Origin of the sequence: Terribium retamae, from assembly GCF_022347545.1 — a bacterium.
GTDB lineage: Bacteria > Pseudomonadota > Alphaproteobacteria > Rhizobiales > Rhizobiaceae > Mesorhizobium > Mesorhizobium retamae.
Map to the genome: position 1 here is coordinate 165279 of NZ_JAKREW010000003.1, position 56020 is coordinate 221298.

59 protein-coding genes and 1 tRNA gene (2 of these 60 only partly in view) are annotated in these 56020 nt (G+C 60.9%); 37 read left to right on the plus strand and 23 right to left on the minus strand.

Annotation, left to right across the window (positions count from 1 at the left end):
- Positions 1-1252, minus strand: partial view of an esterase-like activity of phytase family protein gene (locus tag L4923_RS05750; protein WP_239362696.1) — the 5' portion only. The gene continues 950 nt to the left of window position 1, outside the view; 1252 of the gene's 2202 nt are visible here — the first part of the coding sequence; it begins with the start codon at positions 1250-1252; the stop codon falls past the left edge of the window.
- A 251-nt stretch (positions 1253-1503) separates the two neighbouring features.
- On the opposite strand from L4923_RS05750, the gene L4923_RS05755 reads away from it, so the two are divergent.
- Complete coding sequence (locus tag L4923_RS05755; RefSeq protein ID WP_239362698.1) at positions 1504-2196, plus strand: DUF1013 domain-containing protein; 693 nt, start codon at positions 1504-1506, stop codon at positions 2194-2196.
- A 155-nt stretch (positions 2197-2351) separates the two neighbouring features.
- Here the strand turns inward: L4923_RS05755 and L4923_RS05760 are convergent, their stop codons facing one another.
- From L4923_RS05760 to L4923_RS05775, 4 genes are all read right to left on the minus strand, one after another.
- Entirely contained in the window at positions 2352-3068 is a 717-nt protein-coding gene (locus L4923_RS05760) for a helix-turn-helix transcriptional regulator (protein ID WP_239362701.1), read from the minus strand.
- Positions 3069-3213: 145 nt separating this feature from the next.
- Positions 3214-3804, minus strand: a complete 591-nt coding sequence (locus L4923_RS05765; RefSeq protein WP_239362703.1) for a DJ-1/PfpI family protein — start codon at positions 3802-3804, stop codon at positions 3214-3216.
- Positions 3805-3973: 169 nt separating this feature from the next.
- The gene (locus L4923_RS05770; protein WP_239362705.1) at positions 3974-4141 is read right to left on the minus strand and encodes a hypothetical protein; all 168 of its coding nucleotides are present in this window, start codon (positions 4139-4141) and stop codon (positions 3974-3976) included.
- A 77-nt stretch (positions 4142-4218) separates the two neighbouring features.
- On the minus strand, positions 4219-6126 hold the full coding sequence (locus tag L4923_RS05775; RefSeq protein WP_239362707.1) for a propionyl-CoA synthetase: 1908 nt from the start codon (positions 6124-6126) through the stop codon (positions 4219-4221).
- Between the two features lie 228 nt (positions 6127-6354).
- Here L4923_RS05775 and L4923_RS05780 point away from each other — a divergent pair, with 228 nt between their 5' ends.
- Positions 6355-6516, plus strand: coding sequence for a hypothetical protein (locus L4923_RS05780; protein ID WP_239362709.1), 162 nt, complete (start codon positions 6355-6357; stop codon positions 6514-6516).
- 12 nt (positions 6517-6528) lie between these two features.
- On the opposite strand, the gene L4923_RS05785 is transcribed toward L4923_RS05780, so the two are convergent.
- From L4923_RS05785 to tkt, 7 genes are all read right to left on the minus strand, one after another.
- Positions 6529-7263 (minus strand): SGNH/GDSL hydrolase family protein, encoded by a 735-nt coding sequence (locus L4923_RS05785; RefSeq protein ID WP_239362711.1) that lies wholly within the window; start codon positions 7261-7263, stop codon positions 6529-6531.
- Positions 7264-7379: 116 nt separating this feature from the next.
- Positions 7380-8117, minus strand: coding sequence for a DUF899 domain-containing protein (locus tag L4923_RS05790; protein ID WP_239362713.1), 738 nt, complete (start codon positions 8115-8117; stop codon positions 7380-7382).
- A gap of 172 nt (positions 8118-8289) precedes the next feature.
- A complete protein-coding gene (locus L4923_RS05795) occupies positions 8290-9201 on the minus strand; it encodes a fructose bisphosphate aldolase (protein WP_239362715.1) in 912 nt (303 codons plus the stop codon).
- Positions 9202-9461: 260 nt separating this feature from the next.
- Positions 9462-10658: a phosphoglycerate kinase gene (locus L4923_RS05800; protein ID WP_239362717.1), complete on the minus strand. Its 1197-nt coding sequence runs from the start codon at positions 10656-10658 to the stop codon at positions 9462-9464.
- Between the two features lie 90 nt (positions 10659-10748).
- A complete protein-coding gene (locus tag L4923_RS05805; protein WP_239362718.1) occupies positions 10749-12647 on the minus strand; it encodes a potassium/proton antiporter in 1899 nt (632 codons plus the stop codon).
- Positions 12648-12853: 206 nt separating this feature from the next.
- Positions 12854-13864, minus strand: coding sequence for a type I glyceraldehyde-3-phosphate dehydrogenase (gene gap / locus L4923_RS05810; RefSeq protein WP_239362719.1), 1011 nt, complete (start codon positions 13862-13864; stop codon positions 12854-12856).
- A gap of 158 nt (positions 13865-14022) precedes the next feature.
- Positions 14023-16014 (minus strand): transketolase, encoded by a 1992-nt coding sequence (gene tkt / locus L4923_RS05815; protein WP_239362720.1) that lies wholly within the window; start codon positions 16012-16014, stop codon positions 14023-14025.
- A 257-nt stretch (positions 16015-16271) separates the two neighbouring features.
- Between tkt and L4923_RS05820 the strand changes: the two genes are divergently transcribed.
- The 4 genes from L4923_RS05820 to L4923_RS05835 all read left to right on the plus strand — a co-directional run bounded on the left by L4923_RS05820 (position 16272) and on the right by L4923_RS05835 (position 18784).
- Complete coding sequence (locus tag L4923_RS05820) at positions 16272-16544, plus strand: DUF4164 domain-containing protein (protein WP_239362722.1); 273 nt, start codon at positions 16272-16274, stop codon at positions 16542-16544.
- Between the two features lie 12 nt (positions 16545-16556).
- The gene (locus L4923_RS05825; RefSeq protein ID WP_239362724.1) at positions 16557-16937 is read left to right on the plus strand and encodes a cell division protein ZapA; all 381 of its coding nucleotides are present in this window, start codon (positions 16557-16559) and stop codon (positions 16935-16937) included.
- A 168-nt stretch (positions 16938-17105) separates the two neighbouring features.
- Complete coding sequence (locus L4923_RS05830; protein ID WP_239362726.1) at positions 17106-17765, plus strand: peroxiredoxin; 660 nt, start codon at positions 17106-17108, stop codon at positions 17763-17765.
- 146 nt (positions 17766-17911) lie between these two features.
- Positions 17912-18784 carry an MBL fold metallo-hydrolase gene (locus L4923_RS05835; protein WP_239362729.1) on the plus strand — a complete coding sequence of 291 codons (873 nt, stop codon included), beginning with the start codon at positions 17912-17914 and terminating at the stop codon, positions 18782-18784.
- Between the two features lie 65 nt (positions 18785-18849).
- Here L4923_RS05835 and rpoH read toward each other — a convergent pair whose 3' ends face one another.
- Positions 18850-19761: an RNA polymerase sigma factor RpoH gene (gene rpoH, locus L4923_RS05840; protein WP_239362730.1), complete on the minus strand. Its 912-nt coding sequence runs from the start codon at positions 19759-19761 to the stop codon at positions 18850-18852.
- A gap of 189 nt (positions 19762-19950) precedes the next feature.
- Complete coding sequence (locus L4923_RS05845; protein ID WP_239362731.1) at positions 19951-20994, minus strand: RluA family pseudouridine synthase; 1044 nt, start codon at positions 20992-20994, stop codon at positions 19951-19953.
- A gap of 26 nt (positions 20995-21020) precedes the next feature.
- Here L4923_RS05845 and L4923_RS05850 point away from each other — a divergent pair, with 26 nt between their 5' ends.
- The 4 genes from L4923_RS05850 (at position 21021) to L4923_RS05865 (ending at position 22491) form a co-directional block, all read left to right on the plus strand.
- Entirely contained in the window at positions 21021-21401 is a 381-nt protein-coding gene (locus tag L4923_RS05850) for a fimbrial protein (RefSeq protein ID WP_239362732.1), read from the plus strand.
- 5 nt (positions 21402-21406) lie between these two features.
- A complete protein-coding gene (locus L4923_RS05855; protein WP_239362733.1) occupies positions 21407-21811 on the plus strand; it encodes a VOC family protein in 405 nt (134 codons plus the stop codon).
- Between the two features lie 148 nt (positions 21812-21959).
- A tRNA-Glu gene (locus L4923_RS05860) sits at positions 21960-22034 on the plus strand.
- 151 nt (positions 22035-22185) lie between these two features.
- On the plus strand, positions 22186-22491 hold the full coding sequence (locus tag L4923_RS05865; protein WP_239362734.1) for a hypothetical protein: 306 nt from the start codon (positions 22186-22188) through the stop codon (positions 22489-22491).
- Between the two features lie 144 nt (positions 22492-22635).
- On the opposite strand, the gene L4923_RS05870 is transcribed toward L4923_RS05865, so the two are convergent.
- A complete protein-coding gene (locus tag L4923_RS05870) occupies positions 22636-23559 on the minus strand; it encodes a sugar phosphate isomerase/epimerase family protein (protein WP_239362735.1) in 924 nt (307 codons plus the stop codon).
- Between the two features lie 207 nt (positions 23560-23766).
- Between L4923_RS05870 and L4923_RS05875 the strand changes: the two genes are divergently transcribed.
- From L4923_RS05875 to L4923_RS05900, 6 genes are all read left to right on the plus strand, one after another.
- Positions 23767-24144 (plus strand): hypothetical protein, encoded by a 378-nt coding sequence (locus L4923_RS05875; RefSeq protein WP_239362737.1) that lies wholly within the window; start codon positions 23767-23769, stop codon positions 24142-24144.
- A gap of 173 nt (positions 24145-24317) precedes the next feature.
- Positions 24318-25649, plus strand: coding sequence for an extracellular solute-binding protein (locus L4923_RS05880; RefSeq protein ID WP_239362739.1), 1332 nt, complete (start codon positions 24318-24320; stop codon positions 25647-25649).
- Positions 25650-25727: 78 nt separating this feature from the next.
- The gene (locus tag L4923_RS05885) at positions 25728-26612 is read left to right on the plus strand and encodes an ABC transporter permease subunit (RefSeq protein WP_239362740.1); all 885 of its coding nucleotides are present in this window, start codon (positions 25728-25730) and stop codon (positions 26610-26612) included.
- 14 nt (positions 26613-26626) lie between these two features.
- Positions 26627-27523, plus strand: a complete 897-nt coding sequence (locus L4923_RS05890; protein ID WP_239362741.1) for an ABC transporter permease subunit — start codon at positions 26627-26629, stop codon at positions 27521-27523.
- Positions 27524-27536: 13 nt separating this feature from the next.
- A complete protein-coding gene (gene ugpC / locus L4923_RS05895; protein ID WP_239362742.1) occupies positions 27537-28658 on the plus strand; it encodes a sn-glycerol-3-phosphate ABC transporter ATP-binding protein UgpC in 1122 nt (373 codons plus the stop codon).
- Between the two features lie 82 nt (positions 28659-28740).
- Complete coding sequence (locus tag L4923_RS05900) at positions 28741-29226, plus strand: hypothetical protein (RefSeq protein WP_239362743.1); 486 nt, start codon at positions 28741-28743, stop codon at positions 29224-29226.
- Positions 29227-29300: 74 nt separating this feature from the next.
- Here the strand turns inward: L4923_RS05900 and L4923_RS05905 are convergent, their stop codons facing one another.
- Both L4923_RS05905 and L4923_RS05910 read right to left on the minus strand, forming a co-directional pair.
- On the minus strand, positions 29301-29642 hold the full coding sequence (locus tag L4923_RS05905; RefSeq protein ID WP_239362744.1) for a VanZ family protein: 342 nt from the start codon (positions 29640-29642) through the stop codon (positions 29301-29303).
- Positions 29643-29807: 165 nt separating this feature from the next.
- On the minus strand, positions 29808-30170 hold the full coding sequence (locus L4923_RS05910) for a hypothetical protein (RefSeq protein ID WP_239362745.1): 363 nt from the start codon (positions 30168-30170) through the stop codon (positions 29808-29810).
- A 185-nt stretch (positions 30171-30355) separates the two neighbouring features.
- On the opposite strand from L4923_RS05910, the gene L4923_RS05915 reads away from it, so the two are divergent.
- The 7 genes from L4923_RS05915 to phoB all read left to right on the plus strand — a co-directional run bounded on the left by L4923_RS05915 (position 30356) and on the right by phoB (position 40214).
- Entirely contained in the window at positions 30356-33742 is a 3387-nt protein-coding gene (locus L4923_RS05915) for a PAS domain-containing hybrid sensor histidine kinase/response regulator (RefSeq protein ID WP_425530903.1), read from the plus strand.
- A gap of 274 nt (positions 33743-34016) precedes the next feature.
- Entirely contained in the window at positions 34017-35054 is a 1038-nt protein-coding gene (locus tag L4923_RS05920) for a PstS family phosphate ABC transporter substrate-binding protein (protein WP_239362747.1), read from the plus strand.
- Between the two features lie 95 nt (positions 35055-35149).
- Complete coding sequence (gene pstC / locus L4923_RS05925) at positions 35150-36607, plus strand: phosphate ABC transporter permease subunit PstC (RefSeq protein ID WP_239362748.1); 1458 nt, start codon at positions 35150-35152, stop codon at positions 36605-36607.
- The gene (gene pstA / locus L4923_RS05930) at positions 36604-37920 is read left to right on the plus strand and encodes a phosphate ABC transporter permease PstA (protein WP_239362749.1); all 1317 of its coding nucleotides are present in this window, start codon (positions 36604-36606) and stop codon (positions 37918-37920) included. The genes pstC and pstA overlap by 4 nt, the downstream gene beginning before the upstream one ends.
- 14 nt (positions 37921-37934) lie before the next feature.
- Entirely contained in the window at positions 37935-38759 is an 825-nt protein-coding gene (pstB, locus tag L4923_RS05935) for a phosphate ABC transporter ATP-binding protein PstB (protein WP_239362750.1), read from the plus strand.
- Positions 38760-38797: 38 nt separating this feature from the next.
- Entirely contained in the window at positions 38798-39505 is a 708-nt protein-coding gene (gene phoU, locus L4923_RS05940; protein WP_239362751.1) for a phosphate signaling complex protein PhoU, read from the plus strand.
- Between the two features lie 19 nt (positions 39506-39524).
- Positions 39525-40214, plus strand: coding sequence for a phosphate regulon transcriptional regulator PhoB (gene phoB / locus L4923_RS05945; RefSeq protein ID WP_036254589.1), 690 nt, complete (start codon positions 39525-39527; stop codon positions 40212-40214).
- Positions 40215-40315: 101 nt separating this feature from the next.
- Here the strand turns inward: phoB and L4923_RS05950 are convergent, their stop codons facing one another.
- Positions 40316-41554, minus strand: coding sequence for an ROK family protein (locus L4923_RS05950; RefSeq protein ID WP_239362752.1), 1239 nt, complete (start codon positions 41552-41554; stop codon positions 40316-40318).
- 338 nt (positions 41555-41892) lie between these two features.
- Between L4923_RS05950 and xylF the strand changes: the two genes are divergently transcribed.
- The 4 genes from xylF to L4923_RS05970 all read left to right on the plus strand — a co-directional run bounded on the left by xylF (position 41893) and on the right by L4923_RS05970 (position 46942).
- A complete protein-coding gene (gene xylF / locus L4923_RS05955) occupies positions 41893-42933 on the plus strand; it encodes a D-xylose ABC transporter substrate-binding protein (RefSeq protein ID WP_239362753.1) in 1041 nt (346 codons plus the stop codon).
- 138 nt (positions 42934-43071) lie between these two features.
- A complete protein-coding gene (locus L4923_RS05960; RefSeq protein WP_239362754.1) occupies positions 43072-44388 on the plus strand; it encodes a sugar ABC transporter permease in 1317 nt (438 codons plus the stop codon).
- A gap of 14 nt (positions 44389-44402) precedes the next feature.
- On the plus strand, positions 44403-45191 hold the full coding sequence (locus tag L4923_RS05965) for an ATP-binding cassette domain-containing protein (RefSeq protein ID WP_239362756.1): 789 nt from the start codon (positions 44403-44405) through the stop codon (positions 45189-45191).
- A gap of 125 nt (positions 45192-45316) precedes the next feature.
- On the plus strand, positions 45317-46942 hold the full coding sequence (locus L4923_RS05970; protein WP_239362759.1) for a CHASE domain-containing protein: 1626 nt from the start codon (positions 45317-45319) through the stop codon (positions 46940-46942).
- 121 nt (positions 46943-47063) lie between these two features.
- Here the strand turns inward: L4923_RS05970 and L4923_RS05975 are convergent, their stop codons facing one another.
- From L4923_RS05975 to L4923_RS05995, 5 genes are all read right to left on the minus strand, one after another.
- Positions 47064-47312 (minus strand): YMGG-like glycine zipper-containing protein, encoded by a 249-nt coding sequence (locus L4923_RS05975; protein WP_239362761.1) that lies wholly within the window; start codon positions 47310-47312, stop codon positions 47064-47066.
- Positions 47313-47475: 163 nt separating this feature from the next.
- Positions 47476-47649: a hypothetical protein gene (locus L4923_RS05980; RefSeq protein WP_239362763.1), complete on the minus strand. Its 174-nt coding sequence runs from the start codon at positions 47647-47649 to the stop codon at positions 47476-47478.
- Positions 47650-47744: 95 nt separating this feature from the next.
- Positions 47745-48791 carry a sensor histidine kinase gene (locus L4923_RS05985; RefSeq protein ID WP_239362765.1) on the minus strand — a complete coding sequence of 349 codons (1047 nt, stop codon included), beginning with the start codon at positions 48789-48791 and terminating at the stop codon, positions 47745-47747.
- A 40-nt stretch (positions 48792-48831) separates the two neighbouring features.
- Positions 48832-48996: a DUF1328 domain-containing protein gene (locus tag L4923_RS05990; protein WP_024922700.1), complete on the minus strand. Its 165-nt coding sequence runs from the start codon at positions 48994-48996 to the stop codon at positions 48832-48834.
- A 90-nt stretch (positions 48997-49086) separates the two neighbouring features.
- Entirely contained in the window at positions 49087-49878 is a 792-nt protein-coding gene (locus L4923_RS05995) for a response regulator (protein WP_239362767.1), read from the minus strand.
- Positions 49879-50086: 208 nt separating this feature from the next.
- Between L4923_RS05995 and L4923_RS06000 the strand changes: the two genes are divergently transcribed.
- From L4923_RS06000 to L4923_RS06045, 10 genes are all read left to right on the plus strand, one after another.
- The gene (locus tag L4923_RS06000; RefSeq protein WP_239362768.1) at positions 50087-50278 is read left to right on the plus strand and encodes a NepR family anti-sigma factor; all 192 of its coding nucleotides are present in this window, start codon (positions 50087-50089) and stop codon (positions 50276-50278) included.
- A 3-nt stretch (positions 50279-50281) separates the two neighbouring features.
- Positions 50282-50830 (plus strand): RNA polymerase sigma factor, encoded by a 549-nt coding sequence (locus tag L4923_RS06005; RefSeq protein WP_239362769.1) that lies wholly within the window; start codon positions 50282-50284, stop codon positions 50828-50830.
- Between the two features lie 118 nt (positions 50831-50948).
- Positions 50949-51275, plus strand: coding sequence for an ElaB/YgaM/YqjD family protein (locus L4923_RS06010; protein WP_239362770.1), 327 nt, complete (start codon positions 50949-50951; stop codon positions 51273-51275).
- A 15-nt stretch (positions 51276-51290) separates the two neighbouring features.
- Positions 51291-51767 carry a hypothetical protein gene (locus tag L4923_RS06015; RefSeq protein WP_239362771.1) on the plus strand — a complete coding sequence of 159 codons (477 nt, stop codon included), beginning with the start codon at positions 51291-51293 and terminating at the stop codon, positions 51765-51767.
- Between the two features lie 146 nt (positions 51768-51913).
- A complete protein-coding gene (locus L4923_RS06020) occupies positions 51914-52846 on the plus strand; it encodes a VOC family protein (RefSeq protein WP_239362772.1) in 933 nt (310 codons plus the stop codon).
- Between the two features lie 60 nt (positions 52847-52906).
- Positions 52907-53530, plus strand: coding sequence for an alpha/beta hydrolase (locus tag L4923_RS06025; protein ID WP_239362773.1), 624 nt, complete (start codon positions 52907-52909; stop codon positions 53528-53530).
- A 1-nt stretch (position 53531) separates the two neighbouring features.
- Positions 53532-53831 (plus strand): GNAT family N-acetyltransferase, encoded by a 300-nt coding sequence (locus tag L4923_RS06030; protein ID WP_239362776.1) that lies wholly within the window; start codon positions 53532-53534, stop codon positions 53829-53831.
- Between the two features lie 112 nt (positions 53832-53943).
- Positions 53944-54480: a sigma-70 family RNA polymerase sigma factor gene (locus tag L4923_RS06035; protein ID WP_239362780.1), complete on the plus strand. Its 537-nt coding sequence runs from the start codon at positions 53944-53946 to the stop codon at positions 54478-54480.
- 1 nt (position 54481) lies between these two features.
- The gene (locus tag L4923_RS06040; protein ID WP_239362782.1) at positions 54482-55120 is read left to right on the plus strand and encodes an NrsF family protein; all 639 of its coding nucleotides are present in this window, start codon (positions 54482-54484) and stop codon (positions 55118-55120) included.
- Positions 55121-55274: 154 nt separating this feature from the next.
- On the plus strand, positions 55275-56020 hold the beginning of the coding sequence (locus tag L4923_RS06045) for a diguanylate cyclase domain-containing protein (protein ID WP_239362784.1). Its footprint extends 1510 nt past the window's final position; only the first 746 of its 2256 coding nucleotides appear in the window; the start codon lies at positions 55275-55277; the stop codon falls past the right edge of the window.

Below are 56020 nucleotides of genomic sequence, written 5' to 3' on the forward strand. Positions count from 1 at the left end.
AGCGGGCGAGACCGTCTTCGCCGAGGTCGGTTTCATTGGCTGTGACGAAAAGATTGCGCGCCGGGATCGCAAGCAGCCCTTCAGGGCCGACGCCGGATGGCAGGGCCTGCAGGAATTTCGGCTGGGTTCCGCTGTCCTGGTATACGCCGACGAGGGAGGCGCGTTCGGAGCCGACGAACAGCAGTTTGCGGTCGCCGTAAGTGCCAACCTCGACGCCCTCCGGCTCGATGCCCTTCTTGTTGCGCTGTTCGGGGTAGTGGCCAAGATTGGCTGCCTCATATTCGAAGCTCGAGCCGGATTCGTAAAGCACTTCGCCCTTCTTCGAGAAGATGGTAAAGCCGCGCGACCCGCCCTTCCAGTCGCCCTCGTTGGCAGTGACAAGGCGGTCGTTGTCGAGCCATTTCACCGCATCGGGTTCGCGCTTCTGGTTCTCGACCTTGCCGGCGAAGTTGAAGGCGCCGTCCTTCTTGGTGTCGACATTTTCAAGCGTGACCGAGCCTGCCGAGAAATGCGAGACGAGCTTGGCGGTGGCCGCGTCGACGATGACGATATGGTTGTTCTCCTGCAGTGTCAGCGCGATCTCGCCGGCTTCGTTAAAAGCAACGAACTCCGGCTCCGCGTCTTCCGGCGCGATCTCGGAAAGGCCCGTGACGTCCACGGTCTTGATGCCGGCACAGTCCGGCACGCCGGCCGCAACCGGCACGATCTTGAGATTGCCGGAAGGCAGCTGCGGCAGGGCGCCTTCATTGATCTCCTCGTCGCGCTCATTCTCGATGGCGACCGCCAGGAACTTGCCATCCTTGCTCAACGCCACGGAATCGGGCTGGCCGCCGAGGTCGCAGCTTGCCTCGATCTTCTTCGAGGCGATGTCGATGACCGTCAGGTTGCCCGACGGCTCGGCCTTGCTCTTGGAGGTGTTCACGCCAGCCAGAACCTTGCCACCGGCGACGGTGACGGAAGTGGGCTCGCCGTCGATCTTGACGAGGCCGCCGGCCCTTGGCGTTTTCGGATCGGTGATGTCGACGAAGCCGACGGCGCCATAGGGGCTGTCGGAATAGACCAGCGTCTTGCCATCTTCGGTCGCAGTGATGATTTCAGCCGACGTCTGCGTCTTCTTGTCGGCATCGGGGGGCAAGTTTTCGGTGACGGCAAAGGTCGCGATGCGGTTGAAGACCTGGTCTGCATGCGCGGGCAGGGCAGCCGAGGCGGCGAGCGCCGTGGTCAGCGCCAGAAGAACGGAGGAGCGGGGCATCGGTGATCTCTCGGAGAGCGTGGAAACCGTTCTCCCATGAGCGAGCTACATTTCAGTGGCATGACGGAAACGCGACGCTTTGATGACAATCGAAGCCAGCGTTGCTCGGCCATAGGTTGTGATTTCCCAACGCTCCCTAAAAACGTTGCGATCGGACCCGTTAACCGCTATATACGGCGCGATTTCCCTTACTGGTGGCCTCAAACCACCGCCCGCGCGGGAACGCGGGCGAACGAGAAGGATTTTCCAAAATGGCCAACACGCTTCTGATGCCCAAGGCGACCGCAGTCTGGCTCGTCGACAACACCGCCCTTTCCTTCGACCAGATCGCGCAGTTCTGCTCGCTGCATCCGCTCGAGGTTAAGGCGATCGCAGACGGCGAATCGGCGCAGGGCATCAAGGGCATGGACCCGATCATCACCGGCCAACTCACCCGCGATGAGATCGCACGCGCCGAGAAGGATCCGAACCATCGCCTGAAGTTGTCGGAACCGAAGGTGCGGGTGCCGGAATCCAAGCGCAAAGGCCCACGCTACACGCCGCTCTCCAAGCGCCAGGATCGCCCGAACGCCATTCTCTGGCTGGTGCGCAACCATCCGGAGCTGAAGGATGCGCAGATATCGCGTCTCGTCGGCACGACCAAGTCGACCATCGAGCAGATCCGTGAGCGCAAGCACTGGAATTCGGCGAACCTGACGCCGATGGATCCGGTTACGCTTGGTCTGTGCTCGCAGATCGACCTCGACATCGAAGTTCAGCGCGCCTCGCGCGGCCGCGAGCAGGCGCAGCCGACCGGCGATACCTTGCTGCCCGCCGCCCTCACCGAGCGCCTTACGCCTGAGATCGAGAAGCCGAAAGCCGAAGATGAGGAACTCGACGCCAACGCCGTCTTCGCCAAGCTTTCGGCGCTGAAGGGCAAGACAGACGACGAAGACGAAGAGTAAGCGACACACTCTTCGATACCCATCTCCTGGACCAAGGAGATGGGTTGCTGACCAATGCGCGTCGCGATCTATCAGCTTCGCGCCTAACGCATTAGGTCTTTGATTTTACACATGTCGCTACCGCAAAACCGCTGCCCACTTTTGCGCGACGTGCTTCACGCACCCCTTGCTGTCGGGCCCATGCCATAGGCCTCGCTGCGTTCGACGGCCCGGTAGAAGTCGGCAAGCTGTTTGCCGCGCTCGGGTTTGAATATCCGTCCGGCGATGTTCAGCGACGCGATGCGGTCGATGCGGAAAGCGCGGAAATCGTCCCGCATCTCGCACCAGGCAACCAGCGTCCAGACCTTGCCCCAGAACCACAGGCCAAGCGGACGCACGTCGCGCGCGGTGCTGCGTCCGGCCTCGTCATTGTAGTCGATGGTCAGCACCTGCCGCTTCTCGATCGAACGTTCGATCTGGTCGATCGCCTCGCGCGCGGCATCGCTCACCACCCACATCGGCGTATGAATTTCGGTGCGGGCAATACGATCCTTCTCGGTTTCGGGCAGCACGGCGCCGATCTTCACCAAAGCCTCGTCGGCCGCACGTGCCATGGTGGCGCCGCCAAAGGCGCGCACCATGCGGGCACCGGCTACCAGGGCCACGATCTCGTCACGGGTGAACATCAGCGGCGGAAGGTCGAACCCCTCGCGCATCATATAGCCCACGCCCGCCTCGCCATCGATCGGCACGCCGGTCGACTGCAGGTCGGCGATGTCGCGATAGATGGTACGCTCGGACACTTCGAGCCACGCGCCAAGCTTCTGTGCGGTGACCAACCGGCCGCCACGCAAATGCTGGACGATCTGAAAAAGCCTGTCGGCACGTCGCATCGTCTTAATCCCTTAAGGTTCGAGCCCTTCGCAGTGATACGTCGATCCCGACGCCGAAGGACAATCGCCTCATCCGATCGAACGAACAGCCGAACGCTGTCGTTGCATTCTGTCAGTATGGCACTGAGCTACTGACAGCATATTGTCAGGAGCTTGCACCATATTCCCGTGCGAACAACGCGCGCATCTCGCCCAACTCGGATTGTTTGTCAGGATAGAGCGCGCCGATGAATTCCTTGGCGAAAGTTCCCGGTGCCGATCCGGGAGCCGATACGATTGCCCCATCTGCCACGGCATGCGGAACGTCGTTGTAGCGCTCGGCGCCCGCATAGGTCGGCAGATGTTGCAGGATCCAGTCGCGGCCATTGCTGGTATGAGCTTTGCCCCGGAACAGGCCGGCCCGCGCCAGCGCCAGTGTGCCGGCGCAAATGCCGCCGACGACACCGCCGCGTTCGGCAACAGCGTTCACCAAACCTGAAACGTCGGGCGCCCCATCGCCGGCCCAGACATCAGAGCCGATGACCGCGACCGCATTGAGGTCTGCATTCTCGGTGCTGTCGATCGAGCGTTGCGGCAGCAATTGGAAGCCGCTCGTCGAAGTGACCGGCCGGCCGTCTGGCGTCAAGGAAATGGCTTCGGCACCGAACCATTCGACGGCAGAAGCCGCCAAAAGACCGTATTCCCAATCGGCGAAGCGGTTGATGAAGACAAAACCGATCTTCTTGGTGTCAGCCACGGCGCTCCCTCCTCACTGCCGGTTTCGCACCCCGGGTACCCTTTGCGAGACCTCAAATGACCGGCACGCGATTCCTGAAAGATATTCCAACTGGAACCCGCGGGCCGGCCATGGTTCCTTACTTGGGTGCGACAAACTGTCAATCCAAGGGTCTGCCGAAAAAAGTCAATCAGTCTTCACGACGACGCAGACCGGTATACAGGTCAGGCCAGCCGATGTCGGCGCGGATGTCGGGTGACAGGCTGTTGAGCAGACGTTCGGTGCGGATCTCGTTGCGGATCGTGCGGATCTTGCCGACATAACGATGCAACGAATCGATAATAGCGAAACGGTTCATGACAGCCTCCTTCATTTGATGGAGGCATCATCGCATACCCCTGCTGACAGCAGTCTGTCAGCAGTCGAGAGCGCCGTTCAGAGGCCTATTCCGCGCGCTTTCAGCGCCAGGGTGATCTCGTCCAAGATGGCAGGATCATCGATGGTTGCCGGCATTTTCCATTCTTCCTTGTCGGCGATCTTCTGCATGGTGCCGCGCAGGATCTTGCCCGAGCGGGTCTTGGGCAGGCGCTTGACGATCACCACCGTCTTGAAGGCGGCAACAGGACCGATGCGGTCGCGCACCAGCGTCACTGCTTCCCTTTCCACAGCGCCGTCTTCACGCGAGGCGCCCGCGTTGAGCACGACGAGGCCGAGCGGTACCTGACCCTTCATTGCATCCGCTACGCCGATGACGGCGCATTCGGCAACGTCGGGATGCTCGGCCAGCACTTCCTCCATGGCGCCGGTAGAAAGACGGTGACCGGCGACATTGATGATGTCGTCGGTGCGGGCCATCACGAAAAGATAGCCGTCTTCGTCGATCATGCCCGCATCGGCTGTCTTGTAGTAGCCGGGAAACTCATCGAGATAGGCTTGGCGAAAACGCTTGTCCGCCCCCCACAAGGTCGGCAGGCAGCCGGGCGGCAGCGGCAGTTTCAACACGACGTTGCCGAGAACTCCTGTCTCCAGTTCGTGGCCGGCATCATCCAGAACCCGGATGTCATAGCCGGGCATCGGCACGCCGGGAGAGCCGTATTTCACCGGCAGCACGCCCATGCCTACAGGGTTCTGGGTGATCGGCGCCCCCGTCTCCGTTTGCCACCAGTGGTCGATGACCGGCACTTTCAGATGGCGCTCCGCCCATTTGATGGTTTCGGGGTCGGCGCGCTCGCCGGCGAGGAAAAGCGTGCGGAATTTCGAGAGATCGTAGCCCGATATGAGCGAGCCTTGCGGATCCTGACCCTTGATGGCGCGGAAGGCGGTCGGGGCCGTGAAGAGCCCTGCGACGCCATGGTCGGCAATGACACGCCAGAAGGCACCGGCATCGGGCGTGCCGACAGGTTTGCCTTCGAACATCACCGTCGTGCAGCCTGCGAGCAGCGGCGCGTAGACGATATAGGAATGGCCGACCACCCAGCCGACATCCGAGGCTGCCCAGAAGACCTCACCCGGCTTGACGCCGAACTCATTCTCCATGGTCCACCGCAGCATCACCATATGGCCGCCATTGTCGCGCACCACGCCTTTGGGTTGGCCCGTGGTGCCGGATGTGTAAAGCACATAGAGCGGATCGGTGGCTGCGACGCGCACGCAGTCGACCCAGGCGCCCGCTGCGCGTTCGCGCGCGACCTGGTCAGCAAGATCAAAGTCGCGGCCAGGGATGAGATCGCAGCGCAGCGCCTCACGCTGCAGAACAAGACAGGCGTCAGGCTTATGGCGGGCTAGTTCGATGGCACCGTCGAGCAGCGGCTTATAGGGGACGACACGTCCGGGCTCGATGCCGCAGGACGCGGATATGATGATTTTCGGAGTCGCGTCATCGATGCGGGTGGCGAGTTCGCGCGCGGCAAAACCGCCGAAGACCACGGAATGGATGGCACCAAGGCGAGCGCAGGCGAGCATGGCGATCGCCGCCTCGGGCACCATCGGCAAATAGATGATGACGCGGTCGCCCTTGCGCACCCCCTGGTTCCAGAGGGCTGAAGCGGTGGCCACGACCTCGCGCATCAGCTCGGCATAGCTATAGCGCGTGACCTTGCCGCTATAGGCACTGTCATGGATCAGCGCGAGCTGGTCGGCGCGGCCACCGGTAACATGACGGTCGACGGCATTGTAGCAGGTGTTGCAGACGGCGCCGGCAAACCAGCGGCCGTAGACGTCCTCGCGTGGGTCGAAGACGCGATCCCAGCGGCGATACCAGTCGATCGCCTCCGCCGCCTTGGCCCAGAAGGCATCCGGATCGCGTTTCCAGTCGGCGTAGACCTCATGGTAAGCGCTGGCCATTCCCGTTTCCTCCCTGCTTTTCGTTATCGAGCGTTTCCGTTTTTGGACGCGCGGAAACGCTCCATCTTTTGTTTGCATGCAAGTCCCACGGAAAACCGTTGCGCGCTTTCCCGGTCTGCTTGACAGGAAATCTAGCGTCTGCGTGCCGTCAGCGTCTATCTGACTAAGGATGGTGGTCGGTGTTGCGCAGCCTTTGACAGCTGGCCTGCGTCCTGATCAAAAGCGGCGATGTCGAAGCTGCTCGCGCTTATCATTCTCGCCATGATGGCCATCCAGGTCATCAAGCCGCTTGGCCTTCCAGGGCTCAAGCGCCGGCGCGACTGCTGGAAGCTTGCCGTCGCCGCACTTGCCGCCATTTCGATGACGGCACTGCTCGGCCACCAGTGGTAAGCGCGAGCGCCGTCAGGCAGACGGGGTCTCGTCGTCTTCCAGCACAAAACGCAGCAGATGCTCGGCCCAGGCACGGTAGCCCGCTGCCGAGGCATGGAAGCCGTCGCTGGCGAAACCGGCTTGCGGATTGGTGATGGGCAGACGCGACGCAGGCACGGCACCGCGCTCGTAACAGAGCCGCGTGCCCATGCGGTTTACCTCCTGCGCGCGGATTTCCAGGATCTTGCCGAGCAAAGGAGGCATTGCCGGCGCACGCGTGAATTCCAGCACTGGCGACCATACCACACGCGCTTCCGGCCATTTCGCACGCAGCGCATAAAGCAGGCCGCCGAATTCTCTCTTGAAGCGCGGCACCGAGTGGAAATTCTTGGTGTCGTTGGTGCCGATGCAGAGCACGATATGCGTCCAGGCGTCGGCCGACAGGTTGGGCAGGACGTGGTCGCGGATCTGGCCGGAGGTTGCCGAATTGAAGCCGGCGGCACGCCAGCGGACGGCTTGACCGGTCTTTTCCGAGATCAGCGTGGCCAGTTGGGCGGCCAAGCCATCCTCGGAACGGCCGATACCGACCGAGGCGGCAGATGAATCGCCCAGCACCAGCAGCGAGAGCGGCGGTTTTTTGCCGGTGATCTCATGCATGACCGGGCCCGACGCCGGAAGCATGCGGGTGGTGCGGCGGCGCACGCCAAGGCCCTGCCAGACATAGGCGGGCAGGGCGAACCAGGTAAGCAGGGCGGCGATGCGGGACATGGCAGGCTCGATTGCGATGAAGAGCCAAGCCTTAGCGCAGGACAGGCGACAGATGAATAGCGTGTCTGTGCACGACCGGCTGCCGCAACGTCAGTACGAGCCAAATGGACGCGGCTCTAGTGGCAGCAGTTGCCGTGCTTCGGGATGTCCTCGTATTCGTCGTGCAGGCGCACCCAGTCGATCATGCCGTAATAGGGGCCGTTTTCGTTGCGGCCCTTCGGCGTCATGTCGAGATAGTCGTAGGTCGTGATCAGCGGCTCGCCACCGCGCGCCCGCGACACGAAGGTGAGAAAGATGTTGCCGGCATCGTCTTTGAAAAAGACGCTGATACCGGGCAGATCGCGAATGGTGATCGGGCGTGTCTCGAAATTGTAGACCGTCTCACCGGCGGCGATCTGCTTGTCGGTGTAGGAGACCTGCATGTCGAAATTGAAGTCACTGGCAAAAGACGACACCATGTCGAACTTCCAGCCCATGCGTGTCTTGAACGGCAGCAGTTCGGCAAGCGGCGCTCGTGCCACCACCACGAGCGAGACGTCGTGATGGCGTAGATGCTGGTTGGCGCCGTCGATATGGTCGCACAGGAATGAACAGCCTTCGCAGTAGCGGTTGCTGTCCGGCCCGAGCATGAAATGATAGACGATCAGCTGGCTGTTCTTTCCGAACAGGTCGACGAGATCTTTCGGTCCGGCCTCGGTCTCGAAGACATAATCCTTGCGTATCTTCAGCCAGGGCAATTCGCGCCGTTCCGCGGCGATCTTATCGCGAAGGCGCGTCAGCTCCTTCTCGCGTTTCAGATGTTCCTTGTGGGCACGAAACCACTCATCCTGCGGGACGATCTTGGGCTTGGACATGGACTTGCTCCTTTCTCCATCGTCCAAGGACGTGCGGGAGCCTGACTTTTCGACATCGGCGATGAAATATTTTTCGGCCGGCGAGATTGTACCGTCCATAAACAAAAACCCGGGCGCGTGGCCCGGGTCTCGAGAAGCGATTAGAGCGCCGCGCGTCTATGCGGCGTGTGCTTCATGCTGCCTTTTTGGCTCTGGACGCTTCGAAGATGCTGTCGATCGCCGAGCCCAACGCGGCATTGAACTCGCTGTCGCTCTGGCCAGCCGACAGGCCCTCGGTCAAGGCGCGGGAGAAGCTGGCAATCATGCCGTCATTCTGCTTGAGCTTCGCATTGGCATCGTCGCGGGAATAGCCCCCGGACAAGGCAACAACGCGCATCACGCGCGGATCGTCAACCAGCGGCTTGTAGAGGTTCGCCTTGGTCGGCAGGGTCAGCTTCAGCATGACCTGTTTGCCCGCCGGCACTTCGTCGAGATGCTTGCGGATTTCAGCAAGCAGAATGTCCTCGGCTTCCGCCTTGTCGGAGATCGAAATCGTGACTTCCGGCTCGATGATCGGGACGAGGCCGTGCGCCAAGACCTGCTTGCCGACCACGAATTGCTGCTTGACGACAGCGGCGATACCTTTCGAATTTGCGGCATCGATCACCGAGCGTTCTTTCGTGCCGAAGATCCCCTTGGCGACTGCGCGCTTCAGCAGCGCGTCGAGATTCGGCATCGGCTTCATCAGCTTGACGCCGTCCTGAGCCTCGGCCAGCCCCTGATCGATCTTGAGGAAAGGCACGACATGGCGCTTTTCCCAAAGATATTGCGCCGTCGGCGTGCCGTCGATGTCGCGGTCCATGGTCTGCTCGAACAGGATCGCACCCATGACCTTGTCGCCGGTGAAGGCAGGCGACTTGATGATACGGGTGCGCATCTGATGAACGAGGTCAAACATTTCAGCATCATTCGACCAGGCGCTTTCGTCGACGCCATAAAGCTTGAGCGCCTTCGGCGTGGAGCCGCCGGACTGATCGAGCGCTGCAATGAAGCCGTCCTTGTGTGCGGCCTGCGCAGCCATGTCCTTGTTCATCTCACCACTCATCTACTGCCTCCTGATTGTCTGCCCGGGCGAATATCAGAAGAGTTTTTGCGATGGAATGCCAGCAAAAACCTTGAATCGATTGAAAGATATCAATTGAGATGTGGAAGTGTTTCATCGCGCACGAAGCAAGATAAGCGCAACTTGAAGCGGAACGCGATCACGATGAGATCGGCGCTCCGCTCTACCTCTATGGTTTGCCGCATGTCTCATCCGAGGGTCTGCAGCTTTGCTTCGCTGGCTCTCGGTTCAAGACAATGCCCTCAGGCTTTCAGCACCTCGACACCCGGCAGAGGCTTGCCTTCCATCCATTCCAGGAAGGCGCCACCGGCGGTCGAGACATATGTGAAGTCGTCGGCAACACCGGCATGGTTGAGCGCGGCAACCGTATCGCCGCCGCCTGCCACCGAAACCAGCCTGCCGGCTTTGGTCCGCGCGGCCGCATGCCTGGCGGCCGAAACGGTCGCCTTGTCGAACGGTTCGATCTCGAAGGCGCCGAGCGGGCCGTTCCAAACTAGGGTGGCGGCGCGGTCGATCCACTGGTTGACAGCCTCTACCGTCTTTTCGCCAACGTCGAGGATCATGGCATCTGCCGGCACGCTATCGATGGCGACCGTCTCGTTGGCAGCTCCTGCCTTGAATTCACGCGCGACAACGCCGTCCACCGGCAGGATGATGGCACAGCCGGCTGTGGCCGCCTCGATCATGATCTGTTTGGCTGTGTTGGCGAGATCGTGCTCGCATAGCGATTTGCCGACATCGGTGCCGCGAGCCGCAAGAAAAGTGTTTGCCATGCCACCGCCGATAACCAGGGCATCGACCTTCTTCACCAGGTTCATAAGCAGGTCGATCTTGGTCGAGACCTTGGCGCCACCGACAATGGCGATGACCGGCTTGACCGGTGCGCCGAGCCCCTTCTCCAACGCTTCCAGTTCCGCCTGCATGGTGCGGCCGGCATAGGCCGGCAAGGCGCGGGCAAGTCCTTCGGTCGAGCAATGGGCGCGATGCGCGGCGGAGAAGGCATCGTTGACATAGATGTCGCCGAGGGCCGCGAACTGTTCCGTCAGCGCGGGGTCGTTCTTTTCCTCACCCTTGTAGAAGCGGGTGTTTTCGAGAAGCAGCACGTCACCGTTGTTGAGCGCGGCGACCGCCTGTTCGGCCTTCTCGCCAACGCAATCTTCCGCGAATGCAACCGGGCGGCCGAGCACCTCCGCGGTGGCTGCCGCGATCGGGCGCAATGACAGCTCCGGCGCGGGGCCATCCTTCGGGCGACCGAAATGGGCAAGCAGGATGACCCTTGCCCCTTTGTCCGACAGTTCCTTGATGGTGGGAACGACGCGTTCGATACGGGTCAAGTCGGTGACCTTGCCGTCGGCGACCGGCACGTTGAGATCGACGCGTACCAGCACGCGCTTGCCGCTCACGTCGCTGAGGTCGTCCAGTGTCTTGAAGTCAGCCATGTGAGTCCCTTTCCAAAAGATGCCGGACCTTACCGGCCAAAACCGAGGATGCAAGGTTTGAGGCGCGAGAGGCGCCAAATATCTCGCACCTTATGCCGGTTGCTGCGCGTCGTCGGGCTTGCGCGCGACCTCGTCCGACGCGCTTTCGGCAACTTTGTCTTCGGGCGGGGTCGGTGATTTCGTCGGTTTGCGCAGGTTGCGGATGAAGCCCGCTATGCGATCGAAAAGTTCGCCACCGCTGAGGAAGACGGGGACCCGCGCCACCGGCGCAGTCGGTTCGAAGGAAAGGCCGAGGCTGGTGATGCGGCCCTTGTCGTCGACGTCGCGCACGATCAGTTCGATCGATCCCAAAGAGACGCGATCGGCATATTCGGCGTGGCCGTCCAGGCGCTCCGTGACCAGCCCGCCGATGGTGAGCTTGCGCTCCTCTTCGGTCAGGCCCGGGCCGTAGGCCAATTCCAGTTCCTCCGCTGGCCGTGCAGGGTCGACGGCGAAAGCACCGAAAAAGTCGGCATCCTCGGGATCGACCACCGCGCGGCTGGCGAACAGCTTGTCTATCAGGCGCGGATAACGATCCGGCACGAAGATATAGACGTTATCGCCCGCCTGCAGGCGTCCCATGTCCTGGAAACGCATGGAACGGCCATCACGTACCACCAGCGAGGGTCGTGCCCAGCGCGGAATGCGCTCGCCCCGCGCCACCGGGCTGCCGGCAACGACACGATAGGCGAGCAGCTCGTGATGGGCGGAACCCGGCAATTCGAGCTCGACCTTGTCGAGCGGACCGATGCGCGCCGGCACGATGAGGCCGAGGCGGCGGGCGAGCGGTCCGACCGTCCAGCCCTGTACCACCAGCGACACCAGCACGATGATGAAGGCGGCATTGAAGATCATGCGGCCATGTTCCAATCCGCCAAGCAGCGGCGTGATGGCGAGAAGGATCGAGACGGCACCGCGCAACCCGACCCACGACACGAAAGCGACTTCCGGGCGGGGTAGGCGGAAAGGCAGCAGGCAGAGCCACACCGCCAGCGGTCTGGCCACAAAGATCAGGAACAGGCCGAGCAGGATGGCCGGCAGCAGAATCGTCGGAAACTGGGATGGCGTGGCGAACAGGCCGAGCACCAGGAACATGATGATCTGCGCAAGCCATGACATGCCATCCTGGAAGCGCTTCAAAATGGTCACGGCGCGGATGTCGGAATTGCCGGCGACGAGGCCCGCCAGATAGACCGCGAGAAAGCCGGAGCCGCCAACGGCGCCGGCGGCGGCGAAGACCATGAGCGACAAAGTGAGCACGAAGATCGGCAGCAGGCCGTGATCGAGATTGAGCCGGTCGACAAGGCGCACGATGGCCATGCCGCCGACTATGCCGACGGCGGCGCCCAGGCCCATATTCAAAACAAAGCCGAGAGCGAGGTCGGCGAGCAAGACCGGTGCTTCGGGATTGGCGCCGGCTGCTATGACTTCGACCAGTGTGATGGTGAGGAAGATGGCGATCGGGTCGTTGGTGCCGGATTCCACCTCCAGCGTCGAACGCACGCGTTCGCGCAGATTGATCTCGCCCGCGCGCAGCAGGAAGAAGACGGCGGCCGCGTCGGTCGAGGCGACCGAGGCGCCAAGCAGGAACGATTCCAGCCAATTCAGGTCCAATAGGTAGAAGGCCGCAGCGCCGAAAACGGCAGTGGTCAGCACGACACCGATCGTGGCCAGAGACAGGGCCGGGCCGGCGGCCTGGCGCAGCACCTTGAGCGGCGTGCCGAAGCCGGAATCGAACAGGATGACGGCAAGCGCCAGCGAGCCGACGAAATAGGCGACATTGGCATTGTCAAAGGTGATGCCCAGGCCATCGACGCCGGTCGCGAGGCCGATGCCAAGGAAGAGCAGAAGGAGAGGGGCGCCGAAACGAAAGGCGATCAGGCTCGAAAACGCGGCGGCCACCACCAGTCCGGTGCCAATCAGCGTCGCGAGGTAGATCGCGTGCTCCATGCTGTCTCGTCCCCTCTTTCGCTCCTGGATTCCCGCTTTAAGCGAGAGTGGGGCGAAGACATGGCGGGTGCAAGGCGTGACGATGATTTTTTGGCCTAGTACGCTGACTTTCATGCTTTTTTTGCGCCCGCGCGAACATGCGGGGCCAAACGAAAAACGCCCGGCAGGGCCGGGCGTTTCGCAAAGCGTGAAGGCGAAGCTTCCGATCAGGCGATCGTCTTGCCCATGGCAACAGCGGTGTCGGCCATGCGGTTGGAGAAGCCCCATTCATTGTCATACCAGGACATGACACGCACCAGATTGCCGTCGATGACCTTGGTCTGGTCAAGCGCGAAGGTCGAGGAGTGCGGGTCGTGGTTGAGATCGACCGAGACGAGCGGGTCCTTGGTGTAGGCGAGAATGCCCTTGAGCGAACCGTCGGCAGCGGCAACCAATGCTGCATTGACCTCTTCGACGGTGACCGGCTTCTTGGCCACGAACTTGAAGTCGATGACGGAGACGTTCGGGGTCGGCACGCGGATCGACACGCCGTCCAGCTTGCCCTTGAGCTCCGGCAACACCAGGCCGACAGCCTTGGCCGCGCCCGTCGAGGTCGGGATCATCGACATGGCCGCGGCCCGAGCGCGGTAAAGGTCCTTGTGCATGGTGTCCAGCGTCGGCTGGTCGCCGGTATAGGCGTGGATCGTCGTCATGAAGCCCTTTTCGATGCCGAAGGCGTCGTTGAGCACCTTGGCCACCGGCGCCAGGCAGTTGGTGGTGCAGGAGGCGTTGGAGATGACGATATGATCCTTGGTGATCTTGTCGTGGTTGACGCCGTAGACGACGGTGAGGTCGGCGCCGTCGGCAGGAGCCGAGACGATCACGCGCTTGGCGCCGGCGGTCAGATGCGCCGAGGCTTTTTCCTTCGAGGTGAAGATGCCCGTGCATTCGAGCGCGATGTCGACATTGAGTTCCTTCCAGGGAAGCTGGGCAGGATCCTTGACTGCGGTGACCTTGATCTTCTCCTGGCCAATGACGATCTGGTCGCCCTCGACCTTCACCTCATGCGGGAAGCGGCCGTGAACGCTGTCGTAGCGCAGCAGGTGGGCGTTGGTCTCAACCGGGCCGAGATCGTTGACGGCAACGACGACGATGTCCTTGCGGCCGGACTCGTAGATGGCGCGCAAAATGTTGCGGCCGATACGGCCAAACCCATTGATGGCAACTCTGACGGTCATGTGTTTCTCCCGGGGAGCGTGAACAGGCGGATGAAAAGGTCCGCCGCCTCAATAAAGGCGGGCGGCAAAAATATCCAGTCGCCCGGCCTGTAGGCTAATCGTTTCAGTCGGCTGGTGCGACGAAACGGCCCGGCGGATGCCTCCGCCGGAAAGAATAATCAGCCGTGCAGCCGTGCTTCCGCTGCCTTGGCTGCATCCTCGGCGGTGATGCCGAAGTGCTTGTAGAGCTGCTCGATCGTTCCGGATGCGCCGAAGCCGGTCATGCCGACGAAGATGCCGTCAGTCCCGATGATCGGATCCCAACCCTGGCGAATGCCGGCTTCGATTGCGATCTTGACCTTGGCCTTGCCAATGATCTTCTCGCGATAGGCCTCGTCCTGCTGGAAGAACAGTTCGAAGCAGGGAACCGAGACGACGCGGGTCGGATGGCCATGGCCCTGAAGCAAGGCACGGGCGCCAAGCGCGATCTCGACTTCGGAACCGGTGGCGAAGATGGTGACGGCAGCTTCGCCAGCTTCGGCCGCGGCCAGTTCATAGGCGCCGAGACGGCACAGGTTCTCTGCCACGTAGTCCGTCCGAACGGCCGGCAGGTTCTGACGGGTCAGCGCCAGCGTCGACGGCGTCTTCTCCGATTCCAGCGCCAGTTGCCAGCATTCCGCAGCCTCGGTGGCGTCGGCCGGACGGAAGACAAGGTGGTTCGGAATGGCGCGCAGCGCGGCCAGATGCTCGACCGGCTGATGGGTCGGGCCGTCTTCGCCGAGGCCGATCGAGTCATGCGTCATGACGAAGATCGAGCGGATGCCCATCAGCGAGGCCAGGCGCATGGACGGGCGCGCATAGTCGGTGAAGCACATGAAGGTGCCGCCGTATGGAATGATGCCACCGTGCAGCGTCATGCCGTTCATGGCCGCAGCCATGCCGTGCTCGCGGACACCGTAGTGTACGTAGCGCTGGCCGTAGTCGGTCGCAGTAATCGCCTTGGTCTGGCTGGTCTTGGTGTTGTTGGAGCCGGTCAGGTCGGCCGAGCCGCCGATCGTCTCGGGAACCGCGCCATTGATCACTTCCAGTGCCATTTCCGACGATTTGCGGGTGGCAACCTTCGGCTTGTCGGCGGCCAGCTTCTTCTTGTAGTCGGCGATGACAGCGTCGAAATCCTGCGGCAGCTTGCCGGAGATGCGCCGTTCGAACTCGGCGCGCTGCTTTGCATCGGCCTTGGCGAGGCGCCCTTCCCATTCGATGCGCTTCTTGGCGCCGGCTTCACCGGCAGCGCGCCATGCGTTCAGGATATCAGACGGAATCTCGAAGGCCGGGGATTCCCAGTTGAAGAACTTGCGCGCGCCGGCGATTTCCTCGGCTCCGAGGGGAGAGCCGTGCACCTTGTTGGTGCCGGCCTTGGTCGGCGCGCCGAAACCGATGGTCGTCTTGGCGGCGATCAGCGTCGGCTTGTCGGAATGGCGGGCGGCTTCAATGGCGTAGGCGATCGCTTCCGGATCGTGGCCATCGATGTGCATGGCGTTCCAGCCCGATGCCTGGAAACGGGCGACCTGGTCGGTGGAGTCGGCCAGCGTGACCGGGCCGTCGATGGAGATGTTGTTGTTGTCCCAGAACACGATGAGCTTGTTCAGCCTCAGATGGCCGGCGAGCGAGATCGCCTCCTGGGAGATGCCTTCCATGAGGCAGCCGTCACCGGCCAGCACATAGGTGTAGTGGTCGACGAGGTCGTTGCCGAAGGCGGCATTCAGGATACGTTCGCCGAGCGCAAAGCCGACGGAGTTCGAGATGCCCTGGCCGAGCGGGCCGGTGGTGGTCTCGATGCCAGCCGCATGGCCATATTCCGGATGGCCGGCGGTGCGCGAGCCGAGCTGGCGGAAATTCTTGATCTCGTCGATGGTCATGTCCTCGTAGCCCGTCAGATAGAGCAGCGAGTAGAGCAGCATCGAACCATGGCCGGCGGAGAGGATGAAACGGTCGCGGTCGGGCCAATGCGGGTTCTTGGCGTCGAATTTCAGGAAGCGCGTGAACAGGACCGTCGCGATGTCCGCAGCGCCCATCGGCAGGCCAGGATGGCCGGAATTGGCCTTTTCGACGGCGTCCATGGATAGAAAGCGGATCGCATTGGCCATCCGGTCATGTTGTTCGCGCGAAACCATGGTTCCTCCAGCCGGTCAGGTTCGGAAAAGATGCCGGGACACATAGCAGGCCAGCCGCATGAGTCAATAAAACCTAAATCGATTTAATAGGCTTCTCGTCAAGGAAAATGTTGTCGTGGCCTCATCAATTCGGCGTTAGCGGGGGACAGGAGAGCCGGCTTTATTGACGTGGCCTTCACCCGCCGCCTAATGTTTCGCGAATAACGCGTTCTGAACGCGAGCGATTCGGTGATGGGCACGGGCTGAGGACGAAGGCCATGACCGGGGAAACGACCCTTAAAGAAGTGATTGCAAGGCTGGGCAGAGCCATCGAAGGGCTCGAAAATGCCGTTGCAACGAAGCTGGAAAGCGAACGCGACTATTCCGAGGCAGAGGCCGAGGTGCAGCGGCTGAACGCCGATCGTTCGCGGTTGGCGCAGGAACTCGACAATTCCGAAGCGCGGGCCGAGCGGCTCGAGGACGCCAATAAGGAGGTGTCACGCCGACTGGTGACCGCGATGGAGACCATCCGCGCGGTGCTCGACAGGTAAGGGAGGTCTGGCATGGCACAGGTCACTGTCACCATCGACAACAAACAATACCGCATGGCTTGCGACGAGGGTCAGGAAGATCACCTGATCGATCTCGCCGAACGCTTCGATCGTTATGTCGCGCATCTGAAGGACTCTTTTGGGGAGATCGGCGATCAGCGCCTGACCGTGATGGCCGGCATCATGGTCATGGACGAGTTGTCCGAGGTGCAGAAGCGCATCAAGGGCATGGAGAGCGAAGTGCTGACCCTGCGCAAGACCCGCGACGAGGCGCTAACAAAGGCGGACAAGAACGATCAGGCCCTGACGGGGGCCCTGGGCTCCCTGGCCCAGCGCATGGAAGATCTCGCCGCATCGCTCACGCCGCGCAAGACCACGGAAAGCCCTTCCTAGCGAGCTGTTGCAAGACCCTACCGCGCGCAAGGAAACTATTTTCCACTTTATCGGGCGTGATGCGGTAAAAACCACCTCCCTAACGTCATCTTTTTGGAGGAAGATGCGACAATTGCCGGTTGGTTGCCGGCAGCTGCCATTCAATGCGTTTCAAGGGGTAGGTCCGCTATGAGCCTTCGTATCAACAGCACCGCGCCGGATTTCGAGGCCGAAACCACGCAGGGATCGATCCATTTTCACGACTGGATCGGCGACGGATGGGCCGTGCTTTTCAGCCATCCGAAGAACTTCACGCCGGTCTGCACGACCGAACTCGGAACCATGGCCGGCCTCGAAGGTGAGTTTAAGAAACGCAACGTCAAGATCATCGGCATTTCCGTGGATCCAGTCGAAAGCCATGGCAAATGGCAAGACGACATCAAGACTGCTACCGGCCACGTCGTCGCCTATCCATTGATCGGCGACAAAGACCTCAAGGTCGCCAAGCTCTATGAGATGCTGCCGGAAGAGGCGGGCGACAGTTCTGATGGCCGCACGCCTGCCGACAATGCCACGGTACGCTCCGTCTATGTGATCGGGCCCGACAAGAAGATCAAACTGATCCTGACCTATCCGATGACCACCGGGCGCAATTTCGACGAGATCTTGCGCGTCATCGATTCCATCCAGCTCACCGCGAAGCATCAGGTGGCAACGCCGGCCAATTGGAAACAGGGCGACGATGTCATCATCACCGCCGCGGTCTCGAACGAAGATGCGATCAAGCGTTTCGGCGCCTACGAGACCATTTTGCCCTATCTTCGAAAAACCAAGCAGCCCACCGCCTGAATCTCTTCAGGCGATTGCTCGTTCGTTTTGTGTCTAAACGGTCTGTGAGAAGTCTGTGCTTGACGGCGCGGATTTCGCAGATGACGATACTCTCTATCGGTCTGGAATTAGAAAACTAATCCTAGGGAGCGATGCGGGAGGCGCAGTTGGACGCATCTTTGGCAAAGCCACAGGTGACCGGCTTCTACGACAAGCCGACCGGGTCGATTCAGTACATCGTGACGGATAGTGCGACACGCCGCTGCGCCATCATCGACCCGGTGCTGGATTTCGACGAGAAGTCGGGGGCGACGTCAACCGGCAATGCGGATGCGCTGCTCGATTTCATCGCAGAAAATGGGCTTGAGCTGGAATGGATCCTCGATACGCATCCTCATGCCGACCATTTTTCTGCCGCCGATTATTTGAAGCGAAAAACCGGAGCGCCGGTCGGTATCGGGGAACGGATCGTCGATGTCCAGGCGCTGTGGAAGGCGATCTATAACTGGCCGGATTTTCGTGCAGACGGCTCGCAATGGGACCGGCTGTTCGCCGACGGCGAAATCTTCCATATCGGCTCGCTGCCGGTCACGGTGCTGTTTTCGCCTGGACATACGCTGGCATCCATCACCTATGTGATCGGGGATGCAGCATTCATCCATGACACCATGTTCATGCCGGACAGCGGCACAGCCCGCGCCGACTTTCCGGGCGGTAGCGCCGTCCGTCTTTGGCAATCGATCCAGCGAATTCTGGCCCTGCCGGGCGAAACACGACTTTTCGTCGGTCATGATTATCAGCCGGGCGGCCGCGAAGCTCGATGGGAGACGACCGTAGCCGAACAGAAACGCAGCAACTCTCACGTCCACGTGCCGACGACCGAGGCCGAGTTCGTGGCCTTGCGCGAGGCGCGCGACAAGACCTTGCCGATGCCTCGGTTGATCCTGCATGCCCTGCAGGTCAACATGAATGGCGGGCGGCTGCCCGAGCCGGAAGCGAATGGCAAAAGATATCTGAAGTTTCCGCTGAATGGGCTGTAGTGCCGGGCAAATAAGAAACGGCGCCGGTTGCCCGGCGCCGTGTCTTCATGTGACTGTCGGAACCGTCAGGCAGCCGGCTGCGCATCGATGGTGCGCAACGCCTGGGCCTGACGCTTGGCGGCGGCCTTGACCGCATCCTGAACCTTTTCGAAGGCACGCACTTCGATCTGGCGCACGCGTTCGCGGGAGATGTCGAACTCGGCCGACAGTTCTTCCAGCGTCAACGGCTCCTCGGCGAGGCGGCGGGCCTCGAAGATGCGGCGTTCGCGATCGTTGAGGACGGACATGGCGCCGGCCAGCATCTGGCGGCGATTGTCGAGTTCGTCCTGCTCGATCAGCATCTCTTCCTGGCTGTCATGGTCGTCGACCAGCCAGTCTTGCCATTCGCCGCTTTCGCCCTCGGTCGCCCGGATCGGCGCGTTGAGCGAGGCATCGCCGGAGAGGCGGCGGTTCATCGACACCACTTCCTCTTCCGAGACGTTGAGGCGCGTGGCGATCTCGGTGATCTGCTCGGGCTTCAGATCGCCGTCGTCGAGCGCCTGGATCTTGCCCTTCACCTTGCGCAGGTTGAAGAACAGGCGCTTCTGGTTGGCGGTCGTGCCCATCTTGACCAGGCTCCACGAGCGCAGGATGTATTCCTGGATCGAGGCCTTGATCCACCACATGGCATAGGTGGCCAGCCGGAAACCACGTTCCGGCTCGAACTTCTTGACGGCCTGCATCAGGCCGACATTGCCTTCCGAGATGACTTCACCGATCGGCAGCCCATAGCCGCGATAGCCCATGGCGATCTTGGCCACGAGCCTGAGGTGGCTGGTGACCAGCTTGTGGGCAGCGCCGGTGTCTTCATGCTCCTGGTACCGCTTGGCGAGCATGTACTCTTCCTGCGGCTGAAGCATCGGAAAGCGACGGATTTCTTCCAGGTAGCGGCTGAGGCCGCCTTCACCGGAAACGATACTGGGTAGTGACTGGGCCATGAATAGCGCCCTCCTCTCTTTTAGGAATGTCCCCGAAACGCGGCGGACATATGACGCGCCTGCCTGACGGCACGATCGCGTTAGACAATTTATACCGGAACAAACCCGGAAAATCCACGTATTTGTTCAAGGTGGAACAGTGTGTCACCGCTAAGTGAACAATACGAGTCAGGTTTTTTGGTGGCAGGTTCAGAGATTTCGAAAGCCGCCGACCAGAACCTCCATGTCCCCTGGCATCGGCGCTTCGAACCTCATCGTCAGATGGGTATCGGGATGGCTGAATTCAAGTAGACGTGCATGCAAGGCCTGGCGCGGAAAAGCTGCGACCTCGCTCTTCAGCGGCTCCGGCAGCCGGTTGGCCTTCGTGCGGAAGGCCTGGCCATAGTCCGGATCGCCGACCAGCGGGTGGCCGATATGCGCCATGTGTACGCGGATCTGATGGGTGCGGCCGGTTTCGAGCCGGCATTCGACGAGGCTTGCGGCTGCAAATTTGTCCTGTTCTTCGCCGAAACGTTCCTCCACCGTGTAGTGGGTGACGGCATGGCGTGCATCTTCGCGGTGTTCCGGCACGACGGCGCGCCGAACCCGATCGGCAGCGCGGCCGAGCGGTGCATCAATGGTGCCGGTCGGTCGTGAGGGAATACCCCAAACCAGCGCGACATAGGCGCGCTGCAGGTCACCGGTGCGGCCGTGGTCGGCGAAGGCCTCGGACAAGGCGCGATGGGCATGGTCGGTCTTGGCCACCACCATGACGCCGCTGGTATCCTTATCGAGCCGGTGCACGATGCCCGGTCGCCTGACACCGCCGATGCCGGAAAGGCTAGCGCCGCAATGATGGATCAGTGCATTGACCAGCGTGCCGGTCCAGTTGCCTGCACCGGGATGGACGACCAGGCCCGCCGGCTTGTTGATGACGATCAGGCTGTCGTCCTCATACAGAACGTCGAGCGGAATGTTCTCGCCCTGTGGTTCGGCAGGCTCGGGTTCCGGCATCTCCACGGAAATCAAGTCACCCGCGGCGAGCTTGCGCTTGACCTCGTCTATCCGCTGTCCGCCGATGCGAACGGCCCCTTGCTTGATCAGCGCTTGGATGCGGCTGCGCGACAGCTCCGGCGCCAGCTGCGCGGCAAGCCACTGATCGAGGCGCTGGCCGGCAGCATCTTCGCCGGCTTTGAGCTCGATCGGCGCCGCCCCTATCATTTCTTCGGTGTCTTCGTTATCAGGTGCGGCCATCGAAACAGTTCCGGAATAGATCGCCCATGGCCCGGCCCCTTGCCGATGACGAGGAAGACAAGCCGCTCGATCCGAATGTGGACAAGCTGCGCAGGAAGCTGATCCGCTTCATGGTCGTCAATCTTGGCCTGTTGTTCTTCGCCCTTATGGTCGTGGTGGCGGCGCTTGTCTACAAATCCTACACCGCCAAGCCGACCGCACCGATTGCCGGCGATATCCAGACCCCGGCGGGCGAGCCGCAGAGCGGGGATATTGTCCTGCCGGTCGGCGCCAAGGTGCTGTCGCAGTCGTTGTCCGGAGACCGTCTGTCGATCGAGGCGGAACTGACCGACGGCAGCCGCGCGATCTTCGTCTTCGATATTGCTGAGCGGCGCATGATCGGTCGCTACACGCTGCGCCTGCAGTAGGGCTGATGAGCGATTTTGCCACCGGCCGCCGCGTCGCCACTGTTGCACTGGTGGTTGCAGACTATCACGAAGCGATCCGCTGGTATGTCGACCGCGCGGGCTTCACGCTGACGTCCGATGTGGATCTCGGCGGCGGCAAGCGGTGGGTGACGGTCGAGCCGGCGGGCGGGGGTGCCCGTCTGCTGTTGGCCAAAGCTGACGGTGCAAAGCAGACTGCCAGCATTGGCAACCAGACCGGGGGCCGCGTCGCCTTCTTCCTCGAAACGGATGATTTCGCTCGCGATCATGCAGCCATGCTGGCGCGCGGCGTGGAGTTCCGCGAAGCGCCACGTCACGAGCCTTATGGCACTGTCGCCGTATTTGCCGACCTTTACGGCAATCTCTGGGACCTGATTCAGCCGAAGAGCTGAACGTGGTGTCCAAAGCCGCCCCTCGGCCTGCAACCATACCGCTGGTCGGGTGGGAGGCGGCGGTGATGGCGTCATGTCGCTTGCGAAACTTGCCTTCTCAGCCTGTTGCTTTTTCAAACAGGCCAGCCTATATCGCCGGTTCTCGGCTGCGCCCATCGTCTAGCGGTCAGGACGGCGCCCTCTCACGGCGCAAACAGGGGTTCGATTCCCCTTGGGCGTACCAATCTCTCCGATGACTTACTGTGCTCGCGGAGCCTTCTTAGAAGGATTGACCATCCTTGGAGGCTCGGGCACCTTAGCTGCGGTGGAAGGGCGTCATCAGGGGATCGTCGATACGGTCGCCACGCCGACAGGCTTTTGAGAGACCTCTTCCAATGTCCAGAAACTTGAAAACTGCAATCGTCGGGATCATTGTCGCTCTGGCCGTTGGCCTTGCCGTCAATTATGGACTGATCAGCCAGCAGACGGCCGACGAGATCAAAGCGAAGACCGACGAAGTTCTGACCAACGAGCAAACGGCGCAGCCCGGTGAGCCAACGGCTCCCGCTCCGCAAACGGCGCCCCAAGCCCCGAACGCTCCATCGGTTGAACCGCAGCAAGAGCCACAACAGGAAGCTCAGACGCCGGTGCCACCGCCTGCCTCGAGCGGTGGCCAGGAGCCGGCGGCGCCGGCAAACTAAGCGTTCAAAAGGATGGGTCGCCGGTAATTCTCTGAAAGAGGGCTTCGGTACGAAACCAAGCGAGGCGAATGGCACCTTGCCATTCGCCTCGCACCTGCGTCATCGCAACATCCGGGACCCCTATTGGGCCCATCTGCGAGACCTTCAAGCTGCTGCGGCGGTGCGCACGAAACGCGCTTTTTCAGCGAGCTCCTTGGTGGCGTCGACCGTATCCTGGGCAGCGTACCAGTAGCGCTCCTTCAACTCGATGTTGAACAGCACTCCGTCCGGGAACTCGCATTCGGCCATCAGTCTGTCCCAGGGGATGTCGCCCCAGCCGACCGGCAGATGAAGATCGCCGTGACCGTAAGCGACGCGCTCGCCGTCAGTGAACATCCAGATGTCGTCCTGGCGGCCGAAGCTGTCATGGACATGCAGGTGACGCGAAAAGGGCGCCAGCGTCTTCACCTCCTCGACAAACTCGTCGCGACGGCCATCGAAATCGAGTTTCAGATAGGCGTGGCTGAAATCGAGGGTCGCCATGACGTTCGGATGGTTGATCGCGCCAAGCTCCGTGGCGAGCCGTGAAGGCGAGGCGGCGAGCCCCTTGCCTTCATACCCGGCAAACAGCGTCTCGACGCAGAGGATCAGCCCATGCTGGCGCGCGATGTCGCCGCTCTTGGCCAGCCATTCGCGCTGGCGCTGATAGCCGGCCTCGACCCCGGCGGCTTGCTGCATTGGCATCAGACCGGAATGGATCACATAATGTTCGGCGCCGACTTCGGCGGCCACTTCCAGCGACGCCTGCAGCACTTCGAAATGGCGCGGCAGCCGATAGGCTTCGTCCATGAAGTTGATGGCGAGCGGGCCATGCACGGAATAGACGACGTCGCGGCCGGCGCAGGCACGCTTCAGGGCGGTGAGCTGGGGTTTCCTGATCTTGCCGCCGACGACGATATCCATGTCGTAGGTCGGCAGTTCGATCGCCTCGACACCGAGTTCCTCGATCATGTCGAGCTCTTCGGCGAAATCCGAAAGATCGTTGGCGCGTTTGTGGGCGGAGATTCCGGTGCCGGTTACGGCTGACATGGGCGCAGTCCTTTGATTTTACAGGCTTTCGGCCGAGCGATGCTCGACAGGCCGTTGGCCACAATGGCGCGCTTTCATGTCCGGCATCTGACCGGCGCATGACACTTCGCTGACGCCGGCTGGGGAAAACGAGGCTCGACAGCAGCCGGCAAATGTCATTGAATCGTCATCTGACCGTCATGGATGAGGATTCGGGCTTTGCGTCGCATGGCTTTGCATTCGGCAGTCCTGAGCGTTTCGCTGCTTGCCGCCGGCGAAGCGAGCGCGGGCGACCTCACATCAACCGAACTGAAGAATGAACTGGTTGGGCGTTCCATCGCATGGTGGGAGGATGGCGGCTGGCGCGGCGGCTCCTTGATCCTGGCGCCCGACGGCTCCGCGGAGATCACGATTGACAGATCGGGCGCCAATTCGACCCAGCATGGCGACAAGGGTCGCTGGGCGCTTCGCAACGGCGAATTGTGTACCGTGTGGAGCGAGATCCGCGAGGGCGGCGAGAAATGCTACAGCGTGCGCCGCGGTGAGCGCGGGCGCTTCGTCACCAGCGGTGGCAACGTCTTCGAAATCCGCGATGCCGGCGTCTAGATCGGTGGCACTCCCGTACGAACATCATCGCGACCTGTTTCGGCACCCTGATCTGCGGGGGATTGTCGTCATTTCATCACGAAACCACAACGCAGCTGTCATCTGACCTCTCTAGGGGAGGCGCCGTAGCGGGCGTTTCGCTCGCGCAGCAACCTTCCTGTCTGGAGAGGACAATGAAACGATTAATCCTGCTCGCGACGACCGCCGTCGTCCTTGCCAGCGGCGCCAATGCCGCCGAACGCACCAAATTCGAATTCTGGTATGGACTCACCGGCGACCTGGGCGAAGTGGTGGCCAAGCACTGCCAGTTGTTCAACCAGTCACAGGACAAGTACGAGGCCGTCTGCACCGGGCAGGGTGGCTACGACAAGGCCGAGCAGAACACGATCGCGGCGTATCGCTCCAAGCAGCATCCGACGATCGTCCAGATCTATGATGCCGGCACGGTGAACTTCATGCTTTCGGGCGCCATCTATCCGGCGACCAAGTTCGCCAATGACTACAAGCTCGATATCGACTGGAAGTCCTATTTCCCAGGCATCGCCAACTACTACGCCACCTCCACCGGCGAGATGTGGTCGTTCCCCTACAATTCCTCGACCGCCGTGTTCTACTGGAACAAGGAAGCCTTCGCGAAGATCGGCAAGACCGAGGCGCCGAAGACCTGGGCCGAGTTCGGCGAAGACCTGAAGGCCATGAAGGCCGCCGGCGTGCCCTGCGGCTTTGCCTTTGACTTCGATTCCTGGATGGACCTGGAGCAGTTCTCTGCGACCAACTCCATTCCGGTGGCCACGCTGGACAACGGCTATGGCGGCCTCGGTGCTGAACTTGCCTTCAACAAGACCGCTTTCGTCGACCACATGAAGGACTTCAAGTCCTGGCTCGACGCCGGCTACGCCAAGATCCAGACCAAGCAGATGGGCAAGGACGTCGTCCAGGCATTCGCCGACGGCACCTGCGCTGCGACCATCACGTCGATCGCCAACCATGGCACCGTGCACAACACCCAGGCCAAGGACTTGAAGTGGGACGTTGCCATGATGCCCGTGATCGACGCCGCCAAGCGCACCAACTCGATGGTGGGCGGCGCTTCGCTATGGGTCATGGAAGGCAAGTCGCCGGCTGAATACGAGGCTGCCGCTGCCTTTCTGAAATATGTCACGGCCCCGGACACCGGCGAGAAGTACATCGCTGAAAACACCGGCTACATCCCAGTCACGACCAAGGGCTATGAGCTCTTGAAGGCCGACGGCTTCTACAAGGACCCGAAGCGCGTCAACCGCGACATCGCGATCGCTTCGCTGACTGCCTCGGAGGTCACGCCGCTGTCTCGCGGCATCCGCCTTGGCAACTTCACCTCGATCCGCGCCGAGCTGCGCTCCGAACTGGAAGCCGCCTTCACCGGCCAGAAGGACATGCAGGCAGCCATCGATTCGGTCGTCGAACGCGGCAACCAGATCCTGCGCCGCTACGAGCAGACCTACAAGGGCGTCGCGCTGCCATAAGCAGAACGACCTATCCCCGGGCGCCGCAACTTTGTCGCGGCGCCCTTTTCATAAACATGACAGGCAAGGAGCATCCGCGTGGAAAAGCGTGCGACCTTCTCCAATCTGTGGCTGGCGGCGGCCTTCATTGCCCCGCAGATGCTTCTGATCTTCGTCTTCTTCTACTGGCCCTCGGGTGAAGCCCTCTATTGGGCCGTGACATTGGAGCCGCCTTTCGGCGGCGGCAACCAGTGGGTTGGCCTGCAGAACTTCATGACCGTGTTCGAGGATCCGAAATACTGGAACTCGGTGCGCGTCTCGTTGACTTTCGCCTTTTCCGCGACCGTGCTTTCTCTTGCCATTGCTGCGCTGCTTGCGCTTTTCGTCGACCGTCGACTGCCCGGTCATCAGGTCTACAAGTTCACTTTCTTCCTGCCCTATGCATTGGCGGCCCCCGCGGTCGGCCTGGCGTTTCGCTTCATCTTTTCGCCGGATGCCGGCTTCGTATCGGTCATCAACCAGGCGTTCCCGGGTCTCTGGAACCCGGCACTCAACGGCTATGACGCATTTACCCTCATCGTTCTGGCGCAAAGCTGGAAGATGGTCGGTTACAACTTCATCTTCTTCCTGGCGGCCCTGCAGTCGATCCCGCGCACGATCTCGGAAGCCGGGGCCATGGACGGGGCCAGCGTGCTCAGGCGCATGTGGGACATCCAATTGCCGTTGATCACGCCCACGCTGTTCTTCCTCATCGTGATCAACATCACCGACAGCTTCGTCGACAGTTTCGGCATCGTCGATATCACCACGTCAGGCGGACCGGCGCGGGCGACCGAACTGATGGTCTACAAGATCTATACCGACGGCTTCCAAGGCAAGGACTACTCGCTCGCTGCCGCCCAATCGATCGTGCTGATGGTGCTCGTCATCGCGTTGACCTTCATCCAGTTCCGCTTCGTCGAGCGGCGCGTCCATTACCGTTGAGGGGAGGTCAGGCCGTGATCGAACGCACTCCTGTTCTCGACTTCGTCACCCACGCGCTGCTCATCGTCAGCCTCGTGGCGCTGCTGATCCCGTTCTGGATCATCTTCGTGGCGGCGAGCCATGACTTCCATACCGTAAACCAGGTGCCCATGCCGCTTTGGCCCGGCAGCCATTTCTTCGAGAACATGGCGACGGCATGGGAACGCGGCAATTTCGATCGGGTGATGCTGAACTCGATCATCGTGGCCGGCGGCGTCACCATCGGCAAGATCGTGATCGCGGCACTTTCGGCATTCTCGATCGTCTACTTTCGCTACAAGCTGCGGATGGTGATGTTCTGGCTGATCTTCATCACCCTGATGCTCCCGCTGGAAGTGCGTATCGTGCCGACCTATGCGGTGGCCGCCGATGCGCTGAGACCGTTCAAGGAGATATTCGGACTGTTCGGGATCTCCGTCGGCCTGCCGGAATGGAACCTGCTCAATTCCTATTCGGGCTTGATCCTGCCGCTGATCGCCACTGCCACGGGCACCTTCCTCTATCGGCAGTTCTTTCTCACTGTTCCCGACGAACTGACCGAAGCTGCCAAGATGGACGGCTCGGGACCGGTCCGCTTCTTCCTCGAAGTGCTGATGCCGCTGTCCAAGACCAATATGGCGGCACTCGCCACCATCATGTTCGTGTGGTCGTGGAACCAGTATCTGTGGCCGCTCCTGGTGGTCACAGACCAGCAGAACTTCGCCACCGCCACCATGCAGCTTCAGAAGATCGTGCCGGGGCCTGTATTCGGCGAACCGCCGATCTGGAACGTTGCCATGGCGGCAAACCTCATCGTGCTGACGCCACCGGTGCTGGTCACGATCTTCCTGCAGCGCTGGTTCGTGCGCGGCCTCATCTCCACCGAAAAATAAGGGACGATATCCCATGGCCGAAATCACTCTGCGCGATGTGCGCAAGTCCTACGCCAAGAACGAGGTCGTGCACGGCGTGAACCTCGACGTTTCCAGCGGCGAACTGATCGTCATCCTCGGCCCCTCAGGCTGTGGAAAGTCCACGCTGCTGCGCATGGTGGCCGGGCTGGAGTCGATCACCTCCGGTGAGGTCGCAATCGCTGGGCGTGTGGTCAACAGACTGGAGCCGCGCGAACGCGGCTGCGCCATGGTGTTTCAGAATTATGCGCTTTATCCCCATATGTCGGTGGCGAAAAACATCGGCTATTCGCTGAAGATAGCCGGACTCTCGAAGGCGGAGCGCACCGAGCGCGTCAGCAAGGTGGCTGCAACGCTCGGGCTCACCGAATATCTCGAACGCAAACCGGCCCAGCTTTCCGGCGGTCAGCGGCAGCGCGTGGCCATGGGCCGTGCCATGATCCGCGAGCCGAAGGTGTTTCTGTATGACGAGCCGTTGTCCAACCTGGATGCGACGCTGCGGGTGGCCATGCGTGTCGAAATCCGCAAGCTGCACCAGCGGCTCGGAGCGACCACGCTCTTCGTCACGCATGATCAGGTCGAGGCGATGACCCTGGCTGACCGCATTGTCGTCATGAACAAGGGTGGGATTGAGCAGGTCGGCACGCCGAGCGAGGTCTACGGCAGGCCGGAAACCACCTATGTCGCCAATTTCATCGGTTCGCCCGGGCTCAACCTGCTGAAGGGCGCCGCCCATCCGGACGAGGGCGTCATCAAGCTGCCGGACGGCCAGCAGCTTGCCTATGACCGTAGCCAATGGCCGGAGATCGGCCACGGCCCGGTGATTGCCGGCTTCCGTGCGGAAGCGGTGAAATTCGGTTCTGGTCCGCTTTCCGCGCGCTTCGACTTTGCCGAGGAACTCGGCATCGCCAAATTGCTGCATGGCTCGTTTGGCGGACAGGCGATGATCGTGCACGTCGCAACGCGTGCCGATCTGCAGCCGGGCCAGCCATTCTTCTTCTCGGTCGATCCGGGCGACATCCAGCTGTTCGACGCTGATAGCGGGCGGCGGCTGGAGGAGGTGAGGGCGCCTGTGGCGACAGCGAAACAGACGACGCCGGTGCAGGTCACCGCCTGACGGCGGGGATGCCTTCTTCGGCTTACTTGCGGTTTACGAGATATCGCTAGGCTTGCTCGTGTCCGATTCGTGAGGGAAGACCGTGAGCAAGATCGTCACTTCATTCGCACTGGTTGCAGTTTTCTCCACCTTGCTTATGGCCTTGAGCCTTGCGGTGGCGCAGCATGGCTATCCGTTCGGTGCCATCGGTGTGAAGCGGCTGGACGACATAGCGGATGCCTCGACGTTCCTGCCGCTCGCCGGTCTCTATTTCTTTTCGGCCATGCTGATGATGGTGCTGCCGTTGCGTGCGGCAAGCATCGTTCTGCTCAATGCAGCCGACATCATCGTTTGGGCAGTGGTCGTGCTGTTCGCCAGCATCGTCGGCTCGCTTGCGGCGCGCTGGGCCTTCGGCCAGAGCAGCGCGGTGTGGGCCTTGTGGAACTGGCGGTTCCTCTTCGTCGCTGCTGTCGTCGGTTGCCACCTCGTCATGAACGAGCTGAGGCGGAACGTCCTGTTGCGCAGTCTGTTCCTGGTTGTCTTCGCCGCTGTAACGCTCGCCTGCCTGTTCTGGTCGTTCGCGCTTTAGCACAGGGGACAGAAGGGTCGCTGCCGCAGAAGCCTCAGTGCGAGAGACCGCGCGTAAGCTGGACGCGATCGGCCTCACGAAGGCAAGCGGCGCAGCATTTTGCTCGCCAGAGTGACCAGCCCGATGCCGATGAGGCCGGCTGCCGCCTTGATTGCCATATCCTCGACACGACCATGGCGGCCGGGATCAATCAGCTGCAGCGTTTCCAGCATGGCAGCAACGCCGATCACAAGGAAAGCCATGCGCATGGTATGGCGGGGAAAGCTCAGCGCAAGTGCGACACCGAGGAGCAGATAGGCAGCCGCACGTTCCAGATTGGCGTCGCCGAGATGCGGTCTCAGGCCGATCGGCGAGAGGGTCGCAAAGACGATGATCGCCAGAAGGAAGATCGAAGCAAGGCGGGAAACAAGAATCATCCAATGTAGCGAAAGAGCCGTTGCGAGTTGGTGGAAGGTACTGCTGGAAGCAGTTTGTCAGAGCAGGCGCTGGCAGACGACCCCATTATCTTCCAGCTTGTCAGATGGGCAACCATGAAACCATGGCCGTATTTGGGTAAGGTTCCTGGAACGAATACCGTCCCTTTAGTCGCACGTCACGCGCACGCGGCCATCCGCCTGCCTGGCTTCTCCACAGGCGATGGGCGCGGAACTCTGCGATGCCGCCTGGCCGTTTTGGCGCGGTGCCGTCGCCACGCGCGCAGGCCGGCGCTGCTTCTTTCGCTGCACGACCGGTTGCTGCTGCACGATCGGCTCGACTGTCGGCCGGGTTGGGAAAACCTGTGTGCCGCTTTCGACCGGCGGCGTCTGCACGGATGGTTCATCGCGCAACCAGGCGCGGCGCATGTCCATGGAAGGCGGAATGACGACGGTTCCGTCGTCCGTTCGAGCGCACCCGCCCGCTGCCATTGGCAGGCAGAACATCAGTCCGAGAAAATATGGCCGCATTCTTATCATTCCAAGGATTTTGATTACCCGCATGGCGCACATCCCGCAACCCTCCGGACGAGTGGGAAACGGGTAGCGCCGAAACCGGTTGCGAATTGTTAAGGTTAATCGCCCGTTAAGCCTTCTGGGGCAGATTTAGCCCCGGCTTGGGGGAAGGCCGTGACGGGCTTTTGGGGGCGATCCGAATGACTATCGCAGACGACACGATCGGGGTGGCTGAGCCGTCGGCGATGAACGGGCATGGCATGGCCGGCCCGGTGCGGCCCGCTCCTTCTCGAGACATGTTGCAGCAATCGACGGAAGCCGAGTCGGACTGGCTTTGGGAAACCGACGCGGAACTGCGCTTTTCGTGGCTTTCCGACAGCTATCGACGAGTGACCGGCGCGAACCCGGAAACCGTGCTTGGGCATTTCCGCTTCGATTTCCTCGATCAAGTGCAGAGGGGAAGCCGGATTGCCGCTGAACATCTCGAAAATCTTCAAGCGCGCCGCCCTTTCCGCGATTTCGTCTACCAGCCGAAAGATGGCGGGCCGGGTTTCCGGTGGATTTCGACTTCAGGCTTTCCCTGCTTCGATCAGGACGGCCGCTTCACGGGCTACCGCGGTGTTGCACGGAATATAACCGCCATGGTCGAGTCGCTGGACGAACTGCGAGAGCACGGGGCGGCTGCCGAGCTGCATCCGGATCATCGCGATCTCCAGTCCGACCTGAAACTGACGATCGATTCCATGACCATGGGCGTCATCATCCTCGATGCCGCGATGGACGCCGAGATCATCAACCGCGCTTTTTACGATATCTGGAACGTGACCCCGGAACAGGTTTCGGTCGGCTGCCCGTTCAGGGCATTGATGGACGTCAATCGCTATAATGGCGTCTACGACATCGCCGACGAGCATTGGGAAGAGTATGTCGCCTCGCGCATTGCCGAGATAAGGGCAGGCGATGTGGCCCCGCGGGAATTCCGGCGCGCCGACGGCCACACCATGATCTATTCCGTGACGAAGCTTTCCGGCGGCAAGCGGCTGATCTCCTATGTCGACGTGTCGGAGGTCAAAAAGCGCGAGGCGGAAGCCGAGGAAGCACGACGTTATCTGGCGAATGTGCTGGAATCGCTCCCGGCCGGTGTGCTGATCTACGACCGCGACGATCGGTTCGTGTTTGCCAACAGGAAGCTCCTGGATTCCCTGCCGGTTCTGCGGCCTGCCTGGCAGACAGGCAAGACGTTCCGGGATTCGCTGGAACTCGGCCATGCCAATGGCTGCTTCCGTCTCAGCGGCGACCCGACAATAGACGAACTTTACGATGCCGATCCCGAGGCTTGGCTGAACGCCATGCTGGCTCGTTGTCGGCTACGCTATTCGAGCTTCGAGCGGCAGAATCCGGACGGACATTGGTTCCAAGCCTTCGATATGCGCGCAGACGACGGCTCCTTCATCGGGGTGCGCGTGGACATCAGCGAGCTGAAAGACCGTGAGCGCGCGCTGGAGCAGTCGATGCGCGAAAACGAAGTCTTTCGCTCGCTGGTCGATAATGTGCCGGTGTCCATCTATGCCAAGCGTTCGGACCTCAAGCTGTTCTACGTCAATGAAGGCTGGTGCGAATTGACCGGCGTCGCCCGCGAGGATGCGATCGGCCGGACAGATGTCGAGATCTTCGGCGACGAAGGCCAGGCATTCGTGGATGGCGACCTGGCTGTGCTGCGCAACGGCAAGACCTATGAAGTCGAAGAAACGATCACCGATGGCGACGGGTCGATGCGCCACCAGTTCGCGCGCAAGAGTGCGATGATCGCGTCGGACGGCTCGCTTTATCTCATCGGATCGACCACAGACATCACCGAACTCAAGGAACGCGAGGCCGAATTGCAGGAGGCCCGGCAGCGCGCCGTACTGGCCGATCGCGCCAAATCGGAATTCCTGGCCAATATGAGCCACGAAATCCGCACGCCGATGAACGGCGTCCTTGGCATGGCCGAACTGTTGGCCAAATCCGATCTCGATCCAAAGCAGAAGACCTTTACCGACATCATCGTGAAGTCGGGCAATGCGTTGCTCACCATCATCAACGATATTCTCGATTTCTCGAAGATCGACGCCGGCCAACTGGTTCTCGATCCGGCGCCGTTCAACCTTGCTGAGGCCATCGAGGATGTCGCCACGCTCGTTTCCACGCGCGCCAAAGAAAAAGATCTGGAATTGATCGTGCGTATACAGCCTGGCTTGGAGGGACTGTTCGTCGGCGATGTCGGGCGCGTGCGCCAGATCGTCACCAATCTCCTCGGCAACGCCGTGAAATTCACCGACGAAGGCCATGTGCTGGTCGACGTCGCAGGCAAGAAGACGCCTGCCGGCACCAGATTTACCATTTCGGTGACCGACACTGGCATCGGCATTCCACAGTCGAAACTTGCGCAGGTCTTCGAGAAGTTCAGCCAAGTCGACACATCTTCGACGCGGCGCCACGAAGGAACTGGTCTTGGATTGGCGATCACGTCGCGCCTCGTCGAACTGATGGGCGGAGAGATCGGCGTGGAAAGCATCGAAGGCAAGGGGTCGACCTTCTGGTTCACGATGCTGCTGCCAGGCGCTGAATGGACCGAAGAGCAACGCGTCATGCCGATCGACGTGACGGGTGCGCGGGTGCTGATTATCGACGACAACGCCGTCAACCGCTCCATTCTCAGCGAACAGATGGCATCATGGTCGTTCGATTCCTGTGCCGCAGTCAGTGGTCCGGAAGGGTTGAAGGTGCTGGCGGCCGCCGCTGCCTACGGCGTGCCGGTCGACTGTGTCGTGCTGGATTATCAAATGCCGGAAATGACCGGTGCAGAAGTCGCGCGGGTCATTCGTGATACCGAGGGGCTGGCGCACACACCCATCATCATGCTGACGTCGGTCGACCAGACTTTGTCCAACGCCAGCTATCGCGATCTCGGTATTGCCGCGCACCTGATTAAACCGGCGCGATCGTCCGTCTTGCTGGAGGCGCTTGTCTCAACCATACAACGTTACCGTGGTGCCCTGGCGCCGACATCGCCCGCCATCACGACCGGGACGCTTAAAATCCAGTCAGCGATGCCCAAGGCCGTATCTGGCGCAGGCATGTTGCAGTCCGCCGTCACGCTGCCGGGTCCGGCGGCGCAGCGGCCCATTGTGGTTGATGGCGAAAGTGCCCTGGATATTCTGGTGGCTGAAGACAATGAAGTGAACCAACTGGTCTTCACCCAGATCCTGAACGACACCGGCTACAGCTTCGAGATCGTCGGCAATGGGCGGCTGGCACTGGAAGCGTCGGCTCGGCTCAAGCCGCGCATGATCCTGATGGACGTGTCGATGCCGGAAATGAACGGTCTGGAAGCGACCGGCGAGATCCGCAAACGCGAAACAGGAGAAGGAACGCATGTCCCGATCGTCGGGGTTACGGCTCATGCCTTGAAGGGAGACCGGGAGCGCTGCCTGGAAGCGGGCATGGACGACTATCTGCCCAAGCCGATCAGTCCGAAAGCCCTGCTTGAAAAGCTCGACCGCTGGCTTGGCGGTAAAATCGTGACCCATCGCAGCGCCGGATAGAAAGCCGGCGTCACGATCGCCGAGAGTTTATAGAAATTACGATAAAAGTGATTTGCCGGCTCGTACTGGAGCCGGCTCATCGCAAACCCATGATTTGCACCCAGAATCCGAGCTTTCGCCAAATCGGACTCGGCAACGCTTTGCCCGCCTGCGCGAAGCGCGTTACCGCGGTGACACGAAACTGTCATGTGACTGTAATAAACGGGCGCTATGGCCTCACGCGGCGCCGCAGGAAAGGCGTCTAGAGACCACCTTCCTAACAGGAGCAGGCCCAATGAAAAAAGCCCTTCTTACCGCGTCGGCTGCTGCCTTCGCGCTCGCTGCATCGGCAGGCTACGCCGCCGCGCGCGACCAGATTCAGGTTGCCGGTTCTTCGACCGTGCTTCCTTATGCCAAGATCGTTGCCGAGCAGTTCGGCGAAACCTTCTCCAACTTCAAGACCCCAGTGGTCGAGTCCGGCGGTTCGGGCGCTGGCATCAAGGAATTCTGCAAGGGCGTCGGCGAAAACACCATCGACATTGCCAACTCCTCGCGTCAGATCAAAAAGGACGAAGTGAAGTCCTGCCAGGACGCCGGCGTGAAGGACATCCAGGAAGTCAAGATCGGCTATGACGGCATCGTCTTCGCAACCGACGTCAAGGGTCCGGATTGGGCGCTGACCCCGGAAGACGTCTACAAGGCACTCGCTGCCAAGGTCGTGGTCGACGGCAAGCTGGTCGACAACCCGAATACCAAGTGGAACCAGGTCAATCCGAAGCTCCCCGATTGGGATATCGCTGCCTACATCCCGGGCGAGAAGCACGGCACCCGTGAGGTCTTCGAAGAGAAGCTGCTGATCGCCGGCTGCAAGAAGCTGGGCGGCGTTGAAGCCGGCAAGGCTGGCGGTCTCGACGACAAGGCTGCAGAAGCTGCCTGCAAGGCCGTGCGCAAGGATGGCAAGGCTGTCGACATCGACGGCGACTACACCGAGACGCTCGCTCGCATCGACAGCAACAAGACCGGCGTTGGCGTGTTCGGCCTCGCTTTCTATGAAAACAACGCCGACAAGCTGAAGGTCGCCACCGTTTCCGGCATCACGCCGTCCACGGAGACCATCGCCAAGGGTGAATATCCGGTCTCGCGTCCGCTGTTCTTCTACGTGAAGAAGGCGCATCTCGGCGTCGTTCCGGGCCTCAAGGAATATGTCGACTTCTTCCTCGACGACCAGATGGTCGGCCCCGAGGGCCCGCTCGCCGAATACGGCCTGGTTGCTGCTCCCGAAGCAGAACGCAAGGCCCAGCGCGAAGCCTTCGATTCCGGCAAGTCGCTGTAATCCTCCCAGGTGTCCGGGGTGCAGGTTTGCCTGCGCCCCGGTCGCCGCTGCCGGTTGCTGCCGGTGGCCCCACGTGACCTTCCAGAGGCCGCTCCATGTCATCCATGCTTGTGCTGGCAATCATTCTCGTCATCGGCATCGTTGCCTTTGTAATCGCAAGACAAAGGGCTGCGTCGCACAATGACGGCAAGGTCAAGCCGCATTCCCGTGCCCATTACCACGGCTGGTGGGCGTTCCTGCTGGGTGTTCTGCCGGCGGTTCTCTTCCTGGCTGTCTGGAGCATCGGCGCTTCGGTCTATCTCAACAGCCATCTGCATTCGCAGATGCCGGCCGACACCGGCGTGGCCAGCGAACCTCTGGCTGTCAGCTTGACCAAGAGCCTGGCAAATGGCCTGCGCAAGCTCGATGCGCAGCAGGTGGCGGCACTGCCGGCAACCTTCGCCGAATTGCAGCCGCTTCTGAACGCGAAAGGCGTCGCGCTTGCGACCGACACGCAGGACTACATGATCCCGATCGCGGCCGAAGCCAACCGGATGACGGATCGGCTTGGCCTGATGGGTGCGATCGCCACGATCGCCCTGGCTCTGGCCGGTGCCTTTTACGGAATTTCACAAGTGCAGCCGCGTGCGCGAGCCCGCAACAATGTCGAAAGGCTGATGCTGTGGGGGCTTCTGGGCGCCTCGACAATCGCCATCCTGACGACCATCGGCATCGTCTTGTCGATGCTGTTCCAGACGCTGAACTTCTTCAACCGGGTGCCGCCGCTGCAATTCTTCTTTGGTACCGTGTGGGACCCCCGCTTCGCCGCAGCTGGCGCGGGTGCATCCGAAGGCCAGTTCGGCCTGATCCCACTGCTTGCCGGCACGCTTTACATCGCCCTTGTCGCATTGCTGGTTGCCGTGCCGATCGGCCTGATGTCGGCGGTCTACATGGCCGAATATGCGGCGCCGAAGGTGCGTGCCGCCGTCAAGCCCGCACTCGAACTGCTGGCCGGCATCCCGACCATCGTTTACGGCATCTTCGCTCTCGTGACGCTCGGGCCTTTCCTGCGCGATCTCAGCGCAGCACTTGCAGGCGGTACTTCCTTCATCCAGGCGCAGTCGATCCTGACCGCCGGCCTGGTGATGGGGGTGATGCTGATCCCGGTGGTGTCTTCATTGTCCGACGACATCATCACGGCGGTGCCGCGTGCCATGCGTGATGGCTCGCTTGGCCTTGGTGCCACGCGTTCCGAGACGATCAAGCGCGTGATCCTGCCCGCGGCTTTGCCGGGCATTGTCGGCGCCATCCTGCTGACGGCTTCGCGCGCCATCGGCGAAACCATGATCGTGGTGTTGGCCGCCGGTGTTGCCGCCAGGTTGACCCTCAATCCGTTCGAAGCCATGACAACCATCACCGTCAAGATCGTCAACCAGCTGACTGGTGACCTTGAGTTCAACTCGCCGCAAACACTTGTCGCCTTCGCGCTTGGCATCACGCTGTTTGCGCTGACGCTGGTGATGAACATCGTTGCGCTCTACATCGTGCGCAAATACCGGGAGCAGTACGAATGACCGACGTCACCATGGATACGGTCGCCACCGCCACGCCTCCCGCGCGCCGCGACATCGGCCTCAAGCGTCGCTACGCCGCCGAACGCCGTTTCCGCCTCTATGGCGTGCTGGCGATCCTGGTCGGCCTGGCCTTCCTGGTCGTCATGCTGCTGTCGATCCTGACCAAGGGCTACACGTCCTTCTGGCAGACGACGGTGTCGTTGCCGATCACCTTTGATGAAAAGGTCATCGATCCGGACAACAAACGGGCGACCGATCCGAACGTTCTGATCACTGCCAATTACCCGGCTCTGGCGCAGAAAGCGCTGGCCGAGAAGCTGGGCATCGATGCGAAAAACAAGCCGATGATGACGAGGCTGAAAGGCTTCTTGTCGGATGGTTCTCGTGTGCAATTGCGCGATGTCGTCGTGTCCGACCCGGCCGTGATCGGCACCACACGCAATGTCGATATCCTCGTCGCCGCCAATCTCGATTCCGCCTTCAAGGGTCAGATCGATCTTTCGGTTCCGGAAGATCGCCGCAAGGTTTCCGACCAGCAGGTCGAATGGATGAACAAGCTCAAGGCCGAAGGTGCGATGGCCGAGCGTTTCAACACCGGCCTGTTCACTTTCGGGGCTTCGAGCCGGCCTGAAACGTCTGGCCTCGGCGTCGCCATCATCGGCTCGTTCTACATGATGGTGATCGTGCTTCTGCTGGCGCTGCCGATCGGCGTTGCCGCCTCGATCTACCTTGAAGAGTTTGCCAAGAAGAGCCGCTTCACCGATCTGATCGAAGTCAACATCAACAATCTGGCAGCGGTGCCGTCGATCGTCTTCGGTCTGCTCGGCCTTGCCGTTTTTGTCAATTTCCTTGGCATGCCACGCTCCGCCTCTTTCGTCGGCGGGCTGGTCTTGACGCTGATGACGCTGCCCACCATCATCATCGCGACACGTGCTGCGCTTGCAGCCGTCCCGCCGTCGATCCGCTCGGCCGCACTCGGCCTGGGCGCCTCGAAGATGCAGATGGTGTTCCAGCACATCCTGCCGCTGGCTGCACCCGGCATCCTGACCGGCACCATCATCGGTCTCGCCCGCGCACTTGGTGAAACGGCACCGCTGCTGTTGATCGGCATGGTGGCTTTCGTGGCCAACTACCCCGCGACCCCCTTCGATCCCGCGACGGCGCTGCCGGTGCAGATCTACATGTGGGCCAATGAAGCCGAACGCGCTTTCGTGGAACGCATGTCCGGCGCAATCATCATCCTTCTGGTCTTCCTGATGGCCATGAACATCACAGCGATCGTGCTCAGGCGCCGCTTCGAACGGCGCTGGTAGAAAGGCAGCCTGATATGAATATCATGACGGAAAAGACCCTCGAACAGGCAGTGAGCAGCCAGATGAGCGCCCAGACGAATGAAGTCATCAAGATGCGCGGTGACAAGGTGACCGTGCACTACGGCGAGAAACAGGCGCTCTTCGACGTCAATCTCGACATTCGCCAGAATCAGGTCACGGCACTGATCGGCCCCTCTGGCTGCGGCAAGTCCACCTTCCTGCGCTGCCTTAACCGCATGAACGACACGATCGACTCGGCCAAGGTCGGCGGCAAGATCACGCTGGACAGCGAGGACATCTACGATCCGAAGATCGACGTGGTGGAATTGCGTGCCCGCGTCGGCATGGTTTTCCAGAAGCCAAATCCGTTTCCGAAGTCGATCTATGAGAATGTCGCCTACGGACCACGCATCCATGGCCTGGCCAAGAACAAGGCCGAGATGGACCGCATCGTGGAATCCAGCCTGCAGAAAGCGGCGATCTGGAACGAGGTGAAGGACCGGCTCGGCGAGCCCGGCACCGGCCTTTCGGGCGGTCAGCAGCAGCGCCTGTGCATCGCGCGCGCCATTGCGGTTTCGCCGGAAGTCATCCTCATGGACGAACCGTGCTCGGCGCTCGATCCGATCGCGACCGCCAAGGTCGAGGAACTGATCGATGAACTGCGCCAGAATTATACGATCGTCATCGTAACGCACTCGATGCAGCAGGCTGCCCGCGTTTCGCAGCGTACGGCGATGTTCCACCTCGGCTATCTGGTCGAGGAGGGCGCCACCGACAAGATGTTCACCAATCCCGACGACAAGCGCACGCAGGACTACATCACCGGCCGTTTCGGCTGAATGAGCGATTGCTGCCGAGGAAAAACGAGGACACGAATATGGGCGAACATACCGTCGCGTCGTTCGACGAAGAGTTGGGACAGGTCAGCAGGCTCATCAGCGACATGGGAGAGCTCGCTTCTTCCATGGTCGCGAGCTCGACCAAGGCGCTGCTCAAATCCGATAACGGACTTGCCCAACGCGTCGTTTCCGACGACGCGATCATGGACGCGCGTCAGCGTGAACTCGACACACGCGCCATCACGCTGATCGCCAAGCGTCAGCCGATGGCGCAGGATCTGCGTGCCGTGGTCGGCGCCATCCGCATGGCCGGAGACCTGGAACGCATCGGCGACCTTGCCAAGAACATCGCCAAGCGGGTCGGTGCCGTCGGGCAGGGAGCCACACCGCGCGACCTCTCGCATTCGATCGACTCGATGGCGCAACTGGTCCTCGGCCAGGTTGACGGCGTCGTGGAAAAATACGCGGCGAGAGATGCCGAGGGCCTTGCCCAGCTTAGGGCTGATGATGAACGGATCGACGTGAAGTACACGTCCGTCTTCCGCGAACTCCTGACCTACATGATGGAAGACCCGCGCAACATCACCGCCTGCACCCATCTTTTGTTCTGCGCCAAGAACCTCGAACGCATCGGCGACCATGTCACCAACATTGCCGAGAACGCCTTCTTCGTGCTGACGGGCGAGCAGCTGCCGCCCAATCGGCCAAAACTCGACGAGACGGCCGCTGCCGTCCCGGCGGCCTGATCCACGGACGGACGGCAAGATGATCGCGCCGCGCGTCATGGTGGTAGAGGATGAGGAGCCGCTAGGCGTCCTGCTCCGCTACAATTTGGAATCCGAAGGTTATCAGGTCGAAGTGGTGGCCAGGGGAGATGAAGCCGAAATCCGGCTTCAGGAGAATGTTCCCGATCTTCTGGTACTCGACTGGATGGTGCCGGCCGTATCCGGCATCGAGCTGTGCCGCCGGCTAAGGATGCGCCCCGAAACCGAGCGCCTGCCGATCATCATGCTGACAGCACGTGGCGAGGAGAGCGACCGCGTACGCGGCCTTTCCACCGGCGCGGATGATTATCTGGTAAAGCCGTTCTCGATGCCGGAGTTCATGGCACGGGTTAAGGCTCTGCTGCGACGGGCCAAGCCGGAAGTGCTGTCTTCCGTACTCAAGGTCGGCGACATCGTGCTCGACCGCGAGTCGCACCGGGTCTATCGCAAGAAGAGCGAAATCCGGCTCGGACCCACCGAGTTCCGTCTGCTGGAGTTCATGATGCGTCATCCTGGCCGTGTCTTTTCGCGCAGCCAGCTGCTCGACAATGTCTGGGGCGAGACGATCTATATCGATGAGCGCACCGTGGACGTGCATGTCGGTCGGCTGCGCAAAGCGGTCAATAATGGTCGTATGCCGGACGTCATCCGGACCATCCGTGGTTCCGGCTACGCCATCCGCGAAGATTGATAAAGGCGCTCAGAGCGCTTCCGTTTCTACGGAAGCGCTCTGATCTCTTGTCTTTCAGCAATTCCGCACAGAAACCGCTACACACGTTCCCCGGAATTGCTCTAGCTTTCCTGAAGCGCTAATGCCGCCGGGCTGCCCAGCGCGAAGATTTCCTGATCGATGAAGGTCAGCGCGCGCATGGCGCAGCCCTCGCGGATCAGGATCTGTTCCTTGGGTTCGGTCGCGAAGACGATCGAGTCGGAGTACTGGCCACCGGCAGTCTCGGCAATCGCGCGCCGCAGTGCCGGTTCAATCAGGTCGAAAGCTGTCGCGCCGATCCCAACGAACGTCACCGGCGCAGGGTCGATGACGGAAAAGAGCGAACCGAGACTGTAGCCGAGGGCCGAGCCGGCCTGCTCATAGGCATCGCGTTCGGGACCAGCGCCGGCCCGGGCCTTGCCGGCCAAGGACAGCATCTCGTCATCCGGAATATCGGCAGCGGGTTCGGTATTTTCATCCAGCCCATGTGCGTTACGCCAGATCGCGTAATTGCCGGCATAGGCTTCGACGCAGCCGTGGCGGCCGCAGCGGCATCGCGCGCCTTTCGGTTTGTGAATCATGTGACCGAATTCACCGCCGGACGATTGTGTTCCTATGAACAACTCGCCGTTGAGCACGATGCCCATGCCGATACCGTGCGAGAGCAGTACCGCGATGAAGTCGTCGCGATAACGGTCCGTGCCGCGCCAGCGCAAAGCTACGGCCATCATGTTGCAGTCGTTCTCGACGATGACCGGAATGCCGAAGGCTTTTTCCAGGATATCCGCAAAAGGGATGTCGCCGTGCGGGGTGATCGGGGTCCACAGCATGGTGCGTGCTTGGGAATCGGCCGTGCCTTGAACAGCAAAGGCAATGCGCAGCACGCGGTGCTCGGCCAGACTTCGGTCGTCGAGCCGTCGCCGGACCATGTCCACGCATTCCCTGATCAGCGCCTCCCGCGGCAAGGACAGCGTGTCGAGCCGGCGCGTTTCTTCGGCCAGGATGTTGCCAGCGTAATCGATGGCGGCAGCCGTCAAAAGATTCAGTGAGAGAACGACGGTCAGTACGGCTGCGGCACCTGGATCGAGCTGCAATCCCACTTGCGGTCGCCCACGTTTCGACGCCGTCGGTTCACTGCGGCCCTCGCGCAGGATGCCCTCTGCGATAAGATCGGAGGATATGGCAGAAATGGTTGAGTGGCTGAGGCCGGTTATAGCAGTGATTTCCGTGCGTGAGGGCTCCTGCCCGGAACGGCGCACGGCGGAGATCACCATCGCACGGTTCCTGCGGCGCAAATCGTCGTGACGGATCCCGACAGTCATGTCCTTGCCGTTCCTCCCCGCCGGCCACATGGACACTGTGACCGTTGCGCTGGGTCACCGATGGCGTCCCAGAAGCGCTATTCGTGCATAGGTCGATGTTCGAGTGAAAGCAAAATGCGTTTCACTCCCACCGCCATGACGGCGCTTTCCTCCACAGATAGTGGCAGAACGTGCCATCTTCGTCATCATTATTTCGCGCTTCGAAAAAAATAAACTGCATCTTTCGAATCCCGTTGACAGAAGCGCGCGCCTGCGCGATTATTTTTTTTGAAGCTCGAAAAAAAGCTTCTCCAATGGCCAACGCACACAAGCGCGCCTTTGGGCGCGGGGAGGAAAAAATGAAGAGATTCACGTCCGCCGTCCTGGCGGGTGCTGCCATGACGCTTGCGCTCTCTGCTGTTGCCGAAGCGAAAGACAAAGTCATCGGCGTGTCCTGGTCCAATTTCCAGGAAGAGCGCTGGAAGACCGACGAAGCCGCGATGAAGAAGGCGATCGAGGCAGCCGGCGACAAATACATCTCCGCAGACGCGCAGTCCAACCCCGGCAAGCAACTCACCGACGTTGAAAGCTTGATCTCGCAGGGCGCCAATGCGCTCGTGATCCTCGCGCAGGACACCTCGGCAATCGGCCCGGCTGTGCAGAAGGCCGTGGACGAAGGTATCCCGGTCATCGCCTATGACCGTCTCATCGAAAACAAGGACGTCTTTTATCTGACCTTCGACAACAAGGAAGTCGGACGGTTGCAGGCAAAGGGTGTGTTCGATGCCAAGCCGGAAGGCAACTACGTCTTCATCAAGGGCTCCAGCACGGATCCTAATGCTGACTTCCTGTTCTCCGGTTCAATGGAAGTACTGAAAGCTGCGATCGATGCCGGCAAGATCAAGAATGTCGGTGAGGCCTACACGGATGGCTGGCTGCCGGCGAATGCCCAGAAGAACATGGAGCAGTTCCTGACGGCGAACGACAACAAGGTCGATGCCGTCGTGGCCGCCAATGACGGGACCGCCGGCGGCGCCATTGCGGCGTTGGCAGCACAGGGCCTCGCGGGCTCTGTTCCGGTCTCCGGCCAGGATGGCGACCATGCCGCGCTGAACCGCATCGCGCTCGGCACGCAGACCGTTTCGGTGTTCAAGGACGCCCGCGATCTCGGCAAGAACGCCGCCGAAATCGCGGCCCAACTCGCCGAGGGCAAGAAGATGGCTGACATCGCCAACGTTACCGATTTCACCACGCCAGGCGGCAACACTGTCAAGTCCGTGTTCCTGACACCGGTGGCGATCACCAAGGACAATCTCAATGTCGTAATCGACGCTGGATGGGTCTCCAAAGATGTCGTCTGCCAGGGCGTGAAGGCTGGCTCCGTGAAGGCCTGCGACTAAACGCATCTGCGGCAATGGATGAGACCACGGCGTGAGAGCCGTGGTCTTTTGTAACGGCTCCTTGCCCGGGAGCTGACAAATCCCTGTAAAGTGGCATGCCATGACCGCCAACGCGGCACATGCCTTGGGAGGAATATCATGACTGATACGACCTCAAACGCGCCGGTCGATCGCGCCCGCGCAGCCGAACTCAGTGCCATCGGGCGCTTTCTCAAGGCGACGGAGCTTGATACCCGCATGCTTGGGATGGTCGCGGCTTTGCTGATCATCTGGCTCGGTTTGCATTTCCTTTCAGGCGGCTTGTTCCTGACACCGCGCAACCTGTGGAACCTGTCGGTGCAGACTTCGTCCGTTGCCATCATGGCAACCGGCATGGTTCTGGTCATCGTCATGCGCAACATCGACCTGTCGGTCGGTTCGGTCGAAGGCGTGGTCGGCATGGTCATGGGCGTGGCCCAGGCCGAGTTCCTGATCCGGGTCGTTGGAATGCAACTCGGCAATCCCTGGCTTTGGGTGATTGCACTCATCACCGGCATCGTGGTCGGCTTGGCAATCGGCGCGTTGCAAGGCTTCATCATCGCCTATCTGGATGTGCCGGCCTTCATCGTCACATTGGGTGGCTTGCTGGTCTGGCGCGGCGTTGCCTGGTGGATCACCAGTGGCCGCACCGTGGCGCCGATGGATGCCACCTTCCAGCTCATGGGCGGCGGTCCGGCGGGCTCGATCGGGTCAAGCTGGAGCTGGATTCTCGGCATTGCCGCTTGTGCCGGCGTGGTTGCCTTGCTGCTCAACGGCCGGGTACAGCGCAAGCGTTTCAAGTTCCCGTTGCGCCCGGTATGGGCCGAGTTCTTTCTGGGTACCATCGCCTGCGTCGTCATACTCGGCGCGGTGAAGATAGCCAATTCCTATCCGTGGCCGGCCGGTGTCGTGAACAAATATGCCGCCGCCAACAACATCTCGGTTCCCGAAGGCGGGCTTTTCATCGCACATGGCATCGCCATTCCGGTGCTCATGGCCATCGCTGTTGGATTGGTGATGACCTTCATCACCAATCGCACGCGCTTCGGCCGCTATGTCTTCGCCATCGGCGGTAATCCGGAAGCGGCCAACCTCGCGGGTATTAACACCCGCTGGATCACCATGAAGGTGTTCATGATCATGGGCGTGTTGGCCGCGATCGCCGCCGCCATTTCGTCGGCCCGCCTGAACGCCTCGACCAATTCGCTCGGCACGCTGGACGAGTTGCTGGTTATCGCGGCGGCGGTCATCGGCGGAACTTCGCTCGCCGGCGGTTCCGGCACGATCATCGGCGCAATGCTTGGCGCATTGCTGATGCAATCGCTGCAATCGGGCATGGTTTTGCTCGGCCTCGATACGCCGCTGCAGAACATCGTCGTGGGGCTGGTGCTGGTTGTCGCCGTCTGGCTCGACACCATGTACCGCAAGCGCGTCTAGAAAGGGCCAGAACCATGGAACAGACCCAAACCCCGCTCGTCGAAATGAGGAATATCTCCATCGCGTTCGGCGGCATTCGCGCCGTGGACGGTGCCAGTTGCGATCTCTACCCCGGTGAAGTCGTCGCACTGCTTGGCCACAACGGCGCCGGCAAATCGACCTTCATCAAGATCCTGTCCGGCGCCTACAAGCGCGATTCCGGCCAGATCTTCATCAATGGCGAAGAGGCAGCAATTTCCAATCCACGCGATGCCAAGAAATACGGCATCGAGACGATTTACCAGACGCTCGCCCTGGCCGACAATGTTGACGCCGCCGCCAATCTTTTCCTCGGCCGGGAAGTCATGACCAAATACGGCACGCTCGACGATGCCGCCATGGAAGCCGAGGCGCGCAAGGTGATGGGTCGCCTCAATCCCCGCTTCCAACGGTTCAAGGAGCCAGTCGTCAAACTCTCCGGCGGCCAGCGGCAATCGGTAGCGATCGCGCGCGCTATCCTGTTCAACGCGCGCATTCTAATCATGGATGAACCGACAGCAGCCCTCGGCCCCCAGGAAACGGCTCAGGTGGGTGAACTGGTGAAGCAGCTCAAGACTGACGGGCTCGGCATTTTCCTGATCAGCCACGACATTCATGACGTGTTCGACCTCGCCGACCGTGTCTGCGTGATGAAGAACGGCCAGGTCGTGGGTACTGCGCGGACGCAGGATGTCACGAAGGACGAAGTGCTCGGAATGATCATCCTGGGCAAATGCCCGCCCGGTGCCATTCCAGGGCCAGGTGCACTCAAAGAGGCCGCGTAGCACCATTTGTCAGCAATGCCGGCTTGAGGACTTGTCGCTACCAGGCTAACAAAGCATACCGCTTTCGGTTTGTTTTTCCGTGGTCTAAAAGGGCCACGGGGGCTCCTGCGGGCTAGCGGCTGATTTTGAAAAAGTTTTTCCCGACGATCGCTTTCGTTGCCGTCGCCTTGGCCAGCCTTGTGTTGGCCGGCTTCGCCTATTTTGCCTCGCGCGATGCGGCCCGAATCAAGTTCGAAGCAGCGGCCGACGACGCCGTCAGCCGCATGGAAAGCAGACTTGACCTGCACATGTCGCTGCTGCGGGCGACCGAGGCATTCTTCAGCGCCCAGTCGGGTGAAGTTTCGCGCGCCGAATTCGAAAGGTTCTACAAGACCCTGGACGTCGACGGGAATCTCGCGGGCCTGCTTGGCCTGGGTTATCTCAAACTGGTCAGGCCAGGCGAGGAGGGCGCCGCTGAACAGGAAATACAACGTAACTATGGTCTTAGCCGAACCATTCTGCCGACCGCCGGTGTCCCCTGGCAGGCACCTGTAATGTTGCTCGAGCCGGCAGATAAGGAAGGCATGCGCTACCTTGGCTTCGACGTCGCAGCCGATCCTGCCTCGCGAGCGGCCATGGAGCAGACGATCGCCGACAACAAGCTGCATAGCAGCGGCCGGCGCATGCTCGATCCTTTGTCCAGCTGGAAGGATCAGTCCGAATCGATGGTCACCGGGTTCGTGATCTTCGCCAGGCTCGGTTCGGGAGACGCGGCGCAGAATGAGGATCCGGTAAAGGACACCAAAGGGTTTCTCTATGCGATTTTTCGCGCGCGAGACCTGTTCGATGTGATCCTCGGCAAGGCTCCGCAACTGCCCGTCAACATCGAGGCTTATGACCAGTCGATCGATCCGAACAACCTCTTGTTCCGGTCGGATGCACCGCCGGTGCACGGTTACGGTCTGAAGACCGTTCGTATGATCGAGGTTGCCGGCAGGCCGTGGGCCATCGTGCTGCGGCCGACTGCCGCCTTTACCGAGCCTTCTTCGCCGTTCGTACCGGTCGTGCTTGGCTTGTTCGGATTGCTGCTTGCAGGAACGATCGCAATGATCGCACGCTACCAGGAGCGGGCGTTCGATGCCGCCTCCCAACTGCACGAAACGACCGAGAAAAGCCTGCTGGAGAAGGATTTGATGCTCCAGGAGATGCGGCATCGGATCAAGAATTCTATCGCCCGTGTTCTGGCGATTTCCCGTCAGACGGCGGCCCATTCGGCAGACCTCAAGGAATTCACGAATTCCTTTTCGGCGAGACTTCAATCGATGGCTGCCTCGCAGGACATGCTGACACGTTCTCGGCGTCAACAGGCCGATCTCGGGGACTTGCTGCGCGTCGAACTCAGCCAGGTCTTCGGCAAGGAATTGCCCGATGGCTTGCTTTCCGGCCCGCAGATCATGCTCGACGAAACCATGACTCAGGCGCTTGGACTTACCTTCCATGAACTCGCCACCAACGCTTTGAAGTACGGCGAAGCCGGCAATTCTGTCGGTGCACTGAAGGTGGATTGGTCAGTCGAAGGCAAGGGGCGCGAGCGGACGTTGGCGTTCAACTGGACAGAGACCGGCAAGACGAAGCTGGAAGCCCCGACCAAGACAGGCTTCGGCACGCGGCTGATCGACATGAACATTACACGCGAGCTGCGTGGCACGATCGATCGTGAGTTCCGCGATGATGGACTGCGGGTGAGGATACGGCTTCCTTATCCTAACTGAAGGCTGCCGCCGGGTGAACGAAAAAGAGGCCGGCTAGCCGGCCTCTTTCCGCAGATTTGAAGAGTTGGAGCGTCCTTTGCGCATCCCAAACGGGTGTGCGGCCGCTCCAGCGCTGCCCTGATCAGTTGCAGCGACGGGTGTAGATGCGGCCGGTGTCCGGATCGCGATACTGGCAGTAGCCATTGCGCAGGTTGCGAACCAGCAGGCCGCCACCAGCGCCGACGGCCGCTCCGATGGCTGCGCCCTTCCAGCCGCCCGCCACGCCGCCGATCAATGCTCCGGCAGCGGTACCGACGGAAACGTCCTGTTCCGTGGTGGTGCAAGCACTGAGGGCGAGCACACCCGCCAGAGCCAAAATAGTCTTACGCATCAATTTACTCCTCTCGCTTGAAGTCCCTCGCATTACAGCGCGGCGTCCACTTCCAAGCGGTTCTTTAGCATGGCTGGAGGGATTTTGTCTGCCCCCTCAATTGCTTGGCTCGCAAGGTGGTCTTTTTCGGGGCAGGCGACACGCGACGTGTCACGACACCGGGCTATCTCACCAGGAAAATCAGAGCCACGATCATCGCCATTGCGCAGGCGATCACAAGCAAGACGGGTGCGGGCTTGAGATTTCGGGGTTTTATTTCCGGAGCCGCGGGCTCTTCGAAATTTCCCAGCGCCAGCCGCGCCGCTCGCTCCAAGCCGTGCATATCGCCGGTCGCCACGATATCCCCTCTCCAAGCCTTGCGTTGGCTTCTATCCATACGCCGGCAAAGTATCGGAAATCATGGTGAATAGCGGGTTAAGGCTTGTTGCGCGGTCAGTCGGCAGCGAAATTGCCCGCCGGGACCACGAGGTGGTACTCAACCCGGTCGTCGGCAATCTCGAAGGTCGCCATGCCGTCGAGAGCTGCGGGAACCACGCGTTCCAATGCCACGGAGCCGAAACGCTTCTGATCGATCGGATTGCTGCAAGACGGGAAGCGTTCGCTCCAGCGCAGCCACAGGGCTGGCGGGTTCGCGTCAAGATCAGCGAGTCCGGCGGTAACATCGACAATGCCATCCGACTGCGAGAGAGCGCCGTAGCTCATCGAATTGACAACGAGTTCATGTACGGCAAGGCCGATATGGAGCGCAGCGTTGGGGTTGAGAAACGGATCCACCCCTTCGAAACGCAGGCTTCGAGCCGGTTCGGCGCCATAGCGCTCCATCTGACCCTCGATCAGTTCACGAAGACGGGCGCCGCGCCAGTTGGAGGATGTCACCAGGTCCTGAGAAGAAGAGAGAGACTGGAGACGCCCTCTAAAACGGGTCAGGAAATCACCGATGTCGCTCGAATAGCGGCCGGTCTGGCTGGCGATGCCCTGGATGATGGCGAGAAGATTCTTGGAGCGATGGCTGACCTCGCGCAGCAGCGTCTTAAGCGTCTGCTCGCGGCGTTTCTGTTCCGTAACTTCGACCCAGGTCGAGACCACGCCTTGGACAACGCCTGCATCATCCAGATCGGCGTCGATCCATATATCGAACCAGCGTACACCGTCTTCGTGCGGCATACTCACCTCGATGCGTCCGGAATCTCCTGTCTCCAGCACGTCGCGCTGGGCAGCTTCTATCCGTTCCAATTGCGCTGGAGGGAGACCCCCGCCTTTCTTTTTCGGAACCAGGGGAGCGAGAATGTTCCGCGTCCAAACCTTGGTCAGCGACAGATCGTGGTAAGCGACATAAATCCCGGTGTGCCTCAATGCTATGTTGAAGGCGCGCCTGATCTGGGCGTCGCAACCCGGAGGCAGATCATCCTGTTCGACGCGCCGGCCCGTGGTCGCCTCGGCAAGCGCTGTCTGGATGTTCTCGTTCGCCGGCAGGCTCATCTGGCGCTCTGCACTTCCATGATTTCGGATGCGCCTTGGCTCACGCTCGCTTGAATATGCCGGCAAGCAGCGAGATGACGAGGAAGGCCAGGAAAATGAAGAACAGGATCTTGGCCAGACCCGCGGACGCCCCCGCTATGCCGCCGAATCCGAGTGCGCCGGCCACGATCGCCACGACCAGAAAAACCAGCGCCCAGTACAGCATGAACCGACTCCTTCGATTGATGCGACAGAACGTGCTGTCGCCTATGTTTGTTCCGCTCTGCTGCGAAAAACACGATCGAAGCCGTCTTCGTCAAGCCGCGGCCTTGGCCTGGCGATCAAAGAACAGCGCCTGGCTGATCAATGCCTTGACCATGTCGGGGTTGAATGGCTTGGTAACGAGGAAAGTCGGTTCCGGCCGTTCGCCCGTGAGCAAACGCTCAGGAAACGCCGTGATGAAGATCACCGGCACGGAAGCGGCCCGAAGAATGTCGTTGACGGCATCGATGCCGGAGCTGCCATCAGCCAGTTGGATATCGGCCAGCACCATCTTTGGCCGGGCTTTTGCAAAGAGTGCCACCGCTTCAGATTGGGTTCGGGCTATGCCGACCACCCGGTGGCCGAGACTTTCCACCATCTCCTCGATATCCATGGCGATCAGCGGCTCGTCCTCGATGATGAGGATGTCGGTGGCGACCTGGCGGGAAATCTCATTGCTCGCCTCGACGAGCAGTTGAGCGAAGCGATCTTCGCCGACATTGAGGATCTCCGCCCCTTCGGCTTCATTGAAGCCCTCGACGGCGACCAACAGGAACGCCTGCCTCGGCAGGGGAGCGAGGGCATCGAGGTTGGCGGCCGCCCGCTCTTCCCACCCGGTAGGCTCCTCGCCCTTGGGAACACGGATGGCAACGGACGTGAACAACTTCGCGAAGATCTTATAGAGTGCTATCCGATCGGACGACCCTTGAAAAATAGAGGTGTCGGCGATGATTGCCTCCAACATGGTCGCAACCATGGCATCTCCGCTATGTTGAGAGCCGGATACCGCACGCGCGAAACGGCGTAGATAAGGAAGATGCGGTGCGATAGTGGCGGACAAACCCATGATAAACGGCTCCCTCGGATGGCGTCACTGTACGGTAGCGGATAGAAGTATATGAATACCCGGGACAACGAACGCTGCTGCTACGAAAAAGTTCCATCGCGGCGGAACCATTGTCTGGGGGAGACGTTACCGGCCAACCAGGCGAACGGAAAGACGCTGCCTGTCGGAACCAAGCCGGAAACAGCTCGGGGGACTGGATAAAAGGCGAATGAAAGATACCACCAAGACTGGCGCCGGCGCGCGCCAGGCCGGTTCTGCCGATCTCCTCGGCACCAATTCCGAAATCGGCCGCAAACTTAAGCAATATTACGACGAACTCGTTTCCGACGACGTGCCGGATCGTTTTGCCCAGTTGCTGGCGCAATTGGAGCAGGTCGAACCAGGGCGCAAAAAGGACTGACGCATGTCCGCATCCGAGGGCTTCCGGACCGACCTGCTCGGCGCCATCCCGAGCCTGCGCGCTTTTGCCGTGTCATTGACCCAGAATGCTGACCGGGCTGATGATCTTGTCCAGGAGACCCTGGTCAAGGCCTGGGACAAGCAGGAGAGTTTCCAGCTCGGCACCAACCTGAAGGCCTGGCTTTTCACGATCCTACGCAACGAATTTTATTCGCAGATGCGCAAACGCGGACGTGAGGTACAGGACAGCGACGGCATCATGACCGCGCGACTGGCGATTCATCCATCCCAACACGGGCAGCTCGATCTCAAGGATTTCCGTGCGGCGCTGGAACAACTGCCGGAAGATCAACGCGAGGCAATCATCCTGATCGGTGCTTCCGGCTTCTCCTATGAGGAAGCGGCGGAAATCTGCGGTTGCGCTGTCGGCACCATCAAGAGCCGCGTCAGCCGTGCCCGCACGCGACTGCAGGAAATCCTGCAGATTTCGGGCGACGACGATTTCGGGCCTGATGCGATATCGAGCCAGGTCACCGGGTCGTCGGCGCTCTGAAGCGCGTTTTTTGCAACTGGACGGACGCGGCGAAACAATTTTCAGTGGAACCAGCCCCTTAATACGGGGTTGAGGTGATGCCGGTGCGCGGGCGCGGTAAAAACGCAGGGAGTTCAGCATGGCCAGAACCACGGAAAAGATCAGCGAAACCACCAAATCCACTGCCGATCTCGAAGCCGATATCCGACAATTGCAAGCCGATATCGAAAAGCTGACGCGACAGCTCGCTGAAACGGGCGAACACGGGTTCACCGCCGCGCGGCGTGTGGCCGCCCAGGGTGCCGAGCATCTGCGCCAACAAGGCGAGGCTGCAATGGAGAAGCTGCGTGGCAACGCCCATGATATAGAAGATCAACTCGCGGCGACGGTTCGTGAGAAGCCCATCACCGCGCTTGCCATGGCGGCGGGTGCCGGCTTCCTCTTTGCACTTTTGTCCCGACGCTGATCTGCGGGCATCAGAGTGGGATCCCTGGCCTCGCTTCTTGTCAGCTTCGTTACCGGCGAAGCTGGCACCATCGCAAAACAGGTTCGCGGCGCAGCCATCGCCTACGGTCTGGCGCTGCTGGGCGCTTTGGTCGGGATGTGTTTCCTGGTACTGGCCGCTTATCTATGGGCAGCCAGACGATTTGGTTCGATCGAGGCGGCGCTGGGGTTCGGGATCGGATTCGTGGTGCTCGCTGGCGTGATCGTCACCTCTTACCGTTTGATGGAAAAAAAACGAGCCCGTCGTCGCGCCCGGCGTCGCAAGAGCGATTTCTCGGCATTGGCTCTTGCTGCCGGAGTGGCTGCGTTGCCGGAACTCCTGCGCAGCAAGAGAGGGCTCGGTGCTCTGCTTGGACCCCTTGCCGCGCTTTTTGCCTTTGCGGTCTATCGGGAGAATTTTCCTCCCAAGCCGGAAGATCCAGCGGGAGGAAGCGGGGATTCCAAACCCGATTGATGTCGCCTGAGTGAACGAGGATTTGTCATCGTTCACGTTTAGAGCACAGTCCTTCCTGTTCTCGCCGTCTTTGCCGGCGCCTGCCGCACGCTCATATTGGCGTCGACAGCGGCCACGGGGCCGCATCGGAGAGAAAGGGCAAAGTCATGCTCACCCAGATCAAGGGCCTGCACCACGTCACGTCGATGGCGGCGGATGCGCGCCAGAACAACGATTTCTTCACACATAAGCTCGGCCTGCGCAGGGTGAAGAAAACGGTCAATTTCGATGCGCCGGACGTCTATCATCTCTACTACGCGGACGAATTCGGCACACCGGGCTCGGTGATGACCTATTTTCCGTTTCCCAATATCGGCAAGGGCCGGCACGGCGTTGGCGAGGTTGGAACTACAGTCTTCTCCGTCCCGGAAGGTACGCTGCCTTACTGGCAAGGGCGTTTTGCCGAGCAGGGCGTTGGCGGAGTCGCGGCCGAAGAAACATTCGGCGAGAAACGGCTGAAGTTTCTCGGACCGGACGGCGATGGTTTTGCCCTTGTCGAAGACAAGGCCGACACCCGTGCTCCTTGGCTCAAGGGCGGTGTTCCTGCCGACGAAGCGATCCGTGGTTTCCATTCGGTGTCGATGCGATTGAAGGACGGCGGCGCTACCGAAGAATTGCTGAAGTTCATGGGCTATGAAGAAGTCGATCGCGCCGGCAACGTGGCCAGGATGGCGCTGAAAAACGGCAACGGCGCCGATGTCATAGATATCGAAACCTTGCCGGCTGCGTCCTTCGCTGGGCTGGGTGCCGGGTCTGTGCACCACGTTGCCTTCGCCGTTGAGGATCGCGCAAAGCAGCTCGAAGTCCGCAAGGCACTGATGGACACCGGCTACCAGGTAACACCGGTGATCGATCGGGATTATTTCTGGGCGATCTACTTCCGTACGCCGGGCGGTGTGCTGTTCGAGGTCGCGACCAACGAACCCGGTTTCGATCGGGACGAAGACACGGCCCATCTCGGCGAGGCATTGAAACTGCCCACGCAGCACCAGCATCTGCGGCCCTATTTGGAAAAGCATCTGCAGTCGCTGGAAGGTTGACTCAAATCCGGACACTCGCCGTCGCTCGCGGCGAGTGGCTCCCTCGGAAGGAGAGCGAAAATGTCGAACGATTCCTACATTCATAAAATTCTGTCAGGCGTGCCAGGTGGCCCGGCCCTGTTCGTTTTCCATGGTACCGGAGGAGACGAGCAGCAGTTCCTCGGTCTCGGACGTGAGCTCTTACCCGATGCGACAATCGTTTCGCCGCGCGGTGACGTATCCGAGTTCGGTGCCGCGCGTTTCTTTCGTCGCACGGGTGAAGGTGTATACGATCTGGATGATCTGGCGCGGGCCACGACAAAGATGACGGAGTTCATCCGTGCGCAGGTCAGGGTATTAAAACCTGCGGCGGTACTGGGGCTGGGTTATTCCAACGGCGCCAACATTCTCGCTTCCGTGGTCTTTGCCGACCCGGCACTGTTTGATGCCGCTGTGCTGATGCATCCCCTGATACCGTTCGAGCCGCAGCTGGCAGGCAGTCTCGCCGGCCGTCCTATGCTGATCACAGCGGGCCGGCGCGATCCCATCTGCCCGCCAAATCTGACCAATCGGCTCGATGCCTATTTGCGTGCCGCAGACGCCGATGTCACAGTGGAATGGCACGAAGGTGGCCATGAAGTGCGGCCGAACGAAATCGAAGCGGCGAGACGATTTCTGTCTGCCCAATTGGTGAAGGGAGCCTAGCATGGCTGATCAGTTGCCTGAGATCGAACTGCAGGATCACGGCTCCAAGGGCCGCTACGTGTTGCGTAGCCCCGGCGGCGCCGAGGCCGAGATGACTTTCACCAAAGTCGGCGAGCACAAGATCATCATCGATCATACGGAAGTCCCGGATGTTTTTCGCGGCCAAGGTGCTGGTCTGAGGCTGGTGACACGGGCAGTCGAAGATGCCCGCGCATCGCAAAAAAAGATCATCCCGTTGTGCCCGTTTGCCGCAGCGCAGTTCCGGCGTCATGCCGAGTGGGCCGACGTCCTGGCCAGCTGAGTACTCCTATTAAGTTTCCCATTGTCCGGTTGAACAAATTTTGACGTGGACTTGAGGTCTCGAGCGCGTAACAAGTCGCCGTGTCGGTGCGAACAATCTAGGAGCGGTGCCTGTGGCGGGCATGAATGAAGCCGAGCTCGCTCGACTGATGAGGGCGGCAACCGCAGGTGACGAAAAAGCCTATGCCGAGTTCCTGCGCGGAACCGCAGCGATCGTTCGCAGTTTCGCGCGGCGCAAGATCGTGCAGGGCGGTGTCGATCCCGAGGACGTCGTGCAGGAGACCTTGCTGGCCATTCATCTCAAACGGCACACCTGGCGGCAGGATGCGCCCATTTTGCCATGGATCTATGCGATTGCGCGTTTCAAGATGATCGATGCCTTCCGCCGCCGCGGCCGGCGCATCGAAATTGCCATCGAGGAGTTTGCCGAGACCTTGGCGGAGCCCGAGCAGGAAACCGTCAGCGAGCGCGATATAGGCCGCGCCTTGGATAGCCTGCCGCCGGGCCAGCGTGTCGTGGTCTCGTCGATTTCCGTCGATGGCAATTCAATTGGAGAGACGGCCAGGAAACTCAACATGAACGAGACGGCTGTCCGGGTCGCGTTGCATCGCGGGCTGGCAGCCATCGCCAAGCGGTTCGGACGGGGCTGAGATGAAGACGGACGAGCTGATCAGGACGCTTGGCGCCGATGCGAAAAGCACAGTGATGCCGCTCGGCAAGGTTTGGTTCGCGGCACTGCTGTTTGCTTTGGCCGCTGCCGCTTTCCTGCTTTTCATGACGATCGGAATGCGCCCCGATTTCATGCAGGCGATGGAGACGGTCCGCTTCCTGTTCAAATTCGTGTTCACGAGCACCGTGGCGATCACTGCTTTTCTGGCGCTGCGGATGCTGGCCCTGCCGGGGGCGGCTGTCGGAAAATTCGGCCGCTGGCTTCTTCTTGGCCCGCTGCTCATGCTCGCGGCCGTCATGCTGGAGTTGCTGGCAATTCCGTCGAGCGACTGGGGGCGGCGGCTCGTCGGCAACAATATGTTCGTCTGCCTGACTTTCATTCCGCTTGTTGGCCTTTGCCCACTTGCTGCCCTCGTTGCCACGCTCAAGCATGCCGCGCCGACGAGGCCGACGCTTGCAGGCGCGGTCGCTGGTCTGCTGGCTGGAGGGGTGGCCGCCACCTTTTATGCCGCGCATTGCGTCGATGATTCACCGTTGTTCGTCGCGACCTGGTACAGCCTGGGCATCGCTATCCTCGCTGGGCTGGGAGCGTTGGCAGGCCGCTTTTTCGTGCGTTGGTAATTCGCCAATAAAACAGCAAAATCTTATAGATGCGGATATATGCCAAGTTCGCGTTCACAGCCCTAAATAGTGGGCATGCCCTCTATGCAATCATTCCTTAAATGGGTTACTTCATGATGGCAGAAGGGATGCGCCTGGTTGGGTAGATAACGTTGTGACGTTTCACCATCTACAAGGACGTGGCCCGGGCAAATATCTGGCGGCGGTTGCGCTGGGCTTGGGCTATCTGATTGCGGCAGCGGCTTCGATCCTGCTGTCGAGAGTTGGCGACGGGGTTGCCACGGTTTGGCTCGCATCCGCGTTTGCCTTTGCGATATTGGCCAGGCGCCAATACCCAGCCGGCTGGATAGACTACGCAGCCATTGCGCTCGCCACACTGGTCTCCAATCTGCTCTTTGGCTCGTCCCCAGCCATGGGAGCGCTGTTTGTCGTCGTCAACGTCGGCCACGCGGCGCTATCACTCTGGCTGGTTGCTCGTTTCGCCGGTGGACTGCCCGTTAAAACAGCGCCGCCGGCCCGCATGTTTTCGCTTATCCTTTTTCTGACCGCGGTCGTTGCCGACGCTATAACCGGTCTCGCTTTTGCCGGAGCTGCCCATACGCTTTACGGCTGGCCGATTGTTTCGACGGCTTGGACATTCTTGTCCAGTAATGCGCTGGGTTACGCATTGCTCCTGCCGTTCTCGGTGTACGTAACACGGTCCGAAATCTCAGCGCTCCTGAAGCCGCGGTCGCTATTTCGCTTCGCGTTGATGACGTCGATCTGCGCAGGTCTGGCCTATGTGGCGCTCAGCCAGAGCCGTTACCCATTTGCGCTCGCGATGCTCCCTTTGATGGTCATCGCGCCGAGATTGGCTCATCTCGAACTTGCACTAGTCTGTGCGTTCACCGGGGCAGTTTG

Excerpts from the sequence above, each read along its gene's own strand:
- L4923_RS05755 (WP_239362698.1), top strand. The coding sequence starts at position 1,504 with ATGGCCAACACGCTTCTGATGCCCAAGGCGACCGCAGTCTGGCTCGTC.
- L4923_RS05760 (WP_239362701.1), bottom strand. The coding sequence starts at position 3,068 with ATGCGACGTGCCGACAGGCTTTTTCAGATCGTCCAGCATTTGCGTGGC.
- L4923_RS05770 (WP_239362705.1), bottom strand. The coding sequence starts at position 4,141 with ATGAACCGTTTCGCTATTATCGATTCGTTGCATCGTTATGTCGGCAAG.
- L4923_RS05775 (WP_239362707.1), bottom strand. The coding sequence starts at position 6,126 with ATGGCCAGCGCTTACCATGAGGTCTACGCCGACTGGAAACGCGATCCG.
- L4923_RS05780 (WP_239362709.1), top strand. The coding sequence starts at position 6,355 with ATGTCGAAGCTGCTCGCGCTTATCATTCTCGCCATGATGGCCATCCAG.
- L4923_RS05785 (WP_239362711.1), bottom strand. The coding sequence starts at position 7,263 with ATGTCCCGCATCGCCGCCCTGCTTACCTGGTTCGCCCTGCCCGCCTAT.
- L4923_RS05790 (WP_239362713.1), bottom strand. The coding sequence starts at position 8,117 with ATGTCCAAGCCCAAGATCGTCCCGCAGGATGAGTGGTTTCGTGCCCAC.
- L4923_RS05795 (WP_239362715.1), bottom strand. The coding sequence starts at position 9,201 with ATGAGTGGTGAGATGAACAAGGACATGGCTGCGCAGGCCGCACACAAG.
- L4923_RS05800 (WP_239362717.1), bottom strand. The coding sequence starts at position 10,658 with ATGGCTGACTTCAAGACACTGGACGACCTCAGCGACGTGAGCGGCAAG.
- L4923_RS05805 (WP_239362718.1), bottom strand. The coding sequence starts at position 12,647 with ATGGAGCACGCGATCTACCTCGCGACGCTGATTGGCACCGGACTGGTG.
- gap (WP_239362719.1), bottom strand. The coding sequence starts at position 13,864 with ATGACCGTCAGAGTTGCCATCAATGGGTTTGGCCGTATCGGCCGCAAC.
- tkt (WP_239362720.1), bottom strand. The coding sequence starts at position 16,014 with ATGGTTTCGCGCGAACAACATGACCGGATGGCCAATGCGATCCGCTTT.
- L4923_RS05820 (WP_239362722.1), top strand. The coding sequence starts at position 16,272 with ATGACCGGGGAAACGACCCTTAAAGAAGTGATTGCAAGGCTGGGCAGA.
- L4923_RS05825 (WP_239362724.1), top strand. The coding sequence starts at position 16,557 with ATGGCACAGGTCACTGTCACCATCGACAACAAACAATACCGCATGGCT.
- L4923_RS05830 (WP_239362726.1), top strand. The coding sequence starts at position 17,106 with ATGAGCCTTCGTATCAACAGCACCGCGCCGGATTTCGAGGCCGAAACC.
- rpoH (WP_239362730.1), bottom strand. The coding sequence starts at position 19,761 with ATGGCCCAGTCACTACCCAGTATCGTTTCCGGTGAAGGCGGCCTCAGC.
- L4923_RS05845 (WP_239362731.1), bottom strand. The coding sequence starts at position 20,994 with ATGGCCGCACCTGATAACGAAGACACCGAAGAAATGATAGGGGCGGCG.
- L4923_RS05850 (WP_239362732.1), top strand. The coding sequence starts at position 21,021 with ATGGCCCGGCCCCTTGCCGATGACGAGGAAGACAAGCCGCTCGATCCG.
- L4923_RS05855 (WP_239362733.1), top strand. The coding sequence starts at position 21,407 with ATGAGCGATTTTGCCACCGGCCGCCGCGTCGCCACTGTTGCACTGGTG.
- L4923_RS05865 (WP_239362734.1), top strand. The coding sequence starts at position 22,186 with ATGTCCAGAAACTTGAAAACTGCAATCGTCGGGATCATTGTCGCTCTG.
- L4923_RS05870 (WP_239362735.1), bottom strand. The coding sequence starts at position 23,559 with ATGTCAGCCGTAACCGGCACCGGAATCTCCGCCCACAAACGCGCCAAC.
- L4923_RS05875 (WP_239362737.1), top strand. The coding sequence starts at position 23,767 with ATGGCTTTGCATTCGGCAGTCCTGAGCGTTTCGCTGCTTGCCGCCGGC.
- L4923_RS05880 (WP_239362739.1), top strand. The coding sequence starts at position 24,318 with ATGAAACGATTAATCCTGCTCGCGACGACCGCCGTCGTCCTTGCCAGC.
- ugpC (WP_239362742.1), top strand. The coding sequence starts at position 27,537 with ATGGCCGAAATCACTCTGCGCGATGTGCGCAAGTCCTACGCCAAGAAC.
- L4923_RS05905 (WP_239362744.1), bottom strand. The coding sequence starts at position 29,642 with ATGATTCTTGTTTCCCGCCTTGCTTCGATCTTCCTTCTGGCGATCATC.
- L4923_RS05910 (WP_239362745.1), bottom strand. The coding sequence starts at position 30,170 with ATGCGGCCATATTTTCTCGGACTGATGTTCTGCCTGCCAATGGCAGCG.
- L4923_RS05915 (WP_425530903.1), top strand. The coding sequence starts at position 30,356 with ATGACTATCGCAGACGACACGATCGGGGTGGCTGAGCCGTCGGCGATG.
- L4923_RS05920 (WP_239362747.1), top strand. The coding sequence starts at position 34,017 with ATGAAAAAAGCCCTTCTTACCGCGTCGGCTGCTGCCTTCGCGCTCGCT.
- pstC (WP_239362748.1), top strand. The coding sequence starts at position 35,150 with ATGTCATCCATGCTTGTGCTGGCAATCATTCTCGTCATCGGCATCGTT.
- pstA (WP_239362749.1), top strand. The coding sequence starts at position 36,604 with ATGACCGACGTCACCATGGATACGGTCGCCACCGCCACGCCTCCCGCG.
- pstB (WP_239362750.1), top strand. The coding sequence starts at position 37,935 with ATGAATATCATGACGGAAAAGACCCTCGAACAGGCAGTGAGCAGCCAG.
- phoU (WP_239362751.1), top strand. The coding sequence starts at position 38,798 with ATGGGCGAACATACCGTCGCGTCGTTCGACGAAGAGTTGGGACAGGTC.
- phoB (WP_036254589.1), top strand. The coding sequence starts at position 39,525 with ATGATCGCGCCGCGCGTCATGGTGGTAGAGGATGAGGAGCCGCTAGGC.
- L4923_RS05950 (WP_239362752.1), bottom strand. The coding sequence starts at position 41,554 with ATGACTGTCGGGATCCGTCACGACGATTTGCGCCGCAGGAACCGTGCG.
- xylF (WP_239362753.1), top strand. The coding sequence starts at position 41,893 with ATGAAGAGATTCACGTCCGCCGTCCTGGCGGGTGCTGCCATGACGCTT.
- L4923_RS05960 (WP_239362754.1), top strand. The coding sequence starts at position 43,072 with ATGACTGATACGACCTCAAACGCGCCGGTCGATCGCGCCCGCGCAGCC.
- L4923_RS05965 (WP_239362756.1), top strand. The coding sequence starts at position 44,403 with ATGGAACAGACCCAAACCCCGCTCGTCGAAATGAGGAATATCTCCATC.
- L4923_RS05975 (WP_239362761.1), bottom strand. The coding sequence starts at position 47,312 with ATGCGTAAGACTATTTTGGCTCTGGCGGGTGTGCTCGCCCTCAGTGCT.
- L4923_RS05985 (WP_239362765.1), bottom strand. The coding sequence starts at position 48,791 with ATGAGCCTGCCGGCGAACGAGAACATCCAGACAGCGCTTGCCGAGGCG.
- L4923_RS05990 (WP_024922700.1), bottom strand. The coding sequence starts at position 48,996 with ATGCTGTACTGGGCGCTGGTTTTTCTGGTCGTGGCGATCGTGGCCGGC.
- L4923_RS05995 (WP_239362767.1), bottom strand. The coding sequence starts at position 49,878 with ATGGGTTTGTCCGCCACTATCGCACCGCATCTTCCTTATCTACGCCGT.
- L4923_RS06000 (WP_239362768.1), top strand. The coding sequence starts at position 50,087 with ATGAAAGATACCACCAAGACTGGCGCCGGCGCGCGCCAGGCCGGTTCT.
- L4923_RS06005 (WP_239362769.1), top strand. The coding sequence starts at position 50,282 with ATGTCCGCATCCGAGGGCTTCCGGACCGACCTGCTCGGCGCCATCCCG.
- L4923_RS06010 (WP_239362770.1), top strand. The coding sequence starts at position 50,949 with ATGGCCAGAACCACGGAAAAGATCAGCGAAACCACCAAATCCACTGCC.
- L4923_RS06020 (WP_239362772.1), top strand. The coding sequence starts at position 51,914 with ATGCTCACCCAGATCAAGGGCCTGCACCACGTCACGTCGATGGCGGCG.
- L4923_RS06025 (WP_239362773.1), top strand. The coding sequence starts at position 52,907 with ATGTCGAACGATTCCTACATTCATAAAATTCTGTCAGGCGTGCCAGGT.
- L4923_RS06030 (WP_239362776.1), top strand. The coding sequence starts at position 53,532 with ATGGCTGATCAGTTGCCTGAGATCGAACTGCAGGATCACGGCTCCAAG.
- L4923_RS06040 (WP_239362782.1), top strand. The coding sequence starts at position 54,482 with ATGAAGACGGACGAGCTGATCAGGACGCTTGGCGCCGATGCGAAAAGC.